The sequence below is a fragment of the Streptomyces sp. NPDC001822 genome (assembly GCF_042892135.1).
Taxonomy (GTDB): Bacteria; Actinomycetota; Actinomycetes; order Streptomycetales; family Streptomycetaceae; genus Streptomyces.
In genome coordinates this window covers 112,774-169,607 of record NZ_JBIATW010000006.1, presented here as the reverse complement: position 1 = coordinate 169,607, position 56,834 = coordinate 112,774, and the positions used below count along the sequence as shown (strand labels likewise).

Here is a 56,834-nt window from a genome sequence, read left to right as displayed (position 1 = left end):
CACGGCGACGCCGGCGCACAGTGATCCTGGGAACCGCTTTCGCCGCGGCAGCCGTAGGTGTGAGCGTTTTCCTCCTGCAATCTGCCCAGTACAGCGGAGGCTCGGCCAGCAAAATGGCCGACTCGGGAGTCAGCGCCGCGAAGACACAGAGACAGGACTTCTCCGAAAGCACCCTCGGGGGACAGGTCCGTACGCTCCTGAGCGAGGCAGCAGCAGCGGAATCTCCCGGCTTCGAGCCGGCTCGGCCGTCCCTGGACACCAAGTCGTCCCCGGAGGGTGTGGCCCCCGAAGGCGCTTCTCCCCGTACCCCGATGCGCGCAGCGAACGTGGTCGTCCCGTCCTGTGTCCAGAAGGGCACCGGCCGCGACGCGTCTGCCCTGGCTGTTGAGGAAGGAAGCTACGAGGGCACCACCGCGTTCCTCGTAGTCCTGCCTCACGCGACTGATCCCGACCGCGTCACGGCCTATGTCATCGATGCCACGTGCGTGGGCTCGGCCCCGGCGGCAAAGGGACAGCTACTGCTCACGCGGTCCTACGCACGTCCCTGAGACCCGTGCCGGGATCCGGGCGGAAACTTCGGGAATGCATGCCCCGTAGGATCCGTTGGGTGGGGTGAGAGTCGAGGAACCGACCCCAGCAGGCAGCAGGCAGTCCGCAGAGACGAGGAAGAACCCGTGAGTGACGTCCGCAATGTGATCATCATCGGCTCCGGGCCGGCTGGTTACACCGCCGCCCTGTACACCGCTCGCGCCTCTCTGAAGCCGCTGGTGTTCGAAGGTGCCGTCACCGCCGGCGGTGCGCTGATGAACACCACCGACGTGGAGAACTTCCCGGGTTTCCAGGACGGCATCATGGGCCCGGACCTCATGGACAACATGCGTGCCCAGGCCGAGCGCTTCGGCGCTGAGCTCATCCCCGACGACGTGATCGCCGTGGACCTCTCCGGAGACGTCAAGACCGTCACGGACACCGCCGGCACGGTGCACCGCGCCAAGGCAGTCATCGTCACCACGGGCTCCCAGCACCGCAAGCTCGGGCTTCCCAACGAGGACGCACTCTCCGGTCGCGGTGTCTCCTGGTGTGCCACCTGCGACGGCTTCTTCTTCAAGGACCAGGACATCGCCGTGGTCGGCGGCGGCGACACCGCGATGGAGGAGGCGACCTTCCTCTCCCGCTTCGCCAAGTCCGTCACGATCGTCCACCGCCGCGACTCCCTCCGTGCCTCCAAGGCCATGCAGGAGCGCGCCTTCGCCGATCCGAAGATCAAGTTCGCGTGGAACAGTGAGGTTGCCACGGTCCACGGCGACCAGAAGCTCTCCAGCCTCACCCTGCGCAACACCACGACGGGTGAGACGTCCGAGCTTCCGGTGACGGGACTTTTCATCGCCGTCGGCCATGACCCCCGCACGGAGCTCTTCAAGGGTCAGCTCGACCTCGACGACGAGGGCTACCTCAAGGTGCAGGCCCCCTCGACGCGCACCAACCTCAAGGGCGTCTTCGGAGCAGGTGACGTCGTGGACCACACCTACCGCCAGGCCATCACCGCCGCCGGAACCGGCTGCTCTGCGGCTCTCGACGCTGAGCGCTTCCTTGCCGCGCTCTCCGACGAGCAGCTCGCCGAGCCGGAGAAGACCCCGGCAGTCTGACTTTCCCCCAACCCCACACCCCGCGAATTCAAGGAGGCTGCCGTGGCCGGCACCCTGAAGAACGTAACCGACGACTCCTTTGACGAGGACGTCCTGAAGAGCGACAAGCCTGTTCTGGTCGATTTCTGGGCCGCCTGGTGCGGACCGTGCCGTCAGATCGCCCCGTCGCTCGAGGCCATCGCCGCAGAGCACGGCGAGCAGATCGAGATCGTCAAGCTCAACATCGACGAGAACCCGGCCACCGCGGCCAAGTACGGCGTGATGTCGATCCCCACGCTGAACGTCTACCAGGGCGGCGAGGTGGCCAAGACCATCGTCGGCGCCAAGCCCAAGGCCGCGATCCTCCGCGACCTCGAGCCGTTCATCAGCGAGTAGTAGCAACGCACTGTTTCACGTGAAACGGGCCCACCCCTGAGGGTGGGCCCGTTCCGCATTCTCGCGCACCTATCTGCCGCCCCGCTCAGAGCGGTCGAAGCGCGGGCTCCTTCTGTACGGCGCCCAGCAGTCTGTCCAGCGCCAGTTCGACGTCCTCCTTCCAGGAGAGCGTCGTGCGAAGCTCAAGTCTCAGCCGCGGGTGTGTGGGATGCGGGCGCACCGTCTTGAATCCCACGGCCAGCAGATGGTCTGCCGGGAGCATGCAGGCGGGCTCCTTCCATCGCGCGTCGCCGAACGCCTCGATCGCTTTGAACCCGCGCCGCAGAAGATCTTTGGCAACCGTCTGCACCATCACACGGCCCAGTCCCTGCCCCTGGAATCCCGGCACGATCAGGGATGTCATCAGCTGGACGGCGTCGGGGGAGACGGGGCTGGTCGGGAAGGCGGTTGATCGCGGGACGTAGGCGGGCGGTGCGTAGAGGACGTACCCCACAGCCACCTCGTCCACGTAGACGACCCTTCCGCACGACCCCCACTCCAGCAGGACAGCGGAGATCCAGGATTCCTTCTCCAGTTCGGCCCTGCCGGCCTCTATCGCGGCTTGCCCGCTGACCGGATCAAGTTCCCAGAAGACGCACGAGCGGCAGCGCTTGGGGAGGTCCGGAAGGTTGTCCAGTGTGAGCGGTACAAACCGACGCCCCATGTAGGCGGTTCCTCGCTTCCTTCGCCCGCCGCATCACGTGCGGCTGCGAGCGCACTGCGTTCTCGGAACAGGCTGCCTACGAACCCCCCGACAGCACCAAGCCCCAAACCGACTGACATCAGGTGGCTGCGATTCACTGATCGCACGGCCCCCGCCTCCTCTGAGGTGAATCACGGTGGTGGATACGCCATACCAGAACGCATCGTATCCACCCAGACGTGATGGGGATACCGAGGAACGGCAAAGGGCGGGCTGGGTTCCGGAAAGTTCCGGAACCCAGCCCGCCCTTTACCTGAAGTCGGCTCAGCTCTCTTCGGCCTCGTCCTGCTCCGACTCAATGCTCCGCTCCAGCACGCGCCCCTCACCGGGGGCAAGGCTGCCGAGAATGCGGTCCAGATCCTCCATCGAAGCGAACTCGACGACGATCTTCCCCTTCTTCTGCCCCAGGTCGACCTTGACCCGCGTCTCAAAACGGTCCGAGAGGCGCGATGCCAGGTCGGTCAGCGCCGGAGAGACCCGCCCGCCGGCGCGAGGACCCCGCGGCTTGGCCGAACTCGTGGGCTCCGATCCGAGAAGGTTCACGATCTCCTCGACCGCACGCACCGACAGTCCCTCGGCGACGATGCGGTGAGCCAGCCGGTCCTGCTCCTCCGAGTCGTCGACCGACAGCAGGGCCCGCGCATGACCTGCGGAGAGAACGCCCGCCGCGACCCTGCGCTGCACCGACGGGGAGAGCCGGAGCAGACGCAGCGTATTGGACACCTGCGGACGGGACCGGCCGATGCGGTCGGCCAGCTGGTCGTGGGTGCACTTGAAGTCCTTGAGCAGCTGGTCGTACGCAGCCGCCTCCTCCAACGGGTTCAGCTGCGCCCGGTGCAGGTTCTCCAGGAGCGCGTCCAGGAGCAGCTTCTCGTCGTCGGTCGCACGAACGATGGCCGGGATGCCCTCCAGCCCCGCCTCACCGCACGCCCTCCAGCGGCGCTCACCCATGATGAGCTCGTAGCGGTCTTCGGCAACCTTGCGTACAACGACGGGCTGGAGCAGGCCGACCTCCTTGATGGAGGTGACCAGCTCCGCCAGAGCGTCCTCGTCGAAGACCTCACGAGGCTGCTTGGGGTTGGGAACAATCGAGGAGAGGGGAATCTCCGCGAAGTACGCACCCGCGACGTTCACCTGCTCCGCGACGGACTCCATCTCGGCAACCGGTGAGCTCGGCTCGGGGACCTTGGCTCCCGTAGGCAGAGCGGTCACCTTCGCGGCCGCCACTCCGCGCTCGGCCGTCAGCACGGACGAGGTGGCCGCCCCGTCGGTTCCGACAACTTGCTTCTCCTGCGGAGCTGCGGGAATCAGCGCACCGAGCCCACGCCCCAGCCCTCTACGACGCTCACTCACTGCATGCCCTCCGAGTTGCTCTGCTGGTTGTTCGCCACGCCCGTGCGGGCATGCTCGACCGAAGAGGCGTGCTGGGCCTCGTAGTGCACTCCCACGCCCCTCAGGGCGATCTCACGGGCCGCCTCCAGATACGACAGGGACCCGCTGGAGCCCGGATCGTACGTCAGGACGGTCTGCCCGTAGCTCGGCGCCTCCGAAATGCGCACGGACCGCGGAATGCTCGTCCGCAGTACTTCCTTGCCGAAGTGCGTACGAACCTCTTCTGCGACCTGGGAAGCAAGCCTGGTTCGTCCGTCGTACATGGTCAGCAAGATTGTGGACACATGAAGATCGGGGTTCAGGTGCCCACGGACCAGATCGACGTTCCGCAACAACTGTCCGAGCCCTTCCAGCGCGTAGTACTCGCACTGGATCGGGATGAGCACCTCGGCTCCGGCGACGAGCGCATTGACCGTGAGCAGACCGAGCGAGGGCGGACAGTCGATGAGGATGTAGTCGAGCGGCTGCTCGTAGGCCTGGATGGCCCGCTGCAGTCGACTCTCCCGCGCCACCAGCGACACAAGCTCGATCTCCGCACCGGCGAGATCGATAGTCGCTGGGGCGCAGAAGAGACCTTCGACGTCCGGGACCGGCTGAACCACCTCGGAGAGCGGCATGCTCTCCACCAGGACGTCATAGATGGAGGGGACCTCTGCGTGGTGGTCAATCCCCAGAGCTGTGGAGGCGTTCCCTTGCGGGTCGAGGTCCACCACCAGAACACGGGCGCCGTGGAGCGCGAGCGAAGCGGCCAGGTTGACCGTCGAGGTCGTCTTACCCACTCCCCCCTTCTGGTTGGCCACCACCATGACGCGTGTCCGGTCAGGCCTGGGCAGCCCCTCGCCGGCGCGGCCGAGAGCCTCGACCGCCAACTGCGCGGCACGGCCAATAGGGGTGTCGTCCATCGGAGGCGGTGTTTCACGTGAAACACCGTCCCCCAGGGACTCGGTACGGGGACCGGGGACCGGATCGGTCATCGGTCCCGCGATGTTGGCGTCGGACCGCAAGGATTCACTCTCCTCGACTTCAGGCTCGCAATGAACAGAGCCTGCCATGCTTTCGGGGTCGTGAACCAGCGAGGCCGACTGTTCTGTGGATGAATCCGGTTCTGTGGACAACTTGGCGACCCGTACGGGGGTGCGGCCGCGCGGCGTGGCAGCCGCACGACCGCGGCCGATGATCCCCTGCAGCAGAGAGCGACGTTTCACGTGAAACACGATGCCTGCGCAGCCCAACGGCACGACCCCGACACTCCGCACCGCTCACATATCACTGCTTGCATGGAGCATCGACACGAAGCGGCCCATAAACCGGCAAAAAGGGGCAGGAGTGGTGTCACGCACCCCTGGGGACGACCCTCAACGGCGCCGACGGGTGCGGCTGACCCGCGCGGCCTTGGCTCGCTTTGCGGCGAACCTCACACCCCCCGGGCTCTCCCCGACCACTACACGAACCACCGTGGAGGTCGGGTCGACCAGTCCCTCACCGACGTGCAGCACCTCCGTCTCCACCACTCCGAGCTTGCTCAGAGCAGCACGAGCCCCGTGGATCTCCTCCTCGGCGGCACCACCCTTGAGTGCCAGCATCTCTCCGTACGGACGGAGCAGCGGGACACCCCACCCCGCGAGCCGGTCGAGAGGGGCCACCGCGCGCGCCGTCACCACGTGCACCGGCTGGAGGGTTCCCAGCACCTCCTCGGCACGACCACGTACGACCGTCACGTGGTCCAGGCCGAGCAGCTCGACGGCCTCCTGAAGGAAGTTCGTGCGGCGCAGCAGCGGTTCCAGAAGCGTGATCTTCAGGTCCGGGCGCACCAAGGCCAGCGGGATGCCGGGAAGGCCGGCTCCCGAGCCCACGTCGCAGACCGTGACACCTTCGGGCACCACCTCGGACAGCACAGCGCAGTTCAGGAGATGCCGCTCCCACAGACGAGGAACCTCGCGAGGGCCGATCAGGCCGCGCTTGACGCCCGCGTCAGCGAGAAGCTCCGCGTACCGGACAGCCTCTGGGAAGAACTCTCCGAATACCGCTTGCGCCTCCTTGGGCGCCTGAGGGAGCTCTGCTTCCTCCGTCACGGGGACCGTCCTTCCGTACCGCGCTCATCGGGTCTCGCTCAGATCATGCCAAGCAATGTGCCCAACCGGCCGCGCACCTGTGCGACCGGATCCGAACAAAGTCCCCGCCCCACTGTGGGCGGCTGACTATCAGGCTGACAAAGATCGGCCCCGCCTGCGAACAGACGGGGCCGACACAACAAGGATCCGGTCAGGCCGGAAGAACGACGACGAAGCGCTGCGGCTCCTCGCCCTCGGACTCACTCCGCAGGCCCGCCGCGGCAATCGCGTCGTGCACGACCTTGCGCTCGAAGGGCGTCATCGGGTCGAGCTTCACCGGCTCGCCGGAGCTCTTGACCTCGTCCGCGGCCTTCGCGCCCAGAGCAGCGAGAACCTCACGCTTCTGGGCGCGGAAGCCGGCGATGTCCAGCATCAGGCGGCTGCGGTCACCGGTCTCACGGTGAACCGCCAGGCGCGTCAGCTCCTGGAGCGCCTCCAGCACCTCACCGTCGCGTCCGACGAGCTTCTGCAGGTCACGCGCCGAGTCGCTGATGATCGAGACCGCGGCCCGGTCCGCCTCCACATCCATGTCGATGTCACCGTCGAGGTCGGCGATGTCGAGCAGGCCTTCGAGGTAGTCGGCGGCGATCTCACCCTCCTGCTCGAGGCGGGTCAGAGTGTCGCTGCCCTCAGCGGCCGTGGTGGTGGTGCCTTCCGTCACTGATGGACTCCTTCTTACTTCTTGGACGGGTGCTTGGGCCGCTGCGGGCCCTTGCGCTGTCCGGACTTGGCTTGGCGTGAGGAGCCGGACGCGGCGGGCTTGCCCGTCGGCTTCGGCTTGTCTTCCTGCGGTGCGTCCTGCTTCTCCAGCGAGGTCTTGGGTGCCGAGTCGCCGGAGTCGGAGTCCTTCGCCGCGCCGGAGTGCGCGGCGGCAGTGTGGCGCTTCGCCTTCGTCTGACGCTTGGGCTGCTGCCGCTTGGCCGGAGCACCGCCCTCGGCCTCGAGCACCGCGGCTTCGCTCTTCGCCACCGTGCCGTCCTCCTGGGCCGCGAGACCCAGCTTTCCGAGGCCGGTGATGAACTTGCGCTCGATGTCGTTGCGGTCGGGGCCCTTGGCAACGATGGCCTTGACGGTGTTGCGCCGCGTCCTGCCCCGCACGTCGCCGTGCGCCTTCACGCTCTTCAGCACCCTGCCCAGGTACGCGTCCTGCGCCTTGCTGCCCGGAGTGGGGTTCCGGTTGATCACGTACATCTGCTGACCCATGGTCCAGACGTTCGTGGTCAGCCAGTACACGAGGACACCGACGGGGAAGTTGATGCCGGTGACGGCGAAGATCACGGGGAAGATGTACATCAGCATCTTCTGCTGCTGCATGTACGGCGTCTTGACCGTGAGGTCGACGTTCTTCGTCATCAGCTGGCGCTGCGTGTAGAACTGGGACGCGGACATCAGCACGATCATGATCGCGGTGACGACACGGACGTCCAGCAGCGTGGCACCGAGCGCGTGCACCTTCGCCTCGGAGTCCGTGAACTTGGCCGCCAGCGGGGCACCGAAGATGTGCGCCTTACGCGCACTGTCCAGGAGCGGCTGGTCGATGACACCGATCGTCTTGCCCGAGGCGATGGCCGAGAGCACGTGGTACAGGGCGAAGAAGAACGGTGACTGCGCCAGGATGGGAAGGCACGAGGAGAGCGGGTTGGTACCCGTCTCCTTGTACAGCTTCATCATCTCTTCGGACTGACGCTGCTTGTCGTTCTTGTAGCGCTCCTGGATCGCCTTCATCTTCGGCTGGAGCACCTGCATGTTCCGGGTCGACTTGATCTGCTTCACGAAAAGCGGGATCAGGCAGATCCGGATCAGGACCACGAGGGACACGATGGACAGGCCCCAGGCCCATCCCGTGTCGTCCCCGAAGATCGCTCCGTACAGCTTGTGGAACTGGACGATGACCCACGAGACAGGCGTGGTGATAAAGCTGAACAGACTGGCAATCGTGTCCACTAATCAGGCTCCTTGAGCTTTGGACGAGGTCTCTTTGGCCGGGCTCAGGGGTTCGGAGACCGACTCCCCGGAAGGCACATCGGCGGCTGAGTCCCCGCCCTTGCCGCCGCGCAAAGAGCTGCGCAGCAGTTCATGCCACCGCGGACGTTTGCGTGGCGGTACGTGATCCACGCCACCGGGTGACCACGGATTGCAACGCAGGATGCGCCATGCGGTCAGCGCGGTTCCCTTGATCGCTCCGTGCCGGTCGATCGCCGTATATCCATAGTGGGAACACGACGGGTAGTACCGGCAGACGGGCCCGAGGAGCGGGCTGATCGTCCACTGGTACAGCTTGATGAGAGCCAGCAGCGGGTACTTCATCGCGCGCCCCCTCCCAGCAACCGCCGGAAGGCGGCATCCAGGTCTCGGGCCAGCTGTGCATGATCGGCGTCGCCCGATCCGGGCAACGCTCGTACGACAACAAGGCTACCGGGGGGCAGCTGAGCCAGCCGATCGCGCACCAGGTGGCGGAGTCTCCGCTTCACCGCGGTGCGAACGACGGCTCCCCCCACTGCTTTGCTGACAACGAAACCCGCACGCGGCGGAGGAGCAGTCTCCCCAGTCACGTGCGGGTCCGTTACACCGCTGCTTAGATGGACGACGAGGAGCGGGCGTCCAGCCCTACGCCCTCGTCGTACCGCGGTCGCGAAGTCCTCGCGCCGCCTCAGCCGATTCTCGGAAGGCAGCACGTCATGGACCTGTAAGCGATCAGGCGGACAGGCTGCTGCGGCCCTTGCCACGGCGGTTCGCGAGAATCGCGCGGCCGGCACGGGTACGCATACGCAGCCGGAAGCCGTGGGTCTTGGCGCGACGACGGTTGTTCGGCTGGAAGGTGCGCTTGCTCACTCGGGGGCTCCAGAAATGATTCGTGTGTTGGCGGGACATCGCCTGGCTGTCACCGTGCGCCCACGAGGAACTCGCGTAAACGCCTTAGTGCACCGCTTCACAATCACAGATCGTGATCTTTGCCCATCGGAGGCAGGCGGCAGCAGCCATCGACAACTCGACCTGGTCACGGTACGCGCGGCTGCGCCATTCGGTCAAACCGGCTCTGCGGCACCCCATGCTGTACACAGCCTGTGGACAACAACTTGAACCGTGCGGGTCGCCCTGACTACCGTGGCTGAACTCCGGTTCTTTTCCTTCCCCCCTGCCGGGCCTCACCCGACCCGACCCATCCCGTCCCGAGAAGCACACATTCGTGGGACATGCGAGAGAGCGTGCCTTGTGGCTGACGTACCTGCCGATCTTGCCGCAGTGTGGCCACGAGTGCTGGAGCAACTCCTCGGGGAGGGCCAGCAGGCCATCGAGCCGAAGGACAAGCAGTGGATCGAGCGCTGCCAGCCCCTGGCGCTCGTCGCGGACACCGCGCTGCTCGCCGTACCCAACGAATGGGGCAAACGCGTCCTCGAAGGCAGACTCGCCCCGCTGATCAGCGAGACGCTGACGCGTGAGTGCGGGCGTCCGATCAGGATCGCGATCACCGTCGACGACTCCGCCGGCGAGCCCCCTGCGCCGCCCGCCCCGCCCATGCACGCGTCGCACCAGCCCCACCGCTACCAGGGGCCCGGCCGCGACGAGCCGGGCCACAACGACGGGTACGACGGCTACGGCTCCAGGCCCTCGGACGACGGGATGCCGACGGCCCGCCCCGCGTACCCGGACTACCAGCAGCACCGCCCCGAGCCCGGCGCCTGGCCACGTGTCCAGGAGGACCTCGCCTGGCAGCCGCGGCACGGTGGCTACCAGGAGCGCGACCCGTACGCGAGCCCGCGACCGCAGCAGCCTCAGCACGACTACCGTCCGCAGCCGCCCGAGCACCAGGGCTACGACCAGCAGCGGGACGACCGCGACCGCCGCGACCTGCAGGACCAGCAGCCGCAGCACCGCCAGGGCGGGCCCGGCACCGGCCGGTCCGGCGGCGGCCCGATGGGCGCGCAGTCCCCGCCGCCTCCCGGCACGAACGAGCCGCACGCGAGGCTGAACCCGAAGTACCTCTTCGACACCTTCGTCATCGGCGCGTCCAACCGATTCGCGCACGCCGCGGCCGTCGCCGTGGCGGAGGCGCCGGCGAAGGCGTACAACCCCCTCTTCATCTACGGCGAGTCGGGGCTCGGGAAGACGCACCTGCTGCACGCCATCGGGCACTACGCGCGCAGCCTCTACCCGGGCACCCGGGTGCGCTACGTGAGCTCCGAGGAGTTCACCAACGAGTTCATCAACTCGATCCGCGACGGCAAGGGCGACACCTTCCGCAAGCGCTACCGGGACGTGGACATCCTTCTGGTCGACGACATCCAGTTCCTCGCGAGCAAGGAGTCGACGCAGGAGGAGTTCTTCCACACCTTCAACACGCTCCACAACGCCAACAAGCAGATCGTGCTGTCCTCGGACCGGCCGCCCAAGCAGCTGGTGACCCTGGAGGACCGTCTGCGCAACCGGTTCGAGTGGGGGCTCACGACCGACGTGCAGCCGCCCGAGCTCGAGACGCGTATCGCGATCCTCCGCAAGAAGGCGGTGCAGGAGCAGCTCAACGCCCCGCCGGAGGTACTGGAGTTCATCGCGTCCCGCATCTCGCGGAACATCCGCGAGCTCGAGGGCGCGCTCATCCGCGTGACGGCGTTCGCGAGCCTGAACCGGCAGCCTGTGGACCTCGGTCTGACCGAGATCGTGCTCAAGGACCTGATCCCGGGGGGCGAGGACTCGGCTCCCGAGATCACCGCTCCGGCCATCATGGCGGCCACCGCGGACTACTTCGGGCTGACGGTGGAGGACCTCTGCGGATCCTCGCGCAGCCGCGTGCTGGTGACGGCGCGGCAGATCGCCATGTACCTGTGCCGTGAGCTGACGGATCTCTCCCTGCCCAAGATCGGAGCCCAGTTCGGCGGACGCGACCACACCACGGTCATGCACGCCGACCGGAAGATCCGCGCACTCATGGCGGAACGGCGCTCCATCTACAACCAGGTCACCGAGCTCACCAACCGCATCAAGAACGGCTGAGGCAGGCGCCGGCGGCACGGCACCGCTGAGCGCACCCGGAGGCGCCCCCCGAGACCGCGAGGTCCTCGGAGGGCGCCTTTTCTTCGTCAGAAGCCGCTGAGACGCGCCCAGGAGCAGCCCGGCGGTGCGGTGCCGGCGGTGCCAGAGGGCCGTTTCGCCCGCCTGGAGAGCTCGCCGAGACGTCCCCTGTGCTTGTCCGCGCGGTCGGCCGCCGCGCGAGCTGTTCGAATACGGGCCTCTGCAGGGCCCTTCTCCACAGGTGACCTGGGATTCTGGCGTCCACAGCCTGGGGACTGAGAAGTTGTCCAGATTGCGTCCACAGCCCCGGCTCCCGATACTCCATCAGACCAGGTCAGGTGCCTGGGGAATTGTGGTCAACAATGATCCACAGCCTGTGGACAGAATTTTCGTCCACAGGGCCTCGATCATGTTGTCCACCGGCGGCCCACAGGCCAGGCGCTCTTGTCCCCAGCTTCTCCACACGCCTGTCCACTGTTCGGCAACCCGACACCCGCCTTCACCGCCAGGAGTGAAAGGCGTCACACCGGGAGCCACGGTTGGGCTGTGGGGAACGGGGGTAAACCTGGGGACGGCCTTGGGGAGAAGTCACCCTGCCCTGTGCATCGGGTGTGCAGAACTTTCGTGTGTCCACAGAAGTGCCCGGTTGTCCACCGGTGCCACCCACAGGGTCGGTGGACAAAAAACCGATGCTGACCTGCGTAAACAACGTTTTCCACGGTTTCCACAGGGCCTACTACTACTACCACTCAGAGTTAGCCAGGAATCAGCTTCGAAGTGGGGCCTGTGCACAACTCGAGCGGCGAGCCCGGCGAACCTCTTGGCGCGACTTGACCCCGAGCAGCAACGGCTGTCGGCGCCGTACGTCAGACTGGACCCCGGCGGCCTCCCCAGCCCATCGGCAGGGAGCCCCGGTCAGACGACGAAGGCCAGCAGGGCGAGCGAGCAACAGCAGGAGGCGGTTCCGGTGAAGATCCGGGTGGAGCGCGATGTACTCGCGGAGGCAGTGGCCTGGGTGGCCCGCAGCCTCCCGGCACGGCCTCCGGCTCCCGTTCTCGCGGGCCTTCTCCTGAAGGCCGAGGACGGTGCCCTCAGCTTCTCGAGCTTCGACTACGAGGTCTCGGCCAAGGTCTCCGTGGACGCCGAGGTCGAGGACGACGGCACGGTCCTCGTCTCCGGCCGGCTGCTCGCCGACATCTGCCGCGCCCTGCCGAACCGCCCCGTCGAGATCTCCACGGACGGCGTGCGGGCGACGGTCGTCTGCGGCTCCTCGCGATTCACACTCCACACACTGCCTGTGGAGGAGTACCCCGCGCTTCCGCAGATGCCGACCGCCACGGGCACCGTCCCCGGTGAGGTCTTCGCCTCCGCCGCGGCCCAGGTCGCGATCGCGGCGGGGCGCGACGACACCCTGCCCGTCCTGACCGGCGTCCGGATCGAGATCGAGGGCGACACCGTCACCCTCGCGTCGACCGACCGCTACCGCTTCGCGGTCCGTGAGTTCCTCTGGAAGCCCGAGAACCCGGACGCCTCGGCCGTGGCCCTGGTGCCCGCCAAGACGCTCCTTGACACCGCCAAGGCACTGACCAGCGGGGACACGGTCACCCTGGCGCTGTCGGGTTCGGGTGCCGGCGAGGGCCTGATCGGTTTCGAGGGCGCCGGCCGTCGCACGACCACCCGCCTCCTCGAGGGCGACCTGCCGAAGTACCGGACGCTCTTCCCCACCGAGTTCAACTCGGTCGCGGTCATCGAGACCGCGCCGTTCGTCGAGGCCGTCAAGCGTGTGGCCCTCGTCGCCGAGCGGAACACCCCGGTGCGTCTCAGCTTCGAGCAGGGCGTCCTGATCCTCGAAGCGGGATCCAGCGACGACGCACAGGCTGTGGAGAGGGTCGACGCGGTGCTCGAAGGGGACGACATCTCGATCGCCTTCAACCCGACCTTCCTGCTGGACGGGCTCAGCGCCATCGACTCCCCGGTGGCCCAGCTCTCCTTCACGACGTCGACCAAGCCCGCCCTTCTGAGCGGCCGCCCCGCCGTCGACGCCGAGGCCGACGAGGCCTACAAGTACCTGATCATGCCCGTCCGCCTCTCCGGCTGACCGGGGCATCGTTCCCCTTACCGCGGCTTCCGGTGGGCAGGCTCAGCGCCGAGCGTGCCCACCCCGCCGCCCCCCGCCGTGCTGTCCGGGGCGGGCGTAGGCTCGGACCCGGGTACGAATCGGCACAACGCAAAAGGAATCTCTGATGGAGCTCGGTCTCGTCGGCCTCGGCAAGATGGGCGGCAACATGCGCGAGCGCATCCGCCGCGCAGGCCACACCGTCATCGGTTACGACCGCAACGCGGACATCGCCGATGTCCACAGCCTCGAAGAGCTTGTGGGCAAGCTCAAGGGCCCGCGCGTCGTGTGGGTCATGGTCCCGGCCGGTGCCGCGACCCAGTCCACCGTCGACGAGCTGGCCGAGCTGCTCTCCCCGGGCGACATCGTCGTGGACGGCGGGAACTCCCGCTGGACCGACGACGAGAAGCACGCCGTCGAGCTCGGCATCAAGGGCATCGGCTTCGTCGACTGCGGTGTCTCCGGTGGTGTCTGGGGCCTGGAGAACGGCTACGCCCTGATGTACGGCGGCGACGCCGCCCACGTCGAGAAGGTCCAGCCGATCTTCGACGCGCTCAAGCCGGAGGGCGAGTTCGGCTCCGTCCACGCGGGCAAGGTCGGCGCCGGCCACTTCGCCAAGATGGTCCACAACGGCATCGAGTACGCCATGATGCAGGCGTACGCCGAGGGCTGGGAGCTCCTGGAGAAGGTCGACTCCGTCACGGACGTGCGCGAGGTCTTCCGCTCGTGGCAGGAGGGCACGGTCATCCGTTCCTGGCTGCTCGACCTGGCGGTCAACGCACTGGACGACGACGAGCACCTGGACCAGCTGCGCGGCTTCGCCGCCGACTCGGGCGAAGGCCGGTGGACGGTCGAGGCCGCCATCGACAACGCGGTGCCGCTTCCCGCGATCACCGCCTCGCTGTTCGCGCGGTTCGCCTCGCGGCAGGACGACTCCCCGCAGATGAAGATGATCGCCGCCCTGCGCAACCAGTTCGGCGGGCACGCGGTCGAGAACAAGAAGTAGTCGCCGGCAAGCAGGCGGCAGGCGGTACAGCAGCACACGGAAGAGCAGTCGGAAAGGTCGGCGACCATGCACGTCACGCATCTCTCGCTGGCCGATTTCCGCTCGTACGCCCGGGTCGAGGTCCCTCTCGATCCGGGCGTCACCGTGTTCGTGGGGGCCAACGGCCAGGGCAAGACCAATCTGGTCGAGGCGGTCGGCTATCTCGCCACGCTGGGCAGCCACCGGGTGTCCTCGGACGCACCCCTGGTCCGGATGGGCGCCGAGCGCGCCGTCGTGCGCGCGGCGGTCACCCAGGGCGAGCGCTCCCAGCTGGTGGAGCTGGAACTCAATCCGGGCCGCGCCAATCGCGCACGTATCAACAGGTCGTCGCAGGTCAGGCCGCGTGACGTCCTGGGGATCGTGCGGACGGTGCTGTTCGCCCCGGAGGATCTTGCCCTGGTGAAGGGCGATCCCGGTGAGCGGCGCCGCTTCCTGGACGAGCTGATCACCGCGCGTTCCCCGCGCATGGCCGGCGTCCGTTCCGACTACGAGCGGGTGCTGAAGCAGCGGAACACCCTGCTGAAGTCCGCCGCCATGGCCCGCAGGCACGGCGGCCGGTCGATGGACATGTCCACCCTGGACGTGTGGGACCAGCATCTGGCACAGGTGGGGGCCGAGCTCCTCGCGCAGCGGCTTGATCTGATCGCCACCCTCCAGCCGCTGGCGGACAAGGCGTACGCGGACGTGGCCCCCGGTGGCGGTCCCGTGTCGCTGGAGTACCGGAGCTCGATCGGTGCGGACGTGGAGCCGGCGCGCACCCGCGAGGAGCTGTACGAGCAGGTGACGGCCGCGCTGGCACAGGCACGGAAGCAGGAGATCGAACGCGGCGTGACGCTGGTCGGCCCGCACCGGGACGACCTGGTGCTGGGCCTGCGCGGAATGCCGGCGAAGGGGTACGCGAGCCACGGGGAGTCGTGGTCGTACGCCCTGGCGTTGCGGCTGGCCTCGTACGATCTGCTGCGCACCGAGGGGAACGAACCGGTGCTCGTGCTGGACGACGTCTTCGCCGAGCTGGACGCGCGCCGACGTGAACGGCTGGCCGAACTCGTCGCGCAGGGCGAACAGGTGCTGGTGACGGCGGCGGTGGACGACGACGTCCCCGGCGTGCTGGCGGGAGCGCGGTACGCGGTGTCGGCGGGTGCGGTGGAGCGGCTGTGAGCGGACCGGACGAGCCGGGTGCCCCCACCCCGCGCCCGGCGAAGCAGCCCGAGGTGTCGGGCGTCGACCTGGCGCGGGTGGCCCTGCGCGCGGCCAAGGAACAGGCGCGTGCGCGGGGCGCCGCCGCGCAGCAGAGGAATCAGGCCAGGCGCGGTGGCGGACTGCGGTCGGGAGCTCGCTCGGACGGCCGTGATCCGCTGGCCCTGGGCTCGGCGATCAACCGGCTGATCACGGAGCGGGGCTGGGAGACCCCCGCGGCGGTCGGCGGGGTGATGGGCCGCTGGCCGCAGATCGTCGGGGACGATCTCGCCAATCACTGTGTGCCCCTGCGGTACGACGAGGATCCCGGGGAGCGGGTTCTGACCGTGCAGTGCGATTCGACGGCGTGGGCCACGCAGCTTCGGCTGCTCGCGCCGCAGCTGGTGGCCCGGTTGAACGCGGACCTGGGGCAGGGAACGGTTCGGATGATCAAGGTGCAGGGGCCCGGGGGCCCGCAGCGCAGATTCGGTCCCCTCCGCGCACCCGGGAGCAGGGGCCCCGGCGACACCTACGGCTGATCAGGGCTTTCCCCCTCCTCCCGTCCGTCAACACCGGATCACACGGGCGGAGTCCCGATGGCCTGTGATCAGCCTTCTGTCCCGCTTTGCCATGGACACGACGCTTCCGCTTTGTTGCCTTATGTCCCTTTTTGGTTCTTGGGGGGAGCGTGAGGCGTCCCTCACCGTAGCGGGAGGTTGACAGCCCGAAGCGCGCAATGCCGTCGTGAGCCTCCCGGGGGCCCTTCCTGAATATGGGGAGTCGTCAGCCGCTGGTTCAGGGCGGCACATGCGTACTCAGGCACCGGCAAACCCCCATTCATGTCGGCGCTACCGGTAGACTGATGGACAATCCCGCTTCCTCGCGGGAGTCGTCGATACACGCCGAACGACGCAGCCGCTCCCGCCAGCCGGAGAACGGCCTGTGCTGTGCCAGAAAGGGCGCTTCGTGGCCGATTCCGGCAACCCCAACGAGAACATCCCGTCCACAGCCGGTGAGCACGGCGAGGTCACCGCCTCGTACGACGCCAGCGCGATCACCGTGCTGGAGGGCCTGGACGCGGTCCGCAAGCGACCCGGTATGTACATCGGGTCCACCGGTGAGCGCGGTCTCCACCACCTCGTGCAAGAGGTTGTCGACAACTCGGTCGACGAGGCGATGGCCGGGCACGCGGACACCATCGACGTCACGATCCTCGCCGACGGCGGGGTGCGCGTGGTCGACAACGGCCGCGGCATCCCGGTCGGCATCGTGCCGTCCGAAGGCAAGCCGGCTGTCGAGGTCGTGCTCACCGTCCTGCACGCGGGCGGAAAGTTCGGCGGCGGCGGCTACGCCGTCTCCGGTGGTCTGCACGGCGTCGGTGTGTCCGTCGTCAACGCCCTGTCCACCCGGGTCTCCGTCGAGGTCAGGACGGACGGCCACCGCTGGACCCAGGACTACAAGCTCGGCGTCCCGACCGCCCCGCTGGCCAAGCACGAGGCCACCGACGAGTCCGGCACCTCGGTCACCTTCTGGGCCGACGGGGACATCTTCGAGACCACCGAGTACAGCTTCGAGACCCTCTCGCGCCGCTTCCAGGAGATGGCGTTCCTCAACAAGGGCCTCACGCTCAAGCTCACGGACGAGCGCGAGTCGGCGAAGGCGACGGCGGGCGCGGACAGCGCCGAGGCCGTCGACGTCCCCGACGAGGAACCGGCCCGCACGGTCACGTACCACTACGAGAACGGCATCGTCGACTTCGTCAAGTACCTCAACTCCCGCAAGGGCGACCTCATCCACCAGTCGGTGATCGACATCGAGGCCGAGGACAAGGACCGGCTGCTCTCCGTCGAGATCGCCATGCAGTGGAACACGCAGTACACCGAGGGCGTCTACTCCTTCGCCAACGCGATCCACACGCACGAGGGCGGCACGCACGAGGAGGGCTTCCGCGCGGCGCTGACCTCGCTGGTCAACCGTTACGCGCGCGACAAGAAGCTGCTGCGCGAGAAGGACGACAACCTCACCGGTGAGGACGTCCGCGAGGGTCTGACGGCGATCATCTCGGTGAAGCTGGGCGAGCCGCAGTTCGAGGGACAGACGAAGACCAAGCTCGGTAACACCGAGGCGAAGACCTTCGTCCAGAAGGTCGTCCACGAGCAGCTGACGGACTGGTTCGACCGGAACCCCAACGAGGCCGCCGACATCATCCGCAAGGGCATCGCGGCCTCCACGGCGCGCGTCGCGGCCCGCAAGGCCCGTGACCTGACCCGGCGCAAGGGGCTCCTGGAGAGCGCCTCGCTGCCCGGCAAGCTGAGTGACTGCCAGTCGAACGACCCGACGAAGTGCGAGATCTTCATCGTCGAGGGTGACTCCGCCGGCGGTTCGGCGAAGTCCGGCCGCAACCCGATGTACCAGGCCATCCTGCCGATCCGCGGCAAGATCCTGAACGTCGAGAAGGCCCGTATCGACAAGATCCTGCAGAACACCGAGGTCCAGGCGCTGATCTCGGCCTTCGGCACCGGGGTCCACGAGGACTTCGACATCGAGAAGCTCCGCTATCACAAGATCATTCTGATGGCCGACGCCGACGTCGACGGCCAGCACATCAACACCCTGCTGCTGACCTTCCTGTTCCGTTTCATGCGGCCGCTGGTCGAGTCCGGGCACGTGTTCCTCTCCCGTCCGCCGCTCTACAAGATCAAGTGGGGCCGCGACGACTTCGAGTACGCGTACTCGGACCGCGAGCGCGACGCCCTGGTGGCGCTCGGCAAGCAGAACGGCAAGCGGATCAAGGAAGACTCGATCCAGCGCTTCAAGGGTCTCGGCGAGATGAACGCCGAGGAGCTGCGCGTCACGACCATGGACGTCGACCACCGGGTGCTCGGCCAGGTCACGCTGGACGACGCGGCGCAGGCCGACGACCTGTTCTCGGTCCTGATGGGCGAGGACGTAGAGGCGCGGCGCTCGTTCATCCAGCGCAACGCCAAGGACGTCCGTTTCCTCGACATCTGAGTCGGCCGTACAAGCACGCCGCAGCTCGAAAGGACTTTGACCAGCAATGGCCGACGAGAACACCCCTGTGACCCCTGAAGAGGAGCCCGCACTCGCGGGCGTGGGCATGCGTGTCGAGCCCGTGGGGCTCGAGACGGAGATGCAGCGCTCCTACCTCGACTACGCGATGTCCGTCATCGTGTCGCGCGCCCTGCCCGACGTGCGGGACGGCCTCAAGCCCGTCCACCGCCGGGTGCTCTACGCGATGTACGACGGCGGCTACCGGCCCGAGAAGGGCTTCTACAAGTGCGCCCGCGTCGTCGGTGACGTCATGGGCACGTACCACCCGCACGGCGACTCCTCGATCTACGACGCGCTCGTGCGACTGGCACAGCACTGGTCGATGCGCATGCCGCTCGTGGACTCCAACGGCAACTTCGGTTCCCCGGGCAACGACCCGGCCGCGGCGATGCGGTACACCGAGTGCAAGATGATGCCGCTGTCCATGGAGATGGTCCGCGACATCGACGAGGAGACCGTCGACTTCAAGGACAACTACGACGGCCGCAACCAGGAGCCGGTGGTTCTGCCGGCGCGCTTCCCGAACCTGCTGATCAACGGTTCCGCGGGCATCGCGGTCGGCATGGCGACCAACATCCCGCCGCACAACCTCCGCGAGGTCGCGGCAGGTGCGCAGTGGTACCTGGAGCACCCGGAGGCCTCGCACGAGGAGCTCCTGGACGCTCTGCTGGAGCGCATCAAGGGCCCGGACTTCCCGACGGGCGCGCTGGTCGTCGGCCGCAAGGGCATCGAGGAGGCGTATCGCACCGGACGCGGCTCCATCACGATGCGTGCCGTCGTGGCGGTCGAGGAGATCCAGGGCCGCCAGTGCCTGGTGGTCACGGAGCTCCCCTACCAGACCAACCCCGACAACCTGGCGCAGAAGATCGCCGACCTGGTGAAGGACGGCAAGGTCGGCGGGATCGCCGACGTCCGTGACGAGACGTCCTCGCGCACGGGTCAGCGCTTGGTCGTCGTGCTGAAGCGTGACGCGGTCGCCAAGGTCGTGCTCAACAACCTGTACAAGCACACCGATCTTCAGACGAACTTCGGCGCGAACATGCTGGCGCTCGTCGACGGGGTGCCGCGCACGCTGTCGATCGACGCGTTCATCCGGCACTGGGTGACCCACCAGATCGAGGTCATCGTCCGGCGCACCAGGTTCCGGCTGCGCAAGGCCGAGGAGCGGGCGCACATCCTGCGCGGCCTGCTCAAGGCGCTGGACGCGATCGAAGAGGTCATCGCGCTCATCCGGCGCAGCAACACCGTGGAGATCGCGCGCGAGGGCCTGATGGGCCTCCTGGAGATCGACGAGATCCAGGCGAACGCCATCCTGGAGATGCAGCTGCGCCGGCTGGCCGCGCTGGAGCACCAGAAGATCACCGCGGAGCACGACGAACTCCAGGCGAAGATCAACGAGTACAACGCGATCCTCGCCTCTCCCGAGCTCCAGCGGCAGATCGTCAGCGAGGAGCTCGCGGCGATCGTCGACAAGTTCGGCGACGACCGGCGTTCGAAGCTCGTGCCCTTCGACGGCGACATGTCCATCGAGGACCTGATCGCCGAGGAGGACATCGTCGTCACGATCTCCCGCGGCGGCTACGTGAAGCGCACGAAGACGGACGACTACCGCTCGCAGAAGCGCGGCGGCAAGGGCGTGCGCGGCACGAAGCTCAAGGAAGACGACATCGTCGACCACTTCTTCGTGTCGACGACGCACCACTGGCTGCTGTTCTTCACGAACAAGGGCCGGGTGTACCGGGCCAAGGCCTACGAGCTGCCGGACGCCGGCCGCGACGCGCGAGGTCAGCACGTCGCGAACCTGCTGGCCTTCCAGCCCGACGAGCAGATCGCGCAGATCCTGGCCATCCGCGACTACGAGGCGGCGCCCTATCTGATCCTCGCCACCAAGGGCGGCCTGGTGAAGAAGACTTCGCTGAAGGACTACGATTCGCCGCGTTCCGGCGGCGTCATCGCGATCAACCTCCGGGAGACGGAGAGCGGCGCGGACGACGAACTGATCGGTGCCGAGCTCGTGTCGGCCGAGGACGACCTGCTTCTCGTCAGCAGGAAGGCCCAGTCGATCAGGTTCACCGCCACGGACGACGCGCTGCGTCCCATGGGCCGTGCCACCTCGGGCGTCAAGGGCATGAGTTTCCGCGAGGGAGACGAACTGCTCTCGATGAATGTTGTCCGGCCCGGTACGTTCGTGTTCACTGCCACCGACGGCGGTTACGCGAAGCGGACCGCTGTCGACGAATACCGCGTCCAGGGCCGCGGCGGTCTGGGCATCAAGGCCGCCAAGATCGTGGAGGACCGTGGTTCCCTCGTCGGCGCGCTGGTGGTGGAGGAGACGGACGAGATCCTCGCCATCACGCTCGGCGGTGGTGTAATTCGTACGCGGGTCAATGAAGTCAGGGAGACGGGCCGTGACACCATGGGCGTCCAACTGATCAATCTGGGCAAGCGAGATGCCGTCGTCGGCATCGCGCGCAACGCCGAGGCCGGTCGCGAGGCCGAAGAGGTCGACGGGACCGATGTGGCCGACGGCGCCACGGTCGAGGCCGATGCCGAGACCGTGGTCGAGGGCACTGTCGAAGGCACGGCGCCTTCGGCCGGGGAGCACGAGGAGTAGAGCGTGAGTGGAGCCACGGGCGCTGGTTCGGCCGCTTCCGGAGCAGGGGCGAGCGGCGCCCGTGGCCCTGCCACGGACTCCCAAGGGGGCACTGTGACGGACACTCGGGGACCTCAGCCGCAGTACGAGGGGTACGCGACCGGGCCGTTGCCCGGTGAGCGGGAGCCCGCAGCGGGCCAGGCGGGGCCCTATCACCCGCCGCAGGCGTACCCGTCCCCCGCGGGCGGGACGCAGGGTGGCGGCACAGAGGGCGGAGCGCAGGGCGTGGGCGGCGTACAGGCGATGCGTAAGCCTCGGACGGGGGCGCGGACGACTCCGCGCATCCGCAAGGCCCGTCTGCGGGTGGCGAAGGCCGATCCGTGGTCGGTGATGAAGGTGAGCTTCCTGCTCTCCATCGCGCTGGGCATCTGCACGGTGGTCGCCGCCGCGGTCCTGTGGATGGTGATGGACGCCATGGGCGTCTTCTCCACCGTGGGCGGGACGATCAGTGAGGCCACCGGCTCGAACGAGAGCAACGGCTTCGATCTGCAGTCGTTCCTGTCGCTGCCGCGGGTCCTCATCTTCACGTCGGTCATCGCCGTGATCGACGTGGTGCTGGCCACCGCTCTGGCGACGCTGGGCGCCTTCATCTACAACTTGTCGGCAGGCTTCGTGGGTGGCGTCGAGCTCACTCTCGCCGAGGACGAGTAGGGCGCCGGGTATCGATTTTGGGACTGGCCCCGACGTGCGCTAATCTTCAGAAGTCAGCGCAGCAGCGCGGCGGGGCTATAGCTCAGTTGGTTAGAGCGCATCCCTGATAAGGATGAGGCCACAGGTTCAAATCCTGTTAGCCCCACCAGCACGAAGACCCCCGACCGATCACCGGTCGGGGGTCTTCGCGTATGTGGGCGTGGTCCGGCTGAAGAGCGGTGCGTCCAGGGGCTGGAGTGACCGGTTCCGTATCAGTGAGCCGGATCACACCTCTGCTCTCCGAGGTGCCGTGACCGGTGACCGCCGGCCGGGAGCTCCCGAGCCCGGTGAGGTTCGTGCGGCGTGGTCGCCGGCGCGGAATGCCGGCCCGGGCGCCGGACCGGACGGGAGTCTCACGGCGCCACGCGGCGGCAGGGGTGGCTTTCACCAGGCGTGCCGGGCGGGCATCCCTCGCCACGCGCCCCGGACTCCGGCCGACAGCCGCATCGGGCACGCGGGGGTTGTCTCGGGTCCGCGGGAAGACATGCGGACGCACAGGAAGGCAGGTCGGACACACAGGAAGGCCCCCGCCGGTGTGGACCGGAAGGGGCCTGGGTGGCGTCAGCGCCGCTCTCAGGGTGGCAGCGGGGTGGAGTCCCCGGCCGGGGCCGCATCGCGGGCGGAGCGTGTGCCGCCGGTCGTGTGTGCGCCCTCGGCGGTGTCCGCCGCCAACTGCCGCGTGGAGGGCGACGAGCCGTGCGCCTCGGCGCGGATGCGCTGCTTCATCGTGGGCGGCAGCGCCCTGTCACGCGGAAGGGTCCATCGAACCGACGGGGTGGTCGCGGTTGCCGCGGTCGCACCCGTGTGCTCCTGGTTCGTGCTCGTCGGCTCCGCGGCCGCGGTCTGGGCGGTGGCGAGGCCCAGGGAGGCGAGAAGTGCGAAGAAGGCGGTGATGAAGGCGGTCCAGATGCTCTTGACCCTGAAGGTGCTCATGGCCCCTCGCTTTCAGGTGGTCCGGTTTGCTTACCTTTCCGATGATGTGGATGTGGGCCGTGGATTCCGGCACCGACGCTCGCGCTGCGCCGATCTTCTGATGAACACCACTCTTATGGTTCAACCGGCCTCGACAACCTCTCCCCGAGGTGCCGAGAGGCCCCGTGAAGGGCCTTCTGCGGGGGTGCGGGCAGGTCACCGATCGGTATCGGCCGGTGTGTATAGTCGGGCGGCAGAAGTCCCCTTACGCCAAGGAAAGACGAGGTCGCGCGGTGAAGAAGCTTCTCCTGGTCGCACTGGCCGCCATCGGCGGGCTCCTCGTGTACCGCCAGATCCAGGCGGATCGCGCCGAGCAGGATCTGTGGACGGAGGCGACCGACTCCGTGCCCGCAGGTCCGGGTGTGTGAGACGGAACAGTCTGCTAAGAGCCCCGGCCGCCGAGCGGCCGGGGCTTTGTGCTGTCCGGGCGGTGTGGCGGCGTCGTGACCGCGGCCGCGCTCGCGGATTCGCGATTCGCGTAAGCGAATCGATTGGTTGCATGCGCAATGACCTGTGCGGGTCGTGCCGGATCCGACGGCATGGGCGAGAGCGGCGGCCGGCCCGGGCAATGGCGGCAACAGGGCGGTGACCGCAGACAGCGGTGGTACCGGCGGGGCAGGATGGACGGGCATCGCCACCGACGCCGGCGCGGGCGCCGTGATCGCTTCGTTCGCCGCTCCCGCTTCCGTACGCAGCCGGCGCGGGGCAGGCACGCACACGACGAGGGGAAGCGCGTGAAGAGGCAGCGCAACAGGGGCCGGGTGACGCTGGCGTCGATCGGGGTGATGTGCGCGGTGGCGGCGCTGCCGGGGCAGGCACGCGCGGCGGACGCCCCGGCCGCCTACACCTTCGATCCCACGGCGACAGCGGTCCGGGGCGCGGAGACGAACGCCGATGCGGTGGAGCTGAAGTCCGGTTCGGTCTACCGGAGTTCCATCGAGAAGGACCAGAAGCTCTACTACCGCCTGAGGCTCGACGACACGACCGACGCCTATGTGTCCGCGGTCGTCGTGCCGAAGACGGCCGGGCAGGTCGCCTACGGGGACGGCGTCACGATCAGCATCAGGGATCTCGACGACAACCGGTGCGATTCGCAGGACGCCGACTTCGGGTCGGCGGAGTTCCCCCGGCCGATCGCCGCATACGCCCACAGGACCGTGAAGAAGGGCATCACCACCTGCGCGGCGAGCGGCACGTACAACGTGCTGATCGAGCGTGAGAGCAAGGCGACTTCCGACCCCGGCGCCTGGGACCTCGAACTCCGTTTCGAGAACGAGCCGACGGTGAAGGACGCCGGATCGCGGCCCACCGAGGCACCGGAGAACTGGCCCTCCGCGTCACCGGTGCCGCCCACTGGTACCCAGAAGCGCTCCGGGGGCACGGGTTTCGCCGATGCCACGAGCCTGGAGTCCGGGGAATGGGTGGACGGCATCGCGCCGGGGCAGACCCGCTTCTACCGGGTGCCCGTGGACTGGGGACAGCAGATCTTCGCCACGGCCGCGCTGAGCAACAGCAGCAGGTCGACCGAATTCCTCGGCAACGCCCTGGCGGTCTCCCTGGAGAACCCGGCACACGGCCATGTGGAGGATGCGACCCTGTCGTACTCCGGAGCCCCGAACTCCGTTTCTCTGCAACCGCTGCCGCCCGTGGCCTACGAGAACCGCCACGCCTCGGCGACACGCGTCAGCGCCATGCGTTTCGCCGGCTGGTACTACCTCTCGGTGACGCTCTCCCCGAAGGTCGCGGAGCGGTACGGCGACGACCCGATCGGGCTGACGCTCAAGGTCAAGGTCGTCAACGACGGCGAGCCGTCGCCCTATCAGGGGGACGCCGGGATCTTTGGGGTCAGCGACGACGACAGGGACATGGCCAGGAGCGGTCAGAGCGCATCCGACGCCGACAGGAGCGACACCATGAAGACGGTGGCCGCGGGTGGCATCGGTACGGGCGTGGTGCTGGTGGCCGGACTCGGGGTGTGGACGCTGCTCGCCAGGCGCCGGGAGGCGCTCGCCGCGCCCTCCGCCGGGGGGCAGCAGCCGGGCGGGCAGCCCCCCGCCCGGTGACCGGTCAGGTCTGGGTCAGGGCCCAGATGCCCACCGCGAAGCAGACCAGGGCGACCAGCAGCACCGGGATCGCCACTGTGGGGGGAGGGCCCGGCCGCTTCACCGGAGCCGCCTGAGGGGCGGCCACGGGCGGTACGAAGGCCTGGGGAGCCTGGGGGTGCTGTGCCGTGTAGGAGCGCGTCGGCGCCGTACCGTACGGCACGGCCGCGGTCGCTGCCTGCGAGAGGTCCGGTGCGGGGCCGGTCGCGTAGGGCCCGTACGGAGACGACTGGGGCGGCTGGGGGACAGGCACCTGCTGCGGCGGGGGTGCCAGGTGGAAGCTGCCCGTCTCCGACATCGAGGACGGCTGGGGACGGGGCTCCGGCCGCCCGCTGTCCTGCGCGGGCACGTGCGACTGCTCCGAGGGCCGCGGCGGCGTCGCCCGGTTCACGGCCGGCTGCGCGGGTGGTGGCGGACCGTCGGCCGGGCTTTCCGGTCCCTCGGGGCCGAACCCCGCCGGCAGGGGGCCGATCTGGTCGAACACCTCGACCGGTTCGTCGTCCGCACCGGCCTCGGCCAGCATCTCCACCGCTGCGGTCAGCGCCTTGCGTGCCCCTGTGGCCGTGCGGAAGCGGGCGTGCGGATCCGGCTGGAGAAGACCGGCGAGTACCTGCCACAGGGGCTCGGGGACGCCCTGAGGGGCACCGGGGGTGCCGTGGGCGGCGAAGTACTCGATCAGCGCCTGGGCGTCGGGCTTCTGTCCCTGCAGGAGGTAGAGCGCGACCAGGCCGACGGCGAACAGGTCCGCCGGGAAGTCGGGTTCCGCGCCCATCATCTGCTCCGGCGCGAAGTAACCGGGCGTACCGACCACGTAGTTGGTCTCGGTCAGCCGTGGCTCGCCCTTGCGCATCGAGATGCCGAAGTCGGACAGCCGCAGGTGCGGACGCCCGGTGCCGGTGGCCTCCATGAGGATGTTGGCCGGTTTGATGTCCCGGTGCACGACCCCCTCGGCGTGCACGGTGGACAGGCCGGACAGCAGCTGGTCGAGGAGCAGGCAGACGAAGCGCGGAGGCAACGGGCCGTAGTCGCCGATGACATGGGCCAGCGATCCACCGCTGACCAGATCCATCGTGAAGAGGACCTTGTCGTCGTCGGCGGCCCAGCTGGCCGGCGCGAGCACGTGGGGATGTTCGATCCGGAGTGCCTGCTCGCGGACGAAGCGGAGCAGTGTGTGCGCGTCGCTCTGCTGCAGGACTTTCGCCGCCACGTAACGGCGGCGCCTGTGGTCCCACGCGCGCCAGACGGCACCGACGCCGCCACGTCCGATCGGATCGACGAGCTCGTACCGACCGGCGAAGACCTCACCCATTGCGCTGTGCCCGCTCCCGTTCCGAATCGGTTCGTGCCCCGGCTGTCGGGATACTGCCACGGGCCGTGTTCTCCCGTGGCAGTTCCGGGCCCCGGGGCCTGTTCCTGGCGAAGGGTCCTAGCTCTGGTGGGCTTCGTAGTGCGCGACGGCGTCCGCGGTGCGTCCCGCCCCGTACACCCTCAGGAACTCCGCCAGTTCCGGGTGCGCGGGCGCGAGGGAGTCGGCCGCGTCGATGATGTCTCCCGCCGCGGCCACCGAACGCAGCAGTGACTGGATCTCACGGACCACGCGGCGCACGGTGGGGGCTCCGCCGGTGGTGGTGGTCTGGCCGGTGTTGGTGAGGACGGAGCCGCCCTGAGACTTCTTGATCTCTTCCATCCGGTCCGTCGCCTCTCCCGCGCTGACGCTGCCGTCCGCGACCTGGCCGGCGAGTTCCTGGAGTGCCTGGACACGCTGGACCACGGCGGGGTTGCCGATCTTGGCGCGCTGGCCGCTCATCAACTGGGAGAGCATCGGGGCGGACAGCCCGAGCACCGCGGCGAGCCGGGCCTGATTCAGACCCAGGTCGTCTATCAGCCTGCGGAAGAGCGCTCCCAGCGGCTCTCCGTACCAGCTGCGCTGGAGCTCTCTGGCTCTAGCCGTGGCCTCTTGCTGCGCTGCGTCCATTGCGTCTCCCCTTCGCTGCGGCTTCGCTGCCGCGAACCTCGTCGTGCATCTTACGGAGAGCGGTTCCAGACCGGGAGTCCCAATCCTTTTGCAAGATTCAGGGGGTCACCCGGTACTCTGTTCTGCGACGGACCTCGCGGCACGGTTGTGCGCTGCGATGTCCCCGTTTCGGGGCCTTAGCTCAGTTGGTAGAGCGCTGCCTTTGCAAGGCAGATGTCAGGAGTTCGAATCTCCTAGGCTCCACACGCGAAGAGCCCGGTCGGCCTGCGGAAACGCAGGCCGACCGGGCTCTCTTTCGTGGATCGGTGCCGTCGTGGTCCGACATGACCCCTGAGGTGTGGCGAGGCACGGAAGCCGCCGGGGTGCCGGGAATCCCGTGCCGCGCCGGGATCCCTTCGTGCGCGGTTCGGTTTCACGTGAAACGGCGAGGGGCGCCGGAGACCATGAGGTCTTCCGGCGCCCCTCGCCGGCGTCCGCTTCCCGGGGTACCGGGCCGGCGCCGTCGGTCAGCGGTTGTCGTCCCGGCCGTCCGTGCGCTCCGAGCCGGACTCGGCCTCGTCCTGCTTGACGCGGACCTCGGGGTCGAGGACCGAGGTGCCGCTGCCGTCGACCGAGGTCAGGGGAGCGCGGTCGTCGGCCACCTCGGTGGGCGCGGGCGGCTCGACGAGCCAGTCCGGGTTGGCCTGCTTGTCCCACCACTTCCACGCGGCGAGGGCTCCACCGGCCAGCACGCCGAGCACGAGGAAGCCCTTGGCCGCCCGACCGGCCTTGGCCCGCCGCTCGTGCTTCCTGACGAGCTTGTGGATCTCCTTGGCCGTGACCTGGCCACGCAACGCGGCCAGCGCGGCCGTGCTGCGTGCGGTGGCCTCCTCCGCCATGGGGCGGCTCGCAGCGACGGCGTACTCGACACGGGGCACGGTGTAGTCCGCCGCTGTACGGGCCGCGCTGCGCGTCCGTACGGCTGCCCTGTGCGCGGCCTCGTCGACCTTGGGGGGCACATGGGTCAGTGCCTGTTCGATGCGAGGGGCGAGGTGCGCGCCGTACTGGACGCGAGCCTGCGCGGCTGCCTTCGACATCTTGGGCGCGAGCCGGGCGCGGGCCTCCTGGGCATAGTGCGCGGCCTGTTCCTTGGCCGTGTCGGCGTAGGGCGCCACCACTTCCGCGGCGTGCTGCGCGCTGTCCTTCGCCGAGTAGGTTGCGGCGCGCACGCTGTCGATGCGGGTCACGGGATCCTCCTCCTTGGTGGCGGGTAGGTACTCCGCCTATCCACCCAATTCGAAATCATGCCCGCTGAGGCACGGAGCGCCATGCGGGACGGGCATCCGGGTCATGTCGGCATTCTCGGTCAATTCGGTGCAGGCGGAGCGTGTCGACGACGATGCCACGGTTCGTGTCGGCGCGCTCCGCGCCGTCGGCACGAGGCCGTACCCGGGGCGCGGACTCGCCGGAGGGGTGGGGCAAGGGCGGGCAAGGAGGTGAGCGCGGCCCTGTCGCAGGGCGGTGACGGGGATGTGGAGGGGGTGCACCGTGCGAGGATCTGTGGTCATCAGCGAGGACTTACGGAAGGCAGATCGTGGCCGAGGAGCTTTACGCCACTTTGAAGACCAACCACGGCGACATCGCGATCCGGCTTCTGCCGAACCACGCGCCCAAGACGGTCAGGAACTTCGTCGAGCTGGCCAGGGGCGAGCGTGAGTGGACCGACCCGGAGACCGGCAGGAAGTCCACGGACAAGCTGTACGACGGAACCGTCTTCCACCGGGTCATCAGCGGCTTCATGATCCAGGGCGGCGACCCGCTGGGCAATGGAACGGGTGGCCCGGGCTACGAGTTCGCCGACGAGTTCCACCCCGATCTCGCCTTCACCCAGCCGTACCTGCTGGCGATGGCCAACGCGGGACCGGGGACCAACGGCTCGCAGTTCTTCGTCACGGTGTCACCCACCGCCTGGCTGACCGGCAAGCACACCATCTTCGGCGAGGTCGCCGACGAGGCGGGCCGGAAGGTCGTGGACGCGATCGCGGCCGCTCCGACCAATCCGCGGACCGACCGGCCGCTCCAGGACGTGGTGATCGAATCGGTCGTCGTCGAGACCCGCTGACCGACGTGCCCGGCCCCGCCCGCCGGGGCCGCCGACCCGGTGCACGGTCCCCCGACCCGGTGGACGGTCCGCCCGCACGGGAACCAACCGCCCTGCTCGACCGTAGTGCTACATAACGGGCGAGCGGGCGGTCACACGTGCGCCGCCTCCCCGGACGAGATGCGAAGGGGCCGTGACCGATGGAGAAGCAGCAGCCGCCGGAAGACCGGGGCGGGTCCGCGGCTGCGGGCGGCCCTCCCACGTGCTACCGCCACCCCGACCGGGAGACCGGGATCCGCTGCACCAGGTGCGAGCGGCCGATCTGCACGGACTGCATGATCGGGGCGTCGGTGGGATTCCAGTGCCCGGACTGTGTCCGTCAGGGCTCCGGGACGGGCCATCACCCTGCCGCCGCCCGGCCGCGGACCCTGGCCGGCGGCAGTGTCGCGGGCGACCCCAGGCTGATCACCAAGATCCTCATCGCCGTCAACCTCATCGTCTTCATCGTGGTCTGGGCGAGACCGGAGCTCCTCGACGATCTCCTGCTGTTCGGCCGTGCCACCACGGACGACCCCTCCGCCGGTTACGAGGGCGTGGCCGAAGGGCAGTGGTACCGGCTGGTGACGTCGATGTTCCTGCATGTGGAGGTGTGGCACATCGCCTTCAACATGCTGGGGCTGTGGTGGCTCGGGGGGCCGCTGGAAGCCGCGCTCGGCCGTGCGCGGTACCTCGCGCTGTACGTGCTCTCCGGGCTCGCGGGCGGCGCGCTCACCTACCTGATCACAGGCCCGGCGCAGGGGTCGCTCGGTGCGTCCGGCGCCGTCTTCGGTCTCCTGGGCGCCACGGCCGTGCTCATGCGCCGGATGAACTACGACCTGCGCCCGGTCATCGCGCTGCTCGTGGTGAACCTGATCTTCACCTTCAACCCGTGGGGCCGGATCGCCTGGCAGGCGCACGTCGGCGGGCTGGTCGCCGGTGCCCTGATAGCGATCGCCATGATCCACGCCCCGCGCGCACGCCGGAATCTCGTGCAGTACGGCGCCTGTGCACTGGTCCTGCTCGCGGTCGTGGCCATCGTCCTGGCGAGGACCGCTGTGCTCACCTGAGCGAAGTCAGTCGCTCCGGGGGGTGGTTGTCCACAGAACGTGCCGGATCTTGTGCATGACGTGGGGAACAGGTGTGCCCCTTGTCGCTGGACCGGGTTCTCCCAGACAGGACAAGGGGCATGCCCTCTAGCAATGCGTAAGTGTGTAGTCACACCGGCGTCAACTGCGAGGGAAGTTATCCACAGATCGTCTGACCTTTTCCCCCGCCTGTGGATAACTCTGTGGGTAACTTCAGGGCAGAGCTACTTCCACTGCGTGGAGACGCCGAAGCCACCGGCGATGAAGCCGAAGCCCACCACGATGTTCCAGTTGCCCAGCGCACTGAGCGGCATGTCGCCCTCGGTGACGTAGAAGAGCACGATCCAGGCCAGACCGACCAGGAAGAGCGCCAGCATCACCGGCGCCACCCAACTGCGGTTGGACAGCTTTATGCTCGTCGACTGCTTCGCCGGCGGCGGCGTGAAGTCTGCCTTCTTGCGGATACGTGACTTCGGCACGAGGGACTCTCCTGTCGATGCGCTGCGTGACCGCGCAGGGATCTTGTGGCTGGCGCCGGGGCGCGAGGGGGAATGCTGCCTCCCCGGGGCGTCCGTTAGCGTAGTGCTTCCGTGGCGCCTAAGGAGATAAGGGTACGTTGAGTAATTCTGACGACTCTCCTCGAGGCCCGGCCCGGCGCATCTCCCGCCGGCCGGTCCAGGGCCTCACCGCTGCCGTCTTCGCGCTGGCCGGACTGATCTTCGTCACCAGCGCCAACGCGGCCAAGGGGACCGACATCCGCACCGACTCCTCGCTGCTGAAACTCTCCGACCTCATCCAGCAGCGCAGCGAGAAGAACGCGGAACTGGACGAATCGACCGCGTCCGTCCGCGCGGACATCGACACCCTCGCCCGGCGCGACGACGGGAGCACCCGCGCCGAGGACGCCGAACTGGACGCCCTGGAGAAGGCCGCGGGCACCACGGCGGTCACCGGGGAGGCTCTTTCGGTCACGTTGAACGACGCGCCGCCGAACGCCACCGCCAATCCGGGATACCCCGATCCGCAGCCGAACGACCTGGTCATCCACCAGCAGGACCTCCAGGCCGTCGTCAACGCCCTCTGGCAGGGCGGGGCGAAGGGGATCCGGGTGATGGACCAGCGCCTCATCTCCACGAGCGCCGTGCGCTGTGTAGGCAACACGCTCATCCTGCAGGGCCGCGTCTACTCGCCTCCGTACAAGGTGACCGCGGTCGGTGACCGGGGGAAGCTCAGGCAGGCGCTCGACGACTCCACGGCGATCCAGAACTACCAGCTCTACGTGAAGGCCTACGGGCTGGGATGGAAGGTCGAGGAGAGCGACAGGCTGACGCTCCCCGGCTACTCGGGCACCGTCGACCTCCATTACGCGCAGCCCGTGCGATAGGGCGGTCCGGGCAGGACGCGCAGCCCGTGCGACAGGGCGGTCCGGGCAGGACGCGCAGCCTGTGCGGGCGGGTGGTCCTGTGCCGTCCGGCCGTGACCGTGCCGCGCCGGCACCGCGTACGACGCGCCGGTACGGGACCCGTACGACGAGCGTGTGACGGACCCGTCCCGGTGGCTTTCCACAGCTGACCCACGCCTGAGCCCGCGCCGTTTAGTCTGGTGCCGTACCGAACGGAGGCAACAGCATGTACGGCTGGATCTGGCGGCATCTGCCGGGCAACGCATGGGTACGGGGCTTCATCTCGCTCGTGCTGGCCCTGGCGGTTGTCTACGCGCTCTTCCAGTACGTCTTCCCCTGGGCGGAGCCGCTGCTCCCGTTCGGTGACGTGACGGTCGACGGTGAAGGCGGCGGCGGGACGGGGGCCGGTCAGTGAGCGCACGCATCCTCGTCGTCGACAACTACGACAGCTTCGTCTTCAACCTCGTCCAGTACCTCTACCAGCTCGGCGCGGAGTGCGAAGTCGTCCGCAACGACGAGGTGACCACGGCCCACGCCGACGACGGATTCGACGGAGTCCTGCTCTCCCCCGGCCCCGGCACGCCCGAAGAAGCCGGTGTCTGCATCGAGATGGTGCACCACTGCGCGCGGAGCGGTGTCCCGGTCTTCGGTGTCTGCCTGGGCATGCAGTCGATGGCCGTCGCCTACGGCGGTGTCGTGGACCGTGCTCCGGAGCTGCTGCACGGCAAGACCTCCCCCGTACTTCACGAGGGCAAGGGGGTGTTCGCCGGACTGCCGTCGCCCTTCACCGCGACGCGCTATCACTCGCTGGCCGCCGAACCCACGACGATCCCGCCCGAGCTGGAGGTCACCGCACGCACCGTCGACGGCATCATCATGGGGCTGCGCCACCGTGAACAGGCCGTGGAGGGAGTGCAGTTCCACCCCGAGTCGGTGCTCACGGAGCACGGGCACCTGATGCTCGCCAACTGGCTGGAGCAGTGCGGTGACGTGGGGGCCGTCGCGAGATCGGTGGGGCTCGCCCCGGTGGTGGGCAAGGTCGCGGCGTGACCGCAATCCGCCCCGACTCCGGGCAGGAAGGCTCGTACGCGCAGGGAGCGTACGAGCCCGACGGCGCGTTCGAGGCGGCGGTGGAACAGCTCGCTGATCCGCTGAACGACCCCCTGCCGGGACGGCACGCCTCACCCTGGCTCCGCCCGGAGACCGCGGCGGCCGACGACGAGCCGCCCGGGAAGCCCGGTACGGCGCCCCAGAAGCCCGCGGAGACCCCGGGTGAGTGGTACGACCCGGAGGGCTATCAGCGGGACTGGTACGGGCAGCAGCGGCCGGGCGCGGACCCCGCGCCCGGAGTCGCGTCAGGACCCACCGCAGGACCCACTTCGGGACCGGCCGAGGGGACCACGGTGCTGCCCGGACTCGTGACCGCGGTGGCGGAACCCGCGAGGGCTCCCGCACAGGCGTCCGTCGATCCGCCGGCGCCACGCCGCCCCGCTCCCGGACGCGTCGCGGTCCCGCCCCAGGCGCGGCCGGCCGTCGGCGACGAGACCATAGCCCTGCGGACGGCCGACACCCGGCGTGCGACGGGCGAGGCCGGCGCGGACTCCACGACGACCGCCTCCACGACGACCGCCTCCGAGGCGCTCGACTCCGAGGCGACGGCCACCGGTGGCCGGGCCGAGCGCCGGCGGGCGGCCAAGGGGCGCGGAAGACGGCGGCCGGAACCAGCGACGCCCCCGGGATCCGGGACGGCGCGGTCCGGGGCCCCGATGTCCCGCGTGGAGGCTCGTCGCGCGGCCCGTGCGGCCAAGGAAAGCCCTGCCGTGGTGGCGAGCCGGGTCGTCGGAGAAGTCTTCATCACGTTCGGCGTGCTGATGCTCCTGTTCGTCACCTACCAGCTGTGGTGGACCAACGTCCGCGCCGACCAGATCGCCGGCCGGGAGACGCACAAGATCCAGGACGACTGGGCGGCCGGCGAGCGCAGCCCCGGTGCCTTCGAACCGGGCCAGGGGTTCGCCATCATGCACATCCCCAAGCTGGACGTCGTCGCGCCGATCGCCGAGGGCATCAGCAAGGAGAAGGTCCTCGACCGGGGCATGGTGGGTCACTACGGCGAGGGCAAGCTGAAGACGGCGATGCCGTCGGCGCAGCAGGGCAACTTCGCGGTGGCGGGTCACCGCAACACCCACGGCGAACCGTTCCGCTACATCAACAAGCTGAAGCCCGGTGACCCGATCGTGGTCGAGACCCAGGACGCCTACTACACGTACGAGATGACCAGCATCCTTCCGCAGACGTCGCCCTCGAACGTGGCGGTGATCGACGAGGTGCCCCCGGGCTCCGGCTTCACCGGCCCCGGCAGGTACATCACACTGACGACCTGTACGCCGGAATTCACGAGTACGTACCGAATGATCGTGTGGGGCAAGATGGTCGACGAACGCCCGCGGAGCAAGGGGAAGCCCGACGCGCTCGTCGGCTGAAGCGGGCTGGACGACATCACGACAGGGGCGGGTGCGGTGGCAGCTGGGACCGAGCAGGACGAGCGTGTCGACGTGCCACCGCCGCCGGCGCCACGCGGCGGCCGGCATCCCGTCGCCGCGGTGGTGAGCCTCTTCGGTGAACTCCTGATCACCGCGGGCCTGGTGCTCGGCCTGTTCGTCGTCTACTCGCTGTGGTGGACCAACGTCCTCGCCGACCGTGAGGCCGACAAGCAGGGCAACACCGTCCGTGACCGCTGGGCGGGGGGACCCGGGGCCCTGGACACGCGGGACGGCATCGGCTTCCTCCACGTACCCGCCATGAAGAACGGCGAGGTACTGGTCGGGAAGGGCACCGGCACCACGAGGCTGAACAGCGGAGTGGCCGGCTATTACACGGATCCCGTGAAGTCGGCCCTTCCCTCCGACAAGACGGGCAACTTCGCCCTCGCGGCGCACCGGGACGGACACGGCGCCAAGTTCCACAACATCGACAAGGTGAAGAAGGGCGACGCCGTCGTCTTCGAGACCCGGGACACCTGGTACGTCTACAAGGTCTACGCGAAGCTGCCCGAGACCTCCAAGTTCAACGTCGACGCGATCGCCGCCGTCCCCAAGGAATCGGGTGCGAAGAAGCCCGGCCGCTACATCACGCTGACGACGTGCACGCCCGTCTACACGTCGAACTACCGCTACATCGTGTGGGGCGAACTGGTGCGCACGGAGAAGGTGGACAGGGACCGCACGAAGCCGGTGGAGCTGCGCTAGTCCGGTTGGATCGCGCCCGGGGAAACAGAGACAGGGCCCCGGTCACCTTCGAGGTGACCGGGGCCCTGTCGTACGGCGTGAGGCGGTGTCCCTAGCGTCCGGAGGGGCCGCCGAAGATGTTTCCGTCGCCGCCGCCCCCGATGGTGGTGAGGGTGACGGTGCTTCCCTTCGCCAACGGGGTGTTGGGGGCGGGATCGGACTGCATCACGATGGCGTTGGGCTTGTCGGACGAGTTGGGGGCCAGCGCGACCACCAGACCCAGGCCCTCCAGCGTGGCCTTGGCGTCCTGGAACCGCTTGCCCTGGAGGTCACCCGGGACGGTCACCTGTTCCGGCTGCGCGGGGCCCTTGGAGACCTTGAGGACGATCTGGACGTCCTTGGCCTGCTTGCTGTTCGCGGGCGGATTCTGCTCGATGACGGTGCCGGCGGGCTGATCCGAGTCGACATCGGTCCGCGACACGTTCCCGAACCCGACACCCTTCAGCTGGGCTTCGGCTTCCTCGAACGACCTGCCGACCACTCCGGGCACGTTCTGAGTCGTCTTCTTGGCCACCGTGATCGTGACCTCGGAGTCCTTCTCGGCCTTCGAGCCGCCCTCGGGGTTCTGCGAGATGACCGTGTCCGGGGTCTTGTCGGACTCGGCCGTCTTGACGTTCACCGTGAAGCCCTTGTCCTCCAGAGCCTTGCGGGCGTCCTCCTCGTTGTCGTCCACGACGTCCGGGACCTCGACCTTGGGCGCACCGGTGGAGACGACCACGGTGACCGTCTCGCCCGTTTTCATCTCGCCGGTCGAGGACGGGGTCTGGCTGCAGATCCGGTCCTTCTCCTGGGTCGCGCAGGGTTCCTTGGCACCGACCTTCAGAGTGACTTCTGCGTTGTCCGCCAGTCTCTGCGCCTCGTCGACCGTCGCCCCGACCATGTTCGGGACGTCGATCGTGCCGCCGCCGCTCTCGTTGTCGGTGAACACCGCCCGGCCGATCAGGATCGCGCCGATGAGTACCAGGACGCCGGCGACGACCAGGAGGATCGTCGACGTGTTGCTCTTCTTCTGGCGGCGGCGGTCGGGGCGGTCGTCGTAGCCGTAACCGCCGTCGTTCGGGTTGACCGGCGGCAGCATGGACGTCTGGGCGCTGTTCGAGTCCGCCGCGCGCAGGGCGGTGGTGGGCTGGTCGCTGTTGTAGGCGTTGTAGCCCCCGTAGCCCGCGGCCCCCATGGCGGCCGTGGCCGCGACCGGCTGGCCGTCGAGGCAGGCCTCGATGTCGGCGCGCATCTCGTCGGCCGACTGGTAGCGGTAGTCGGGGTCCTTGGTCAGCGCCTTCAGGACGATCGCGTCCATCTCGGGCGTGATCTCGGGATCGAAGTTGCTGGGGGGCTGCGGCTCTTCGCGCACGTGCTGGTAGGCCACGGCGACGGGCGAGTCACCGACGAACGGAGGCCGCACCGCGAGCAGCTCGTAGAGCAGACACCCGGTGGAGTACAGGTCGGAACGGGCGTCGACCTGCTCGCCCTTGGCCTGCTCCGGGGAGAGGTACTGGGCGGTGCCGATGACGGCGGCGGTCTGGGTCATGGTCATGCCGGAGTCACCCATGGCGCGGGCGATGCCGAAGTCCATGACCTTGACCTGACCGGTGCGCGTCAGCATGACGTTCGCGGGCTTGATGTCCCGGTGCACGATCTGGGCGCGGTGCGAGTACTCCAGGGCCTGGAGGATCCCGACCGTCATCTCGAGGGTCCGCTCGGGCAGCAGTTTGCGGCCGGAATGCAGGAGCTCCCTGAGCGTCGAACCGTCGACGTACTCCATCACGATGTAGGGGATGGAGACGCCGTCGACGTAGTCCTCGCCCGTGTCGTAGACGGCGACGATCGCGGGGTGGTTGAGCGATGCGGCCGACTGGGCTTCACGGCGGAACCGTGCCTGGAAGGACGGGTCGCGGGCGAGATCGGCCCGCAGCGTCTTCACAGCGACGGTGCGGCCGAGCCGGGTGTCGTGGCCGAGGTATACCTCGGCCATGCCACCACGGCCGAGCACCGAGCCCAGCTCGTACCGGCCGCCGAGGCGACGCGGCTCTTCCATAACTGATCCAGCCCTCTCCGTCAGTCCCGACCGCACCCGTGTGTGGTCCGGCGGTGCGCTGTTCGCGCATACGCTACCGGGCACTCCCGGTGCGATCGGCCCGCACCCTTCAGCTGATATCCGACCGGTATGCCAATGTGCGGGTGTGGACAGAAGTTGTGACGAGTGTCACTTCTTTCCGTCGAGTACCGCCTGCATCACGCTCTTCGCGATGGGCGCGGCCAGACCGCCACCGGAGATGTCGTCGCGGTTGGCATTGCCGTCCTCGACGACCACGGCCACCGCGACCGGGGATCCGCTGTCGGTCTTGGCGTACGAGATGAACCACGCGTACGGCTTCTCGCTGTTGTTGAGGCCGTGCTGGGCGGTACCCGTCTTGCCACCGACGGTGACGCCGTCGATCTGGGCGTTGGTTCCCGTGCCGTTCTTGACCACGGTCTCCATCATCTGCTGCACCTTCTGGGCGTTCTCCGCCGAGAGGGGCTGGCTGAGCTGCTCCTTCTCGTGCGTGTAGATGACGTCCAGGTTGGGAGCCTGCCGCTGGGCGACCATGTACGGCTGCATGAGCTTGCCGTCGTTGGCGATCGCGGACGCCACCATGGCCATCTGCAGCGGTGTGGCGCGGTTGGACGCCTGGCCGATGCCCGCCATGGCGTTCTGCGGCTGGTTGTCCTTCGGGTAGATGCTCGCGTCGGCGCGGACCGGGGTGAAGACCTCTTCGTTGAAGCCGAACTTGGCGGCCTCCTCGATCATCTTCTCGTTGCCGAGATCGTGGCTCATCTTGCCGAACACGGTGTTGCACGACCAGCGCAGCGCCTCCCTGAGGGACGCGTCCTTGCAGGGGATGCTGCCCTCGTTCTGCAGCAGGTTGGTCGACTGCGGGAGACGCCAGGGAAGCGGGGAGTCCGTCTTCGCGTCGATGTCGGTGTAGAGGCCGTTCTCGAGTGCCGCGGACGCGGTGACGACCTTGAACGTCGAGCCGGGCGGGTAGGTCTCCCGCAGGGCCCGGTTCAGCATCGGCTTGTCCTTGTCGTTCAGGAGCTTCTGCCGGGCGTCCGAGTCCTTGAGCGAGTTGCCCGCGAAGACCGAGGGGTCGTACGAAGGCGTGCTGGCGAGCGCCAGGATGGCCCCGGTCTGCGGGTCCAGCGCGGCGACGGCGCCCTTCTTGTCCCCGAGGCCCTTGAAGGCGGCCTTCTGGGCGGCGGCATCCAGGGTGGTGACGATGTTGCCGCCGGTCTTCTTCTCACCGGTGAACATCGACAGCGTGCGGTCGAAGAACAGCTGGTCGCTGTTTCCGGTGAGGATGCCGTCCTCGAGGTTCTCCAGCTGCGTCGAGTCGAAGGCCTGCGACGAGTAGCCGGTGACGGGCGCCCACATGGGGCCGTCCTTCCAGACCCGCTTGTACTTGAAGTCGCTGTCCTTGGTCTCGACCGAGCCCGTGACGGGTTCGCCGTCGACGATGATGTTGCCGCGCTCGTGGGCGTAGCGCTCGATCTGGACGCGACGGTTGTGCTCGTTCGCGTTCAGCTCGTCGGCGCGGACGTACTGGATGTAGTTCGTGCGGACGAGCAGGGCCAGGACGAGGACGCCGCAGAAGATCGCGATCCTGCGGAGCGGCTTGTTCACGGTCGGACCACCTGGGTCATTTCGGCGTCCGGGGACGGTGCGGGTGCAGGAGCGGGCCGGCGGGCGGTGTCGCTGATTCTGATCAGGATGCCGATGAGCGCCCAGTTGGCGATGACGGACGAACCGCCCGCGGCGAGGAAGGGCATCGTCATACCGGTGAGGGGGATGAGCCCCATGACACCGCCGGCGACGACGAATACCTGGATGGCGAAGGCACCGGAGAGGCCGATGGCAAGGAGCTTGCCGAAGGGGTCACGCGCGGCAAGCGCGGTACGGACGCCGCGCTCGACGATCAGCCCGTAGAGCAGCAGAACGCCCATCATTCCGGCGAGGCCGAGCTCCTCCCCGACTGTGGCGAGAACGAAGTCCGCATTGGCTGCAAACCCGATCAGGTCAGAGTTGCCCTGTCCCCAGCCGGCCCCGAGTGTTCCGCCGGAACCGAAGGACATGAGTGACTGCGCGATCTGATCTGTCTGCTGCAGTGTCTTGTCGGAGAAAGGATCGAGCCATGCGTTGACACGCTGCTGGACGTGCGGCTCGAAGGTTGCGACGCCGACAGCGCCGGCGGCCGACATGACAAGGCCGAAGACGATCCAGCTCGTACGCTCCGTTGCGACGTACAGCATGATCACGAAGAGGCCGAAGAACAGCAGTGATGTGCCGAGATCGGTCTCGAAGACCAGGATCAGGATCGACAGGCCCCAGATGACAAGAATCGGCCCGAGGTCACGCCCTCGTGGCAGGTAGATGCCCATGAAGCGGCGACTCGCCAGTGCCAGCGCATCGCGCTTCACCATCAGGTAGCCGGAGAAGAACACCGCAATGATGATCTTCACGAACTCGCCGGGCTGGATGGAGAAGGGCCCCAGACTGACCCAGATCTTGGCGCCGTTAACGGCGGGGAAGAACATGGGCAGGATCAAGAGCACCAAGGCCACGACCATGGAGATGTAGGTGTAGCGCTGCAGGATCCGATGGTCCTTGAGGGCGATCAGCACACCGACGAACAGCGCTACGCCGATGGCCGAGTACATCAACTGCTTCGGAGCGTCAGGTGTGAACGAACCGAAGAGTGTCTCGGCGCGCTGGATCAGCCGGGGAGACTGATCAAGTCGCCAGATCAGGACAAGGCCCAGGCCGTTCAGGAGGGTGGCGAGCGGCAGCAGGAGCGGATCCGCGTAGGTCGCGAACCTGCGAACGACGAGGTGCGCCACACCGCCGAGGAAGACGAGCCCGAGCCCGTAGCCGAACATTCCGGACGGAAGGGTTCCATCCATGGCAAGTCCGACATTGGCGTACGCGAACACCGAGATGGCGATGGCGAAGCAGAGAAGTGCCAGCTCGGTGTTACGGCGGCTCGGCGCGTCGATCGCGCCGATGGTGGTGGTGTTGGTGACAACGCTCATGGTGCTGAAGGCCCCCTACGGCTTTACTGCTTACCGCACTGCGGGACCAGCTTCTTCTCTTCCTCCGAGAGGCTGGGGCCGGGAGTGGGAGTAGCGGTCGTCTTGGTCCCCTTCGCGGGGGACTTGGCGGAAGTGCTGTCGGTGGTCTTGGCCGCGTCCTTGTCCTTGGCGGCGTTGGCGTCCGCCTCGGCCGCACGGCGCTGAGCGTCCTTCTTGCAGGCGGAGGCCTGGGCTTCGAGTTCGCCGACCTTCTTGCGCGCATCGGGCAGGTTGCCCTCGGCGATCGTCGCCTCCACCTGCTTGCGCTGGTAGGGCGGGAGGTACTTCAGTTCGATCTGGGTGTTCTCCTCGACCTTCGAAAGAGAGACCCATGCGAGATCCTGGCTGATGCCGCGGTACAGGGCGACGTTGTCGTCCTGCGCGCCCACGTAGAACTGCGTCTGCGTCCAGCGGTAACCGCCGTACACGCCACCGCCGATGACGGCCAGCGCCAGCACGATGTAGAACGACCGCTTCAGCCACCTGCGGCCACCGCGCGGCTTCACGAAGTCGTCGTCGGTGTAGGAGTTGAAGGCGTCGTCCGGACCCGAGCCGTAGCCCATGTCGTCACCGCTGCCGGGAGGGCCGAAGCCTCCGGCCGGGGGCGGCACGGAACGGCCGAGGCCGGAGGCGCGTCCGGCCGGCGTCTCCATGGCGCGGCCGTCGTTCGCCTGCGCCGCCTGGTTCTCGGCGACCGCGCCGACGACGACCGGGGTGTCGTTGAGCTGCCCGGCCAGGGTGTCGTTGCCGTCGACGTCGAAGACGTCCGCGACGATGCAGGTGATGTTGTCGGGTCCGCCGCCGCGCAGCGCGAGCTGGATGAGGTCCTGGATGGTCTCCTGCGGGCCCTGGTAGCTGGCCAGGGTCTCTTCCATCGTCTGGTGCGAGACGACGCCGGAGAGTCCGTCCGAGCAGATCAGGTAGCGGTCACCGGCGCGGACCTCGCGGACGGAGAGGTCGGGCTCGACGTGGTCGCCGCTGCCCAGGGCCCGCATCAGCAGGGAGCGCTGAGGGTGGGTGGTGGCCTCTTCCTCGGTGATCCTGCCCTCGTCGACGAGACGCTGTACCCAGGTGTGGTCCTGGGTGATCTGCGTCAGGACACCGTCGCGCAGGAGGTAGGCGCGGGAGTCGCCGACGTGCACGAGGCCCAGGCGCTGACCGGTCCACAGCAGGGCGGTGAGCGTTGTGCCCATGCCTTCGAGCTGGGGGTCCTCCTCGACCATGACGCGCAGCTGGTCGTTGGCCCGCTGCACAGCCGTGCCGAGTGCCGTGAGGATGTCGGAGCCGGGAACGTCGTCGTCGAGCTGGACGAGCGTGGAGATCACCTCGGAGCTGGCGACCTCACCGGCGGCCTGGCCGCCCATGCCGTCGGCGATCGCGAGAAGGCGGGGCCCGGCGTAACCGGAGTCCTCGTTCCCTTCCCTGATCATGCCCTTGTGCGATCCGGCGGCGAAGCGCAGGGACAAGCTCATGCGCACCTCGCCCGTCGGTTCGGGGTACAGCCGGTCTCGAGCCACACTGCCCACCCTCCGGTCGGGAGCCGGGCCGGGTCCATCGTCAGGACCGCAGCGACTCGCTCGCTCCGCTCGCTCATTGTCGTACTACTTCCGCAGCTCGATGACGGTCTTGCCGATGCGGATCGGCGCGCCCAGCGGAACAGGTGTCGGGGTGGTGAGCCGGGTCCGGTCGAGATAGGTGCCGTTGGTGGACCCGAGATCCTCGACGATCCACTGGCCGTCACGGTCCGGGTAGATCCTGGCATGCCTGCTGGACGCGTAGTCGTCGTCCAGCACGATCGTTGAATCGTGAGCGCGGCCCAGGGTGATGGTCTGCCCCTGGAGGGCGACCGTGGTGCCCGTGAGGGTGCCCTCGGAGACGACCAGCTTCGTGGGAGCCCCACGTCGCTGACGCCCCGACTGCTGGCGTTGCTGAGGCGGTGCCGCTTGCTGTTGGCGAGCCTGCTGCGGGCGGGTGTCACTCGCGGTGCGGCGTGAGCCGCGCTGCGTGACACGCGTACCGAAGAGGTCGCTGCGAATGACCTGGACGGCCACGATTACGAATAGCCACAGAACAGCCAGGAAACCTAGCCGCATGACCGTAAGGGTCAGCTCTGACATTGCCCCCGCTTCACCCTTCGGCTTGCCGGTAAACGATGGTGGTACTGCCCACGACGATCCGCGAGCCGTCGCGGAGCGTAGCGCGGGTGGTGTGCTGCCCGTCCACCACGATGCCGTTGGTGGACCCTAGATCCTGGATCGTCGAGGGCGTTCCGGTCCGGATCTCACAGTGCCGACGCGATACGCCGGGGTCGTCGATCCGCACATCGGCGTCGGTGCTTCGTCCCATCACCAACGTCGGGCGGGAGATCTGATGGCGGGTGCCGTTGATCTCGATCCAGCGTCTGACCTGGGCGTCCGGCGCGGGGCCGGAGCCGGCCGGCGGACGCCAGTCGCTGGAGGGGCCGCCCGGCCGCCCGGATCCCGGCGGCGGGGCCGCGGGCATGGGCGGGGCCGCGGGCGGCGGATATCCGTAGCCGGCCCGGCCCTGAGCGGCACCGGGACGGTTGGAATGGGCGTCGGGGGCGGGGCCGGACTGCTGGCCCTGCTGTGACGAACTCGACGCCAGAGTCCTGCTGCGGACGCGGTAGAGACCGGTGTCCAGGTCGTCCGCCTTCTCCAGGTGGACCTTGATCGGCCCCATGAAGGTGTACCGCTGCTGCTTGGCGTAGTCCCGCACGAGACCCGCCAGCTCGTCGCCGAGCTGTCCCGAATACGGGCTGAGGCGCTCGTAGTCGGGGGTGCTGAGCTCGACGATGAAGTCGTTGGGTACGACGGTCCGCTCGCGGTTCCAGATCGTTGCGTTGTTGTCGCACTCGCGCTGGAGAGCTCCCGCGATCTCGACCGGCTGCACCTCGGACTTGAAGACCTTGGCGAAGGTGCCGTTGACCAGACCTTCGAGACGCTGCTCGAAACGCTTCATGACTCCCATGGGGCACCTCCTCCGGTGTCGTCATCCTTGTACTGCTTACTGATCGTATCCACGCGTCGGGAAATCGGCTGGTTCCCCTTGTCTGCACAGTGGATGAGTGTCACCCCTCACACGGATCGTAGAGGTGGCCTCCAGACAGTGTCCCGCACTCCGGGTGCACTCAGGAGGAGTGGGGGCGGGCTTCCCGCGTTCCCGGTTCCCTCCGTGGGTCCGCCGAAACAACGGATGTGAATCCACCCAGTCCAGCGTGCTAATCTTCCGTTTGTCGCCAGGCGCTCGCACCAAACGGTGAGAGAGTCTGAAAACACCACTCTTGCGCGAGTGGCGGAACGGCAGACGCGCTGGCTTCAGGTGCCAGTGTCCTTAGGGACGTGGGGGTTCAAATCCCCCCTCGCGCACAACAGGCGGTCGCTTGCGGCTGCCGGGTTGGTTCGACAGAACCCCCGCACCGGAGAGATCCGGTGCGGGGGTTCTTCGTTGTATGCGCTGCGTGTGCGGCGTGTGCGGCGTGTGCAGCGTGCGCTGTATCGCGCAGGAGGAATGGCCGTTGGATCGCGTGATCGCTTGCCACTCGGTCGTGACCCGTTCTCGGATCCCGCGCGGAAGAGTTCAGGGGCAGGAGTCCGGCACTCGGGCCGCTTTGCGCCGTGGCCGGGGGAGTCGCGGAGAGGCGGGAGGCCGGGGGATGCGCTCGGCCGGGTGGAGGCTGCCGGCCGGGTGGAGGTGCTGGTCGGTGCCGGCGCCAGTTCGACCGGCACGACTTCCTGGGGCGTTGAGAGCTGGTGCGTGCCCGAGAGGGAAGCGAGTGCCCGGTGCCCGAGTGCCTCACCTTGTCTCTCCGGTGGGGCGATCACGAGGCGAGCGGTGACGGCGGAGACGAGACGTGTTTCACGTGAAACGTCGCTTCCGTACTGAAGGGGCGTTTCATGCAGCCGGCCTGTGAGTCTTCTCGCGGCGGTTTCCGTGAACCGTGCGGGGCTCGCTGGGGAGCTACCGGCGAGCCCGTAGGGGCCCCGTCCGGAACTGCCCGGGCCCGCCCCGCCTGAGGCGTGCGTACGTGCGCTGCGCCTGGTGGCGGGCGGGGCGGAACGCGGGTCCGCCGCGTCAGGCGGCGAGGCGTGATGCGAGGGCTTTCGCCTTCTCCTTGGCGTCCGCGAACGCCTGCGTGCGGGAGGCGTCCGCGAGAGGGATGAGTTCGGCCATCTCGGGCTTGGAGTGGGCCAGGGTCAACTCCGGCACGATGAAGTCCACTTCGGCGCCCAGCATGCCCGTGAGGACCTTCTCCAGGTAGTTCTGGACGAACTCGAAGTCCGCGCGCGGGGTGCCCGGGGCGTACGAACCTCCCCGACTGGCCACGACGGTGACCGGGGTGCCGGTGACGGGCCCTCCGGGTACGGCGTTGTGGCCCACGATGATCACTTGGTCCAGCCAGGCCTTCAGGGTCGACGGGATGGTGAAGTTGTACATCGGCGCGCCGATGAGCACGGCATCCACGTTCGCCAGCTCTGCGGCCAGTTCCCCCCGCAGTGCGTCGTCCGCGCCGGCGGAGATCGCCGAAGCGTCCAGGTGCGGCAGGGGGTCGGCCGCGAGATCGCGGTACACGACCTGGCCGTCGGGGTGCTGCTCGCGCCATGCGGCGACGAACGCGGCCGTGACATCGCGGGATGCGGAGCCCTGAGGGAAGACGGCGGAGTCGAGGTGCAGCAACGTGGCCATGGGGTTCTCCATAGGGAGCGAAGAGTGTGGTGCCGGGGCCGTGGTCGAAGGAGGCCGACGATCACGGCCGAGGCGTACCTATTTTCAGTGCGCTCCTATTGTTAACACAGCTACTTACGTTTTGTAAGTCCATCACCGCGGTGCAGTACCCTGTGGGTATGGCGGATCACGGTGAGCAGGCCTGTCGGCGGGTCGATGTGGGGATCACGCGTGTCTTCGAGCTGTTCGGGAAGCGCTGGACCGGCCCGATCGTCTCGGTGCTGATGCGCCAGACCGTGCACTTCGCGGATCTGCGCCGCGCCATCCCTGGCATCAGCGAGCGCATGCTCTCGGACCGGCTCGCCGAGTTGGGGGCGGCCGGTCTGGTCCTGCGCGAGGTCGACGAGGGGCCCCCGCTGCGGGTCGCGTACCGCTTGACGGAGGCGGGTGCCGCGATGGAGCCGGCTCTCAAGGAGCTGGGCCAGTGGGCGGACGCCTACCTCTCGGGGCCTGGGCGCTGCTGACCGGCCGCCCTGCGCTGCCGGAACTCTGCCGCGTGGTGGTAGTGCCCCGCTCCGCGCACAGTTCCCTGGTCCTGTCCCCGGGGCGGCCCGGCGCGGTCTCAGGCATCCGGGCGGAGTGGGTTCGGGATGGTTGTCCACAGGCTCGCCGCACGTTGTCCACAGGGACAGACGGTCGTCACGCAACGGCTGTACCGTCATCCGCAGTTGATGTTGGGCATGACGGTTGTACGAGACGGGGGAGGCGGCGCTCCATGGGTGAGATCGAGGCGACGGTGCCGGTACAGCGGACGACGGCTGATCCGCGCATCCCGTTCGTGCCCGGTTTCGCGCGACGTGCGGAGGCGGGCGGGCGGTCTGCCGGTCCGGGCGCGGCGTCCCGCAAGGCCGCCGGCAAGGCACTGAGGCTCGTAGTGCCCCGCTCCGCGCACAGTGCCCTGGTCCTGTCCCCGGGACGGCCGGGCGCGGTGCAGGCGGTGGAGGAGTCGAACCTGGGCCGGGTGCCGGGTCTGACGCCGATACGCGTGGGCCGGATGGCGGCGACCCCCTTCGCGTTCCTGCGCGGTTCGGCAGGGCTGATGGCCCACGACCTGACGGGCACACCGGTCACAGGTGTCGGAGCGCAGCTCTGCGGGGACGCGCATGCGGCGAACTTCGGCCTGTACGGCGACGCGCGGGGCAATCTGGTCATGGACCTGAACGACTTCGACGAGACCGTTTTCGGCCCCTGGGAGTGGGACCTCAAGCGCCTGGCCACCTCGCTGGTCCTGGCGGGGCGGGAAGCCGGGGCCGACGAGGACACCTGTCGGCAGGGTGCGTTCGACACGGTGGGGGCGTACCGGCGCACGATGCGCCTGCTGGCCGGTCTGCCCGCCCTCGACGCGTGGAACGCCATCGCGGACGAGGAACTCGTCTCACACACGGACGCCCGCGATCTGCTGGGGACGTTGGAGCGGGTGTCCGCCAAGGCACGCAACAACACGAGCGCTCGCTTCGCCGCCAGGTCGACGGAGGACTGCGAGGACGGCGGTCGGCGCTTCGTCGACGCGCCGCCCGTGCTGCGCCGCGTACCGGACGCGGAGGCCGCCGCGGTGGCAGCAGGGCTCGCGGGATACCTCGGGACGGTTTCCGAGGACAGGGTGCCGCTGCTGGCCCGCTACGCGATACACGACGTGGCGTTCCGGGTCGTCGGCACGGGCAGTGTGGGGACCCGGTCCTACGTGGTGCTGCTGCTCGACCACCGCGGCGAGCCTCTGGTGCTGCAGGTGAAGGAGGCCCGCCCTTCTGCTCTCTCCCCCTACCTCCCGCAGGTGGGCTTCGATGTCCCGGGTGTGGGCCACGAAGGGCGCCGGGTGGTGCTCGGGCAGAAGCGGATGCAGGTCGTCAGCGACATATTGCTCGGCTGGGCCGAGGTCGACGGCAGGCCGTATCAGGTGCGCCAGTTCCGGAATCGCAAGGGCAGCGTGGATCCGGCCGCGCTCGCGGCGGACCAGGTGGACGACTACGGACGAATGACCGGTGCGCTGCTCGCCAGGGCCCACGCGCACACCGCCGATCCGAGGCTGCTCTCGGGCTACTGCGGGAAGAACTCCGAGCTGGACGAGGCGGTCGCCGATTTCGCCGTGACGTACGCGGACAGGACCGAGGCGGACCACGCCGAACTCGTCAGGGCTGTCGGGGCCGGTCGAATAGCCGCCGAGCTCGGTGTCTGACCCGCTCGTGCCGTGACCTCGTGTCCTCGGGGCGTCGGCCGTGGCCATACGCTGGACGGGTGACCCACGAAGCCGCCGGGGTGCCGACCACCCGGAACGACGAAGACCGGCAGGACCAGGACCGGCAGGACGAGCCGCAGCACGCGCGGGACGCGTCGCAGGGTGACCTGCGGGCGGACAGCGACCAGGGGCAGCAGGACAGCATCACGGCCGACGGAGCGGGCGCCGATCCGAACGGCGGCACGCGTGCCGGCGTGGGTGGCGAGGCGCCGGTGGGCGAGGCTGCCGCGCCCAGGCCGGAGGAGCGGCTCGCCAAGGCCGTACGCGTGGCCGAGCAGGCCTTGATCGAGTTTGAGATCGCGGTGGAGACCTTCCGCGTGGAGGTGGAGAACTTCTCCCGGCTGCACCACCAGAAGCTCGGCCCGATGTACGCGCGGCTGGACGAGCTCGATGCCCAGATCGCGGAGGCACGAGCAGCGATCACGGGGGACCCGGAGGACGTGCGCAAGGCGCAGGAGGCACGGGCGATCGTGATGCCGATGCCCGGGGTCGACGAGCTCTTCCACGACTGGATGGACTCGGACGGTCTCTCGCCCGAGGCTTCGGCCATGCTCACGGAGCAGCCGGTCCGGCCGCCCAAGCGGGTCAGGCCGAGCGAGGAGGCACGCAAGCTCTATCGCGACCTGGCTCGCCGGGCACACCCGGATCTGGCGCCGGACGAGAAGGAGCGCGCACGGCGCGACGAGTTCATCTCGCGGGTCAACGGGGCCTACGGACGCGGTGACGTCGAGCTGCTGAAGGAACTGGCGGCCGAGTGGGCGGCCGGGCCGGTGGCACCGGAGCTGCGGCTCAGTGAGAGCGAGGAGCTCTACGCACGGCTGGACTGGCTCAGCCGCCGCAAGGAACTGCTGACGGTTCTGGCCAAGGAGCTGGAGGAGAGCGCGATCGGTTCGATGCTGAGGATGGCGCCGAACGATCCCGACCGTCTCCTGGACGACATCGGCGAGAAGCTCCTGAGCGAGGTGGCCCAGCGCGAGGCAGAGCTGGCGGGCTTGGTGCAGTAGCGTTTCGAGTGACTTGGCGCGTACGTACGAGAGAAGGCAAGACCCATGAATTTCGCTCCGCTGCCCTCGGTGGATGTTGCCGCGGTTCCGTCGGACGGCCTCGTGCTGGACGTCCGGGAGAACGACGAGTGGGCGGCTGGGCACGTCGAGGGGGCACTGCACATTCCGATGAGTGACTTCGTCGGCCGTTTCGGTGAGCTGACCGAAGCGGCGGACGGCGGTCGTCGTGTGCACGTGATGTGCCGGGTGGGAGGGCGATCCGCACAGGTCACCCAGTACCTCGTACAGCAGGGCATCGACGCTGTGAACATCGAGGGCGGCATGCTCGCCTGGGACGGCGCCGGCCGCAAGATGGTCACGGACGACGGGAACTCGGCCTTCGTCCTCTGACGGCAGGTCCCCGACCGCTTGCCACGGAGACCCCACCGGCGGTCGCATGCTTGGCGGCCGGTGTCTGAGCTACAGGCACGACGGTCTGCGTGCAACGGTCCGTGCACGACAGGCTGTGCAGGACAGGCTGTGCAGGACGGTCCGTGTATCCGTAGCCGGCGGTCGGTGTGCGATGGAGCGTGCCCGGGCGGTCTGTGCGTGGCGGCCAGCGATTGAGCTGTGGCGGATCGGCCACAGCTGCTCGGCCTCGGCGTGCCCTCGCTGCGGTCGCCCTGGTGACAGCGGCCGCTTCAGGCGTGCCCTCGCGGGCGCCCTAGCCTTGACGGCGGCCTGGCCCTGGCAGTTCGGACACTGCAGGGCCAGGTGTCGCGCGGGCCGTCAGCGGTCGAAGTCGATCTCTACCTCCGAGGTGACGGGGTGAGACTGGCAGGCCAGTACGAATCCGGCGCCGGTCTCCTCCGGTTCGAGTGCGTAGTTACGGTCCATGCGCACCTCGCCCGACACCAGGAACGCCCGGCAGGTCCCGCAGACTCCGCCCTTGCAGGCGTACGGAGCGTCCGCGCGGCTTCGCAGCACCGTGTCCAGCAGCGATTCCCCGTCCTGGACGGGCCAGCTGCCCGAACGGCCGTCAAGGGTCGCCGTGAGCCTGCTCTCCGCCGGAGCGGTCGTCCGGCCCGGCGCAGGACGTTCAAGTCCTTCATCGGCGACGTGGAAGATTTCCTGGTGGATGCGGGTCCGGTCCGCCCCGAGCGCGCGAAGCGCGCCCTCGGCCTCCCGGATCAGGCCGAACGGGCCGCACAGGAACCAGCCGTCCACGTCGGGCACCGACAGGAGAGAGGGCAGCAGGCCGGTGAGCCGATCACGGTCCAGCCGGCCCGAGGGGAGACCGGCGGCCTGCTCCTCACGGGACAGGACGGTCACGAGCTGGAAGCGGTCCGGATAACGGTCCTTGAGGTCTGCCACCTCGTCGAGGAACATCGTCGAGGCGGCCGTCCGGTCGCTCCGGAGCAGGCAGAAGCGGGCCTTGGGCTCGCGTGCCAGCAGCGTCGCGGCGATCGACAGCACGGGTGTGATGCCGCTGCCGCCGACGATCGCCGCGAAGTGCCCGGGGCGAGGCTCGAGGACGAAGCGCCCCATCGGCGCCATCGCCTCGATCAGATCACCGACGGCCAGCTCCTTGAGGGCGTACGTGGAGAATGCGCCCCCGTCGACCCTACGGATACCCACGCGCAGCGAAGGTTCAGCCGGCTGCTCGGTGGCCGGAGCACAGATCGAGTACGAACGCCGGATCTCCTCGCCGCCCGTGCTGTAGCGCACGTTCAGGTGCTGGCCCGGCCTGTGGCGGAAGGTCTCGCGCAACTCGGGCGGCACGGCGAGGGTGACGGCCACCGCGTCGTCCGTGATCCGTTCGATCGCGCTGACCCGGAGCGGATGGAACATCTACAACTCCTTGAAATGGTCGAACGGTTCGAGGCACGCCACGCACCGGCGCAGCGCCTTGCACGCCGTGGAGGAGAACCTGCTGAGCAACTCGGTGTCCGTGGAGCCGCAGTGCGGGCAGCGCACCGAGAGCGTCAGTGGCACCGGGCCGCCCGCAGTGCCACCGGGGCGTGGCGGAGCTATCCCGAACTCCGTGAGTTTGCGGCGTCCTTCGTCGCTGATGTCATCCGTGGACCAGGCCGGGGCGAGGACGGTGACGACGGACACCTCGGCCACACCGTGGTCGTGCAGCACCCGTTCGATGTCGGCGGACATCGTCTCGATGGCCGGGCAGCCGGTGTAGGTCGGCGTCAGGTGCACGACGACCCGGTCCGGGCTTTCGGCCCGCACCCCGCGGAGCACTCCCAGCTCGTCGAGGGTGAGGACCGGGAGCTCGGGATCGGGCACGGCTCCCGCCAGGCGATGCAGCTCCGCCTCCAGCGGGGTCTCGGTGGTCACCATGACGCCCCCGGGTGACTGCGGTGCAGATGCTGCATCTCGGCGAGCATCCGCCCGAACGGCTCCGTGTGCAGGCCTTGCCTGCCCGCCCCCGCGGCCCAGGCGCCGCTCTGCGGGCCCGACGGCAGGGAGAGGGTCGCCTGCTCCACCACCGCGGTGACGGCGGTCAGCCAGGTGTCACGCAGGGCCTGCCACTCGACGTCCACACCTTCGACGGGCTCGAACAGTTCACCGGTGAACTTCCACAGGGTGTCCAGGCCGAGCTGCATGCGGTCGTGGCTCTCCGCCGTGCCGTCACCCAGCCGGAGGACCCACTGCTCCGCGTGGTCACGGTGGTAGGCGACCTCCTTGACGGCCTTGGCCGCCAGGTCGGCGAATTCACCTTCCCCGGAGGCTAGTTGTGCGTAGAGGGAGTGCTGATAGACGGAGAAGTAGAGCTGCCGCGCGATCGTGTGGGCGAAGTCGCCGTTGGGCTGCTCCACCAGCTGGACGTTGCGGAAGGCCCGCTCCTCGCGGAGGAAGGCGAGCTCGTCCTCGTCACCCACGAACGAGAGCAGCATCCGAGCCTGGCCGAGCAGGTCCAGGGCGATGTTGGCCAGCGCCACCTCCTCCTCCAGCACGGGGGCGTGTCCGGCCCACTCCCCCAGCCGGTGCGAGAGCACCAGCGCGTCGTCGCCGAGGGCGAGAGCCGCGGTCACAGGTGCTTCACCCCTTCCGGGATCTCGTAGAAGGTGGGATGGCGGTACGGCTTGTCCCCTGCGGGTTCGAAGAACGAGTCCTTCTCGTCCGGCGACGAGGCGGTGACTTCGGTGGACGGCACCACCCAGATGGAGACGCCCTCCGAGCGGCGGGTGTACAGATCACGGGCGTTGCGCAGGGCCATTTCGGCGTCCGGCGCGTGCAGGCTGCCCGCGTGGGTGTGGGACAGCCCGCGCCGGGATCGCACGAACACCTCCCACAGGGGCCAGTCGGTCGAGCTGCTCATGCGGTCGCCTCCACGGGCTGGGCGGCGGCGCCGGCGGTTCCGGCCCGTACCGCGTGCTTCTGTGCGTATGCGGCGGCTGCGTCACGGACCCACGCGCCCTCCTCGTGGGCGGTGCGCCGCTGGGCGAGCCGTTGTTCGTTGCATGGGCCGTTGCCCTTGAGGACCTCCTGGAACTCCGTCCAGTCGATGGCCCCGTAGTCGTGCTGCCCGAGCTCTTCGTTCCACCGGATGTCGGGGTCCGGGAGGCTGAGACCCAGTGCCTCCGCCTGCGGGACACAGATGTCGACGAAGCGCCGGCGCAGCTCGTCGTTGGAGTGGCGCTTGATCTTCCAGGCCATCGACTGGGCGGAGTGCGACGAGGAGTCGTCGGGCGGGCCGAACATCATCAAGGACGGCCACCACCAGCGGTTCACCGCGTCCTGCGCCATCTCGTGCTGGGCCGTGGTGCCCCGGCTGAGGGCGAGCAGCAGCTCGTAACCCTGGCGCTGGTGGAAGGACTCCTCCTTGCAGATGCGGATCATCGCCCGTGCGTACGGTCCGTAGGAGCAGCGGCAGAGCGGAACCTGGTTCGTGATCGCCGCGCCGTCCACCAGCCAGCCGATGGCACCGACGTCCGCCCAGGTCAGCGTGGGGTAGTTGAAGATCGACGAATAGCGCTGCCGGCCGGCGTGCAGCTTGTCGAGCAGCTCCTCGCGGCTGGTCCCCAGCGTCTCGGCGGCGCTGTACAGGTACAGGCCGTGCCCCGCCTCGTCCTGCACCTTCGCCATCAGGATCGCTTTACGGCGCAAGGAGGGGGCCCGCGAGATCCAGTTGGCCTCGGGCTGCATGCCGATGATCTCGGAATGCGCGTGCTGGGCCATCTGGCGGACCAGCGTGGCCCGGTACGCGTCGGGCATCCAGTCCCTGGGCTCGATCCGGTCGTCGGCCGCCACCGCGGCGTCGAAGGCCGCGGTGCGCGCCGCGTCCATCGGGTCCGCTGTGTCCGCTGTCCTCTGCGTCGTCTGGTCCGCAGTCACTGCCGCCATCCCGGGCTCCCTACCGACCGATCGTTCGGTTCCTTGGCTTCAATGGTGAGTCGGGGGCCCGTAGGGTGTCAACCCTGTGGATAACTGAGTGGTGATCGACGGTGAACGGGGCGGCATGGATGCGGAGCGCGGTGGGCACGCCGGAAGCGGCAGCAAGCGCTCCTGGCCCGGAGTGACGAATCACCCGGATCCTGCGCGCGACCGTGAGCCGGACGCAGAGCAGGACGCGGGGCTCGACGCAGAGCGAGACGCGGGGCCCGACACGGGGCAGGACGCGGGCGTGAACGCGGAACGTGCCGGGGAATCGGGAGCCGCCCCGGCCCCGGACCACGGCGCCCCCGGGCCGGAGCCGGACGACACACAGGCGGGGATACCGGCCCCCCGCGCCCGTCCGTGGCCTGCGGCCTCGCCGGACGGGCGGCCGGACGGGCCGGCGGAGCCCGCGTCCGTGGCGGGAACCCGTCCGGAACACGGCGCGGAGACGGACGAACTCCCAGGACCGCCGTCCATGGCGGGCGACCCTCCGGACGATCGCCGGACGCCGGTCACCACGGAGACGTCCTCCGGCGCCACGTCCGTGACCGAGGGGCGAGCCCGGCGTCCGGGCGGAGGCGGCATAGCGGGACTCTCACTGCGGTATCAGATCGTCGCCGCGATCGCGCTGGCTGCCATGGGCGTGGTGGCCTGCGGACACATCGCCATGATCTTTCTGCATGTCGCACCGTCCAACACGCTGACGAAGCAGCACGGCGCGGTGGTCGACGACTGGGTGTACCCCGAGTTCGAGCAGAACTGGAAACTGTTCGCCCCCAATCCGCTCCAGCAGAACATCGCGGTCCAGGTGCGCGCGGAGGTGGCCCATTCCGGCGCGCACAGCACCACGCGCTGGATCGACCTCTCACGAGAGGACGGGGCGGCGATACGCGGCAACGTTCTCCCCAGCCATGTCGACCAGAACGAGCTCCGTCGTGCCTGGGACTTCTTCACCGGGTCCCACGACGACGAGAACCGTTCCAACGGTCTCCGCGGGGACCTGTCCGAGCGCTACATCCGCCGCATCGTCATGCTGCGCCTCGCCGATCACGACCTGGCCGGCAGGGTCGAGCGGATACAGGTGCGATCCGTCGTACGTTCGCTGGGAGCCCCGTCGTGGAGCGACGAGAAGATCAGTACCGACCCCCGCTACCGGGTGCTCCCGTGGTGGACCGTCAGGCCGTCGGATCTCCCGGGCACGCACACGGCGGAGCAGGCACCCCGCGACGGGAGGGGGCAGCAGTGAGCGCCTCCACCGCGACCCGTGTCCGCGAGAACGCGGGCAGTTCGGTGACCCGCGCCGTCCAGCGCATCACCGAGGGGCCTCTCGGCGCCTATCAGAGCGCTGTCGTCAGGATCGGGATCTCCGCGACCTGTCTGCTCTTCCTGCTCCGGGAACTGCCCCACCGCCGCGAGCTCTACGGCCCTGACGGACCGTGGAGCTGGGACATGGCACGCGGGCTTCTTTCCAACAACGGTGGTTTCACCGTGCTGATGTGGTCGGACAGCACGGTCTGGTTCGAGTTCGTCTACGCGCTCACGCTGGTGTCCGCCGGGCTGCTGATGGTCGGCTGGCGGACGCGACTCACGTCCGTGCTGTTCATGACGGGGGTGCTCTCCCTCCAGAACCGCAGCATCTTCATGGGCGACGGTGGCGACAACGTCATCCATCTCATGGCGATCTACCTCGTGCTGACGCGCTGCGCGCGGGTCTGGTCGCTCGACGCGCGCCGCGCCGCCCGACAGGCCGCGCTCCTCGCGGAGGGGCTCCGGCCGCCCCGCGACGTGACCGGGCCGCTTCTGTGGGGTGTCCTGGGTGCCGTACTGCTCCCCGCCACGCTGATGGGTGGACTGGGCGGCACCTGGTGGCTGCCCGCGGTCCTGTGGGTTCTCTGGCTCGGCAACGGCGCCTGGTGGGCACTGAGCCGTCGTGCGCCGGAGCACGAGCTGCGTACGCTCCTGGACGTCCTGGCCAACCTCGCGCACAACATCGCCCTGCTCGTGATCATGGCGGAGGTGTGCCTGATCTACGCGACCGCCGGCTGGTACAAGATCCAGGGAACCCGCTGGCAGGACGGCACCGCGATCTACTACCCGCTCAAGCTGGACTACTTCGCGCCCTGGCCCGGCCTCTCGGGCCTCGTGGCCTCCAGCGCCCTGATCGTCATGGTGATGACGTACGCCACGGTCATCGTGCAGGTCGCCTTTCCCTTCACGCTGTTCAACCGGCGCGTCAAGAACGTGCTGCTGGTCCTCATGATCGGTGAGCACGCGGGGATCGCGGTCCTGCTGGGCCTGCCGTTCTTCTCGATGGCGATGATCGCCGCGGACGCGGTCTTCCTGCCGACGGTCTTCCTCGTCTGGCTCGGGCGCGCGGTCACGCTGGGCCGGCGGCAGCTGTTCTCCCGGGCTTCGAAGGGCGGGCGGGCTTCGAAGCCCCGGCGCGTCGTACCCGCGCAGCGAGGCCCTGCCGTGGGCGAGGGGGAGGCACCGCGCGGCGGCGGGGGCACGGGCCATACGCTCGTCGGGTGACCAGCGAGACCGGCAGTACAGAAGAACCCCCGTCGACACCGGCGACCGACCCGCACGTGGAACCGGTCCAGTACGACGACGGTTACGGCAGCGAGATCGGTGTCGGGCCGCATCCGCTTCCGTGGCCCGAAGGAGGCCGCTACGACCCCGAGCTCCTCGCGAACGGGGACCGGCGCAACGTGGGTGACGCCTACCGTTACTGGACGCGGGAGGCGATCGTCGCCGATCTCGATCTCCGGCGCCACGACTTCCACGTGGCGGTGGAGAACTGGGGTCATGACTTCAACATCGGCTCGGTGGTCCGCACCGCCAACGCCTTCCTTGCCAAGGAGATCCACATCGTGGGGCGACGGCGCTGGAATCGCCGGGGAGCGATGGTCACCGACCGCTACCAGCACGTGCGGCACCACCCGGACACGGCTGACCTGACCGCATGGGCGGAGGCCGAAGGCCTCCCGATCATCGGGATCGACAACCTTCCCGGGGCGGTACCGCTGGAGCGGACCGAGCTTCCGCGCCGGTGTGTGCTCCTGTTCGGGCAGGAGGGTCCGGGGCTCACGGAAGAGGCGCGCGAGCACGCTTCCATGGTGTGCTCGATCGCGCAGTTCGGCTCCACGCGGTCGATCAACGCGGGAGCCGCCGCCGCCATCGCCATGCACGCCTGGGTGCAGCGGTACGCCGACATCCCGGCCCCTGACCCACAAGGCCCCTGATCTCCAAGGCCCTGACCCACAAGGCCCTCGCCCCATCAAGCAGGGCCCGTTGATCCGTCAAGGCCCGTTGACCCATGACGTCCCTGATCCACCGAGGTCCCTGATCCACCGAGGTCCCTGATCCACCGAGGTCCCTGGTCCACAGGGTCGCTGATCCACAGGGCCGTGACCGGTGGAGCGGACTTCCGCTCCACCGGCCCTTCGTTCCGGGCGGCTGTTCCCGCACCGGGCCCGGGCCCTCGCTTCCTGGCACCGTGGTGACGCCGCCAGGACGATTCCTCTTGGACGATGCCGCCCGGACGTCGACTCAGGCCTGGCGGCGCACCTCGACCACCCGGAACCGGTTGGACACGAACGCCCCGTCGCAGAGCGCCGCGTTGGCTGCCGGGTTTCCGCCCGAGCCGTGGAAGTCGGAGAACGCCGCGGTCTGGTTGACGAACACCCCGCCGGTGAGGTTCAGCGAGAGCTGAGCCGACTCGTCGAAGCAGACGTCCTCGATGGCGCGCTCCACCTCCGCCGACGTGGTGTATGCGCCGACCGTCATGGCGCCCTTCTCCCTGATCGTGCGGCGCAGCAGGTCCAGGGCGGCTTCCGTCGACTCGACAGCGACGGCGAAGGAGACCGGGCCGAAGCACTCGGAGAAGTACGCCGCCCCGTCGTCGGACACGGTGCCGTCGAGCTTGACCACGACCGGTGTACGCACCACGGCGTCGGGGAAGTCGGGATTGGTCACCTGGCGCGAGGCGAGGGCGACGTCGCCCAGACTCGATGCCGCTTCCAGCCGGGCCTTCACGTCCGGATTCACCAGGGCGCCGAGCAGCCCGTTGGCGCGGGCGTCGTCACCGAGGAGCCCGCTCACCGCGTCGGCGAGGTCCGCCACCACGGCCTCGTAGGACTTGTCCCCCGCGTCCGTGCTGATTCCGTCCTTGGGGATCAGCAGATTCTGCGGGGTCGTGCACATCTGGCCGCTGTAGAGGGAGAGCGAGAAGGCGAGGTTGGACAGCATGCCCCGGTAGTCGTCCGTGGAGTGGAGGACCACGGTGTTGACGCCGGCCTTCTCCGTGTAGACCTGAGCCTGCCGGGCGTTGGCCTCCAGCCAGTCACCGAAGGCCGTGGAGCCCGTGTAGTCGATGATCTTGATCTCGGGCCGAACCGCCAGGGTCTTGGC

Annotated in this window: 54 protein-coding genes and 3 tRNA genes (2 of these 57 only partly in view); 30 read left to right on the top strand and 27 right to left on the bottom strand. The window is 68.6% G+C overall.

The features are described from left to right. The 3 genes from ACFYY2_RS16330 to trxA form a co-directional block, all read left to right on the top strand. Positions 1-548, top strand: the 3' portion of a protein-coding gene (locus tag ACFYY2_RS16330; protein ID WP_388742797.1) for an anti-sigma factor family protein. It extends 376 nt beyond the left edge of the window; 548 of the gene's 924 nt are visible here — the last part of the coding sequence; the start codon falls outside the window, past its left edge; it ends in the stop codon at positions 546-548. A gap of 126 nt (positions 549-674) precedes the next feature. Then, entirely contained in the window at positions 675-1,646 is a 972-nt protein-coding gene (trxB, locus tag ACFYY2_RS16325) for a thioredoxin-disulfide reductase (RefSeq protein ID WP_388742794.1), read from the top strand. A 42-nt stretch (positions 1,647-1,688) separates the two neighbouring features. Beyond that, the gene (gene trxA, locus ACFYY2_RS16320; RefSeq protein ID WP_388742791.1) at positions 1,689-2,021 is read left to right on the top strand and encodes a thioredoxin; all 333 of its coding nucleotides are present in this window, start codon (positions 1,689-1,691) and stop codon (positions 2,019-2,021) included. Positions 2,022-2,106: 85 nt separating this feature from the next. Here the strand turns inward: trxA and ACFYY2_RS16315 are convergent, their stop codons facing one another. The 9 genes from ACFYY2_RS16315 to rpmH form a co-directional block, all read right to left on the bottom strand. Continuing rightward, positions 2,107-2,724: a GNAT family N-acetyltransferase gene (locus ACFYY2_RS16315; protein WP_388742788.1), complete on the bottom strand. Its 618-nt coding sequence runs from the start codon at positions 2,722-2,724 to the stop codon at positions 2,107-2,109. A gap of 303 nt (positions 2,725-3,027) precedes the next feature. Further along, positions 3,028-4,116, bottom strand: coding sequence for a ParB/RepB/Spo0J family partition protein (locus ACFYY2_RS16310; RefSeq protein ID WP_388742786.1), 1,089 nt, complete (start codon positions 4,114-4,116; stop codon positions 3,028-3,030). After that, positions 4,113-5,207: a ParA family protein gene (locus ACFYY2_RS16305; RefSeq protein ID WP_388743412.1), complete on the bottom strand. Its 1,095-nt coding sequence runs from the start codon at positions 5,205-5,207 to the stop codon at positions 4,113-4,115. Before ACFYY2_RS16305 ends, ACFYY2_RS16310 begins: the two co-directional genes overlap by 4 nt. Positions 5,208-5,510: 303 nt before the next feature. Further along, positions 5,511-6,227, bottom strand: coding sequence for a 16S rRNA (guanine(527)-N(7))-methyltransferase RsmG (rsmG, locus tag ACFYY2_RS16300; RefSeq protein ID WP_388742784.1), 717 nt, complete (start codon positions 6,225-6,227; stop codon positions 5,511-5,513). 190 nt (positions 6,228-6,417) lie between these two features. Next, positions 6,418-6,927 (bottom strand): protein jag, encoded by a 510-nt coding sequence (locus ACFYY2_RS16295; RefSeq protein WP_388742782.1) that lies wholly within the window; start codon positions 6,925-6,927, stop codon positions 6,418-6,420. Positions 6,928-6,941: 14 nt separating this feature from the next. After that, positions 6,942-8,210: a membrane protein insertase YidC gene (gene yidC / locus ACFYY2_RS16290; protein WP_388742779.1), complete on the bottom strand. Its 1,269-nt coding sequence runs from the start codon at positions 8,208-8,210 to the stop codon at positions 6,942-6,944. 3 nt (positions 8,211-8,213) lie between these two features. Next, positions 8,214-8,573 (bottom strand): membrane protein insertion efficiency factor YidD, encoded by a 360-nt coding sequence (yidD, locus tag ACFYY2_RS16285; RefSeq protein WP_388742777.1) that lies wholly within the window; start codon positions 8,571-8,573, stop codon positions 8,214-8,216. Further along, entirely contained in the window at positions 8,570-8,941 is a 372-nt protein-coding gene (rnpA, locus tag ACFYY2_RS16280; protein ID WP_388742774.1) for a ribonuclease P protein component, read from the bottom strand. Before rnpA ends, yidD begins: the two co-directional genes overlap by 4 nt. A gap of 19 nt (positions 8,942-8,960) precedes the next feature. Beyond that, on the bottom strand, positions 8,961-9,098 hold the full coding sequence (gene rpmH, locus ACFYY2_RS16275) for a 50S ribosomal protein L34 (protein ID WP_003967884.1): 138 nt from the start codon (positions 9,096-9,098) through the stop codon (positions 8,961-8,963). Between the two features lie 381 nt (positions 9,099-9,479). Between rpmH and dnaA the strand changes: the two genes are divergently transcribed. From dnaA to ACFYY2_RS16230, 9 genes are all read left to right on the top strand, one after another. Continuing rightward, positions 9,480-11,255, top strand: a complete 1,776-nt coding sequence (gene dnaA / locus ACFYY2_RS16270) for a chromosomal replication initiator protein DnaA (protein WP_388742771.1) — start codon at positions 9,480-9,482, stop codon at positions 11,253-11,255. Between the two features lie 985 nt (positions 11,256-12,240). Further along, the gene (gene dnaN / locus ACFYY2_RS16265; RefSeq protein WP_388743409.1) at positions 12,241-13,371 is read left to right on the top strand and encodes a DNA polymerase III subunit beta; all 1,131 of its coding nucleotides are present in this window, start codon (positions 12,241-12,243) and stop codon (positions 13,369-13,371) included. A gap of 145 nt (positions 13,372-13,516) precedes the next feature. Then, positions 13,517-14,395 (top strand): phosphogluconate dehydrogenase (NAD(+)-dependent, decarboxylating), encoded by an 879-nt coding sequence (gnd, locus tag ACFYY2_RS16260; protein WP_388742768.1) that lies wholly within the window; start codon positions 13,517-13,519, stop codon positions 14,393-14,395. A gap of 66 nt (positions 14,396-14,461) precedes the next feature. Continuing rightward, positions 14,462-15,592, top strand: coding sequence for a DNA replication/repair protein RecF (gene recF / locus ACFYY2_RS16255; RefSeq protein ID WP_329039100.1), 1,131 nt, complete (start codon positions 14,462-14,464; stop codon positions 15,590-15,592). Further along, positions 15,589-16,149 carry a DUF721 domain-containing protein gene (locus tag ACFYY2_RS16250; protein WP_388742766.1) on the top strand — a complete coding sequence of 187 codons (561 nt, stop codon included), beginning with the start codon at positions 15,589-15,591 and terminating at the stop codon, positions 16,147-16,149. The genes recF and ACFYY2_RS16250 overlap by 4 nt, the downstream gene beginning before the upstream one ends. Before the next feature lie 403 nt (positions 16,150-16,552). Continuing rightward, complete coding sequence (gyrB, locus tag ACFYY2_RS16245) at positions 16,553-18,622, top strand: DNA topoisomerase (ATP-hydrolyzing) subunit B (RefSeq protein WP_388742763.1); 2,070 nt, start codon at positions 16,553-16,555, stop codon at positions 18,620-18,622. A gap of 46 nt (positions 18,623-18,668) precedes the next feature. After that, a complete protein-coding gene (gyrA, locus tag ACFYY2_RS16240) occupies positions 18,669-21,296 on the top strand; it encodes a DNA gyrase subunit A (RefSeq protein ID WP_388742760.1) in 2,628 nt (875 codons plus the stop codon). 93 nt (positions 21,297-21,389) lie between these two features. Beyond that, positions 21,390-21,986, top strand: coding sequence for a DUF3566 domain-containing protein (locus ACFYY2_RS16235; RefSeq protein ID WP_329039092.1), 597 nt, complete (start codon positions 21,390-21,392; stop codon positions 21,984-21,986). A gap of 71 nt (positions 21,987-22,057) precedes the next feature. Then, positions 22,058-22,134, top strand: a tRNA-Ile gene (locus ACFYY2_RS16230). A gap of 464 nt (positions 22,135-22,598) precedes the next feature. On the opposite strand, the gene ACFYY2_RS16225 is transcribed toward ACFYY2_RS16230, so the two are convergent. Further along, positions 22,599-22,958 (bottom strand): DUF6344 domain-containing protein, encoded by a 360-nt coding sequence (locus tag ACFYY2_RS16225; protein WP_388742757.1) that lies wholly within the window; start codon positions 22,956-22,958, stop codon positions 22,599-22,601. Positions 22,959-23,230: 272 nt separating this feature from the next. Between ACFYY2_RS16225 and ACFYY2_RS16220 the strand changes: the two genes are divergently transcribed. Both ACFYY2_RS16220 and ACFYY2_RS16215 read left to right on the top strand, forming a co-directional pair. Continuing rightward, positions 23,231-23,365, top strand: a complete 135-nt coding sequence (locus ACFYY2_RS16220) for a DLW-39 family protein (protein ID WP_219818897.1) — start codon at positions 23,231-23,233, stop codon at positions 23,363-23,365. Between the two features lie 366 nt (positions 23,366-23,731). Next, positions 23,732-25,060, top strand: a complete 1,329-nt coding sequence (locus tag ACFYY2_RS16215) for a hypothetical protein (protein WP_388742754.1) — start codon at positions 23,732-23,734, stop codon at positions 25,058-25,060. 4 nt (positions 25,061-25,064) lie between these two features. Here the strand turns inward: ACFYY2_RS16215 and ACFYY2_RS16210 are convergent, their stop codons facing one another. Continuing rightward, positions 25,065-26,408, bottom strand: a complete 1,344-nt coding sequence (locus ACFYY2_RS16210; RefSeq protein ID WP_388742752.1) for a serine/threonine protein kinase — start codon at positions 26,406-26,408, stop codon at positions 25,065-25,067. 117 nt (positions 26,409-26,525) lie between these two features. Continuing rightward, a complete protein-coding gene (locus ACFYY2_RS16205; protein WP_388742749.1) occupies positions 26,526-27,074 on the bottom strand; it encodes a helix-turn-helix domain-containing protein in 549 nt (182 codons plus the stop codon). Between the two features lie 170 nt (positions 27,075-27,244). Here ACFYY2_RS16205 and ACFYY2_RS16200 point away from each other — a divergent pair. Continuing rightward, a tRNA-Ala gene (locus ACFYY2_RS16200) sits at positions 27,245-27,317 on the top strand. A gap of 263 nt (positions 27,318-27,580) precedes the next feature. On the opposite strand, the gene ACFYY2_RS16195 is transcribed toward ACFYY2_RS16200, so the two are convergent. Next, positions 27,581-28,300 (bottom strand): DUF5324 family protein, encoded by a 720-nt coding sequence (locus ACFYY2_RS16195; RefSeq protein WP_388742748.1) that lies wholly within the window; start codon positions 28,298-28,300, stop codon positions 27,581-27,583. A gap of 347 nt (positions 28,301-28,647) precedes the next feature. Between ACFYY2_RS16195 and ACFYY2_RS16190 the strand changes: the two genes are divergently transcribed. Both ACFYY2_RS16190 and ACFYY2_RS16185 read left to right on the top strand, forming a co-directional pair. Beyond that, on the top strand, positions 28,648-29,175 hold the full coding sequence (locus tag ACFYY2_RS16190; RefSeq protein ID WP_388742745.1) for a peptidylprolyl isomerase: 528 nt from the start codon (positions 28,648-28,650) through the stop codon (positions 29,173-29,175). 179 nt (positions 29,176-29,354) lie between these two features. Continuing rightward, positions 29,355-30,260, top strand: coding sequence for a rhomboid family intramembrane serine protease (locus ACFYY2_RS16185; RefSeq protein ID WP_388742744.1), 906 nt, complete (start codon positions 29,355-29,357; stop codon positions 30,258-30,260). Between the two features lie 242 nt (positions 30,261-30,502). On the opposite strand, the gene crgA is transcribed toward ACFYY2_RS16185, so the two are convergent. Continuing rightward, entirely contained in the window at positions 30,503-30,757 is a 255-nt protein-coding gene (gene crgA / locus ACFYY2_RS16180; protein WP_327116838.1) for a cell division protein CrgA, read from the bottom strand. Between the two features lie 137 nt (positions 30,758-30,894). Between crgA and ACFYY2_RS16175 the strand changes: the two genes are divergently transcribed. The 5 genes from ACFYY2_RS16175 to ACFYY2_RS16155 all read left to right on the top strand — a co-directional run bounded on the left by ACFYY2_RS16175 (position 30,895) and on the right by ACFYY2_RS16155 (position 34,925). Continuing rightward, the gene (locus ACFYY2_RS16175) at positions 30,895-31,662 is read left to right on the top strand and encodes a DUF881 domain-containing protein (RefSeq protein ID WP_388742741.1); all 768 of its coding nucleotides are present in this window, start codon (positions 30,895-30,897) and stop codon (positions 31,660-31,662) included. A gap of 244 nt (positions 31,663-31,906) precedes the next feature. Then, positions 31,907-32,095 (top strand): hypothetical protein, encoded by a 189-nt coding sequence (locus ACFYY2_RS16170; protein ID WP_388742738.1) that lies wholly within the window; start codon positions 31,907-31,909, stop codon positions 32,093-32,095. After that, a complete protein-coding gene (locus ACFYY2_RS16165) occupies positions 32,092-32,730 on the top strand; it encodes an aminodeoxychorismate/anthranilate synthase component II (protein WP_388742736.1) in 639 nt (212 codons plus the stop codon). Before ACFYY2_RS16170 ends, ACFYY2_RS16165 begins: the two co-directional genes overlap by 4 nt. Beyond that, entirely contained in the window at positions 32,727-34,160 is a 1,434-nt protein-coding gene (locus tag ACFYY2_RS16160) for a class E sortase (RefSeq protein WP_388742734.1), read from the top strand. The genes ACFYY2_RS16165 and ACFYY2_RS16160 overlap by 4 nt, the downstream gene beginning before the upstream one ends. Before the next feature lie 36 nt (positions 34,161-34,196). Continuing rightward, positions 34,197-34,925 (top strand): class E sortase, encoded by a 729-nt coding sequence (locus ACFYY2_RS16155; protein WP_388742732.1) that lies wholly within the window; start codon positions 34,197-34,199, stop codon positions 34,923-34,925. Positions 34,926-35,016: 91 nt separating this feature from the next. Here ACFYY2_RS16155 and pknB read toward each other — a convergent pair whose 3' ends face one another. From pknB to ACFYY2_RS16125, 6 genes are all read right to left on the bottom strand, one after another. Then, positions 35,017-36,999, bottom strand: coding sequence for a Stk1 family PASTA domain-containing Ser/Thr kinase (gene pknB, locus ACFYY2_RS16150; RefSeq protein WP_388742729.1), 1,983 nt, complete (start codon positions 36,997-36,999; stop codon positions 35,017-35,019). A gap of 168 nt (positions 37,000-37,167) precedes the next feature. After that, positions 37,168-38,625, bottom strand: a complete 1,458-nt coding sequence (locus ACFYY2_RS16145; RefSeq protein WP_388742727.1) for a peptidoglycan D,D-transpeptidase FtsI family protein — start codon at positions 38,623-38,625, stop codon at positions 37,168-37,170. Next, complete coding sequence (locus ACFYY2_RS16140; protein ID WP_388742724.1) at positions 38,622-40,031, bottom strand: FtsW/RodA/SpoVE family cell cycle protein; 1,410 nt, start codon at positions 40,029-40,031, stop codon at positions 38,622-38,624. The genes ACFYY2_RS16145 and ACFYY2_RS16140 overlap by 4 nt, the downstream gene beginning before the upstream one ends. A gap of 23 nt (positions 40,032-40,054) precedes the next feature. Continuing rightward, positions 40,055-41,542 carry a Stp1/IreP family PP2C-type Ser/Thr phosphatase gene (locus ACFYY2_RS16135; protein WP_388742721.1) on the bottom strand — a complete coding sequence of 496 codons (1,488 nt, stop codon included), beginning with the start codon at positions 41,540-41,542 and terminating at the stop codon, positions 40,055-40,057. Between the two features lie 129 nt (positions 41,543-41,671). Further along, positions 41,672-42,187 carry an FHA domain-containing protein gene (locus tag ACFYY2_RS16130; RefSeq protein ID WP_327116858.1) on the bottom strand — a complete coding sequence of 172 codons (516 nt, stop codon included), beginning with the start codon at positions 42,185-42,187 and terminating at the stop codon, positions 41,672-41,674. Between the two features lie 10 nt (positions 42,188-42,197). Continuing rightward, entirely contained in the window at positions 42,198-43,058 is an 861-nt protein-coding gene (locus tag ACFYY2_RS16125; RefSeq protein ID WP_388742717.1) for an FhaA domain-containing protein, read from the bottom strand. 315 nt (positions 43,059-43,373) lie between these two features. On the opposite strand from ACFYY2_RS16125, the gene ACFYY2_RS16120 reads away from it, so the two are divergent. Next, positions 43,374-43,456 (top strand) — tRNA-Leu (locus ACFYY2_RS16120). Positions 43,457-44,162: 706 nt separating this feature from the next. Here ACFYY2_RS16120 and ACFYY2_RS16115 read toward each other — a convergent pair. Beyond that, on the bottom strand, positions 44,163-44,774 hold the full coding sequence (locus tag ACFYY2_RS16115; RefSeq protein ID WP_388742715.1) for an FMN-dependent NADH-azoreductase: 612 nt from the start codon (positions 44,772-44,774) through the stop codon (positions 44,163-44,165). Positions 44,775-44,932: 158 nt separating this feature from the next. Between ACFYY2_RS16115 and ACFYY2_RS16110 the strand changes: the two genes are divergently transcribed. The 4 genes from ACFYY2_RS16110 to ACFYY2_RS16095 all read left to right on the top strand — a co-directional run bounded on the left by ACFYY2_RS16110 (position 44,933) and on the right by ACFYY2_RS16095 (position 48,440). Next, complete coding sequence (locus ACFYY2_RS16110; RefSeq protein WP_388742712.1) at positions 44,933-45,277, top strand: winged helix-turn-helix transcriptional regulator; 345 nt, start codon at positions 44,933-44,935, stop codon at positions 45,275-45,277. A gap of 251 nt (positions 45,278-45,528) precedes the next feature. Further along, the gene (locus ACFYY2_RS16105; protein ID WP_388742709.1) at positions 45,529-46,986 is read left to right on the top strand and encodes a DUF2252 domain-containing protein; all 1,458 of its coding nucleotides are present in this window, start codon (positions 45,529-45,531) and stop codon (positions 46,984-46,986) included. Between the two features lie 59 nt (positions 46,987-47,045). Next, the gene (locus ACFYY2_RS16100) at positions 47,046-48,050 is read left to right on the top strand and encodes a hypothetical protein (protein ID WP_388742707.1); all 1,005 of its coding nucleotides are present in this window, start codon (positions 47,046-47,048) and stop codon (positions 48,048-48,050) included. Positions 48,051-48,095: 45 nt separating this feature from the next. Next, on the top strand, positions 48,096-48,440 hold the full coding sequence (locus ACFYY2_RS16095) for a rhodanese-like domain-containing protein (protein ID WP_388742705.1): 345 nt from the start codon (positions 48,096-48,098) through the stop codon (positions 48,438-48,440). Between the two features lie 378 nt (positions 48,441-48,818). Here ACFYY2_RS16095 and ACFYY2_RS16090 read toward each other — a convergent pair whose 3' ends face one another. Genes ACFYY2_RS16090 through paaA form a run of 5 tightly spaced genes read right to left on the bottom strand, consistent with a single transcriptional unit; the run spans position 48,819 to position 52,388 of the window. Next, complete coding sequence (locus ACFYY2_RS16090; protein ID WP_388742703.1) at positions 48,819-49,880, bottom strand: 2Fe-2S iron-sulfur cluster-binding protein; 1,062 nt, start codon at positions 49,878-49,880, stop codon at positions 48,819-48,821. Beyond that, complete coding sequence (gene paaD, locus ACFYY2_RS16085; protein WP_388742700.1) at positions 49,881-50,381, bottom strand: 1,2-phenylacetyl-CoA epoxidase subunit PaaD; 501 nt, start codon at positions 50,379-50,381, stop codon at positions 49,881-49,883. It abuts the gene before it with no gap. Continuing rightward, on the bottom strand, positions 50,375-51,076 hold the full coding sequence (paaC, locus tag ACFYY2_RS16080; protein WP_388742698.1) for a 1,2-phenylacetyl-CoA epoxidase subunit PaaC: 702 nt from the start codon (positions 51,074-51,076) through the stop codon (positions 50,375-50,377). The genes paaD and paaC overlap by 7 nt, the downstream gene beginning before the upstream one ends. Further along, entirely contained in the window at positions 51,073-51,363 is a 291-nt protein-coding gene (paaB, locus tag ACFYY2_RS16075; protein ID WP_327116884.1) for a 1,2-phenylacetyl-CoA epoxidase subunit PaaB, read from the bottom strand. Before paaB ends, paaC begins: the two co-directional genes overlap by 4 nt. Beyond that, on the bottom strand, positions 51,360-52,388 hold the full coding sequence (paaA, locus tag ACFYY2_RS16070; RefSeq protein ID WP_388742695.1) for a 1,2-phenylacetyl-CoA epoxidase subunit PaaA: 1,029 nt from the start codon (positions 52,386-52,388) through the stop codon (positions 51,360-51,362). The genes paaB and paaA overlap by 4 nt, the downstream gene beginning before the upstream one ends. Positions 52,389-52,836: 448 nt before the next feature. Between paaA and ACFYY2_RS16065 the strand changes: the two genes are divergently transcribed. Genes ACFYY2_RS16065 through ACFYY2_RS16055 form a run of 3 tightly spaced genes read left to right on the top strand, consistent with a single transcriptional unit; the run spans position 52,837 to position 55,666 of the window. Continuing rightward, positions 52,837-53,667: a DUF5819 family protein gene (locus ACFYY2_RS16065; RefSeq protein ID WP_388742693.1), complete on the top strand. Its 831-nt coding sequence runs from the start codon at positions 52,837-52,839 to the stop codon at positions 53,665-53,667. Beyond that, positions 53,664-54,953, top strand: coding sequence for an HTTM domain-containing protein (locus ACFYY2_RS16060; RefSeq protein ID WP_388742691.1), 1,290 nt, complete (start codon positions 53,664-53,666; stop codon positions 54,951-54,953). The genes ACFYY2_RS16065 and ACFYY2_RS16060 overlap by 4 nt, the downstream gene beginning before the upstream one ends. Next, a complete protein-coding gene (locus ACFYY2_RS16055) occupies positions 54,950-55,666 on the top strand; it encodes a TrmH family RNA methyltransferase (protein ID WP_388742688.1) in 717 nt (238 codons plus the stop codon). Before ACFYY2_RS16060 ends, ACFYY2_RS16055 begins: the two co-directional genes overlap by 4 nt. 307 nt (positions 55,667-55,973) lie before the next feature. Here ACFYY2_RS16055 and paaN read toward each other — a convergent pair whose 3' ends face one another. Next, positions 55,974-56,834, bottom strand: partial view of a phenylacetic acid degradation protein PaaN gene (gene paaN, locus ACFYY2_RS16050; RefSeq protein ID WP_388742686.1) — the 3' portion only. It continues 840 nt past the right edge of the window; 861 of the gene's 1,701 nt are visible here — the last part of the coding sequence; its start codon lies off the right edge, out of view — the gene reads right to left on this strand; the stop codon is at positions 55,974-55,976.

Excerpts from the sequence above, each read along its gene's own strand:
- ACFYY2_RS16315 (WP_388742788.1), bottom strand. The coding sequence starts at position 2,724 with ATGGGGCGTCGGTTTGTACCGCTCACACTGGACAACCTTCCGGACCTC.
- ACFYY2_RS16305 (WP_388743412.1), bottom strand. The coding sequence starts at position 5,207 with ATGGCAGGCTCTGTTCATTGCGAGCCTGAAGTCGAGGAGAGTGAATCC.
- yidD (WP_388742777.1), bottom strand. The coding sequence starts at position 8,573 with ATGAAGTACCCGCTGCTGGCTCTCATCAAGCTGTACCAGTGGACGATC.
- gnd (WP_388742768.1), top strand. The coding sequence starts at position 13,517 with ATGGAGCTCGGTCTCGTCGGCCTCGGCAAGATGGGCGGCAACATGCGC.
- recF (WP_329039100.1), top strand. The coding sequence starts at position 14,462 with ATGCACGTCACGCATCTCTCGCTGGCCGATTTCCGCTCGTACGCCCGG.
- gyrA (WP_388742760.1), top strand. The coding sequence starts at position 18,669 with ATGGCCGACGAGAACACCCCTGTGACCCCTGAAGAGGAGCCCGCACTC.
- ACFYY2_RS16225 (WP_388742757.1), bottom strand. The coding sequence starts at position 22,958 with ATGAGCACCTTCAGGGTCAAGAGCATCTGGACCGCCTTCATCACCGCC.
- ACFYY2_RS16210 (WP_388742752.1), bottom strand. The coding sequence starts at position 26,408 with ATGGGTGAGGTCTTCGCCGGTCGGTACGAGCTCGTCGATCCGATCGGA.
- ACFYY2_RS16205 (WP_388742749.1), bottom strand. The coding sequence starts at position 27,074 with ATGGACGCAGCGCAGCAAGAGGCCACGGCTAGAGCCAGAGAGCTCCAG.
- ACFYY2_RS16185 (WP_388742744.1), top strand. The coding sequence starts at position 29,355 with ATGGAGAAGCAGCAGCCGCCGGAAGACCGGGGCGGGTCCGCGGCTGCG.
- ACFYY2_RS16170 (WP_388742738.1), top strand. The coding sequence starts at position 31,907 with ATGTACGGCTGGATCTGGCGGCATCTGCCGGGCAACGCATGGGTACGG.
- pknB (WP_388742729.1), bottom strand. The coding sequence starts at position 36,999 with ATGGAAGAGCCGCGTCGCCTCGGCGGCCGGTACGAGCTGGGCTCGGTG.
- ACFYY2_RS16140 (WP_388742724.1), bottom strand. The coding sequence starts at position 40,031 with ATGAGCGTTGTCACCAACACCACCACCATCGGCGCGATCGACGCGCCG.
- ACFYY2_RS16135 (WP_388742721.1), bottom strand. The coding sequence starts at position 41,542 with ATGAGCTTGTCCCTGCGCTTCGCCGCCGGATCGCACAAGGGCATGATC.
- ACFYY2_RS16130 (WP_327116858.1), bottom strand. The coding sequence starts at position 42,187 with ATGTCAGAGCTGACCCTTACGGTCATGCGGCTAGGTTTCCTGGCTGTT.
- ACFYY2_RS16125 (WP_388742717.1), bottom strand. The coding sequence starts at position 43,058 with ATGGGAGTCATGAAGCGTTTCGAGCAGCGTCTCGAAGGTCTGGTCAAC.
- ACFYY2_RS16115 (WP_388742715.1), bottom strand. The coding sequence starts at position 44,774 with ATGGCCACGTTGCTGCACCTCGACTCCGCCGTCTTCCCTCAGGGCTCC.
- ACFYY2_RS16110 (WP_388742712.1), top strand. The coding sequence starts at position 44,933 with ATGGCGGATCACGGTGAGCAGGCCTGTCGGCGGGTCGATGTGGGGATC.
- ACFYY2_RS16105 (WP_388742709.1), top strand. The coding sequence starts at position 45,529 with ATGGGTGAGATCGAGGCGACGGTGCCGGTACAGCGGACGACGGCTGAT.
- ACFYY2_RS16095 (WP_388742705.1), top strand. The coding sequence starts at position 48,096 with ATGAATTTCGCTCCGCTGCCCTCGGTGGATGTTGCCGCGGTTCCGTCG.
- ACFYY2_RS16090 (WP_388742703.1), bottom strand. The coding sequence starts at position 49,880 with ATGTTCCATCCGCTCCGGGTCAGCGCGATCGAACGGATCACGGACGAC.
- paaD (WP_388742700.1), bottom strand. The coding sequence starts at position 50,381 with ATGGTGACCACCGAGACCCCGCTGGAGGCGGAGCTGCATCGCCTGGCG.
- paaB (WP_327116884.1), bottom strand. The coding sequence starts at position 51,363 with ATGAGCAGCTCGACCGACTGGCCCCTGTGGGAGGTGTTCGTGCGATCC.
- paaA (WP_388742695.1), bottom strand. The coding sequence starts at position 52,388 with ATGGCGGCAGTGACTGCGGACCAGACGACGCAGAGGACAGCGGACACA.